The sequence below is a fragment of the Shewanella insulae genome, from assembly GCF_009831655.1.
GTDB classification, from domain to species: Bacteria; Pseudomonadota; Gammaproteobacteria; order Enterobacterales; family Shewanellaceae; genus Shewanella; species Shewanella insulae.
In genome coordinates this window covers 115343-172362 of the sequence record NZ_WRPA01000007.1, presented here as the reverse complement: position 1 = coordinate 172362, position 57020 = coordinate 115343, and the positions used below count along the sequence as shown (strand labels likewise).

The window sequence follows — 57020 nt, the reverse complement described above, 5'->3', positions numbered from 1 at the left end:
TAGGCCAGCAACTGGGCAAGCAGGTAGAGTTAATCCTCAAGGGTGAAGAGACCGAGCTGGATAAGACGGTGATGGAGAAGATCGTCGATCCTATGGTGCACCTGGTGAGAAACTCGCTCGATCACGGTCTGGAGACCCCAGAGGTGCGCCGTCAGAAGGGCAAGCCCGAAACCGGCAGCCTCACCCTCAATGCCTTCCATCAGGGCGGCAACATCATCATAGAGATCATCGATGACGGCGCCGGCCTGAACACTCAAAAAATCCTCGACAAGGCGCGGGCCAAGGGGCTAGTGGGCAGTGATGAAGAGCTGAGCGAAGAGGCTATTCATCAGCTGATCTTCAAACCCGGCTTCTCTACCGCAGAGACTGTCTCCGACCTCTCGGGTCGTGGCGTCGGCATGGATGTAGTGCTCAGAAACATCCATGAGCTCAACGGCACCATAGAGCTGAAATCCACCCAGGACAAGGGCAGTCGCTTTACCATACGCCTACCGCTCACCCTGGCCATTCTCGACGGCCAGTTAGTCCGTATAGGCCGGCACACCTATGTTGTGCCCCTGGTGGCGATTCACGAGTCGCTGGAGGTGCCCGCCGACCATATCAATCGTCTGGGTGAAGAACATGAGGTGATTCGTCTACGAGATGAGTACCTGCCTGTACTCAAGGTCTATGAGGCCTTTCACCATGAGGCCGACGCCAGACAGATTAAAGATGGCCTGGTGATGGTGGTCGATGCCAATAACGACAAGGTCGGGCTCCTGGTCGACGAGCTATTGTCGCAGCAGCAGGTGGTGATCAAGAGCCTGGAAGACAACTACAACAAGGTGGCCGGTATCTCTGGCGCCACCATACTCGGCGATGGCACGGTTGCCTTAATCATAGACATTGCCGGGTTAGTCAGCCTCGCGGGCATCAACAGCACCCAAGAGCACGCCGCCTAGGAAACCAAATGAGAAGGGAGATTCATCCATGACACAGGCAGATGAAACAGACATCACACTCACCGCCAAAGACGATGCCAGCGAACAGTACCTGACTTTCATCATGGCCGAGGAAGAGTATGGCGTCGACATACTCTCGGTGCAGGAGATCCGCGGCTGGGAACCCACGACCGTCATTCCCAACTCACCCGGCCATGTCAAAGGGGTGATTAACCTGCGCGGCACCATAGTCCCCATCATAGATCTGCGGCAGAGATTCGGCATCGCCAGCCTGGAGTATGGCCCCACGACTGTAGTCATCGTCATCAAGGTCTGTGTCGCCGGCGAACACAAGGTGATCGGCATAGTGGTCGATGCCGTCTCCGATGTCTTTAGCGTCCATCACAAAGATCTGCGCGAAGCCCCCGACTTTGGCGAGGAGACAGATCTTACCTTCATCAAGGGGCTCGCCAACCTGGCGGATAAGATGGTCATCCTACTGGACATAGACACCCTACTTAGCAGTGAGGTGCTGCCCGAGGCGGCACAACTATCAAACATCATCAATACTATCGACGCTGAATCGACACAGGCTGTCAGCGCCTAACTTGGCAAGAGAGGAACAGAGAATGGATGCAATAAACAGCAAGACTGGCAACCCGAGCAGTCTGTCGTTCATTGGACTGCTGGTCGCTGCCGTCGCAGCCCTATTAGCCTTCACCCAGCAGCCCTCACTCTGGGTCGGCATCGCTCAGGTGGTCGCCATCGCCATCATCGCCCTAGGCATTCAGCGACAGGGGCAGATGCGGCAAGACCTACGACAGGCCTTTGAGGAGATCACTCAGGCGATCAAGGGGAGTAATCCGCCAAGCTTTTCTGCCTTCGACTACCCCCATTGGCCAGAGATCAGCCAAAGCCTGACCCAGCAATGGCATGCCAACCAAGGCAACCAGGCGCAGCTCAGGGCGCTGGAGATCTGCCAGGCCAACGTGATGCTGGCCGATCCCCAAGGCAACATCAGCTTCCTCAACCAATCGCTACGCGATACCCTGGAACGGGCCGAATCGGATATCAAACAGGCTATTTCCAGCTTCAGCGTCGATACGCTTATCGGCACCAACATGGACACCTTCCACCAGCAACCCAACCATCAGCAAAACATCATAGCGGGTCTGCAACGACCTCACTCGGCGCAGATTAAGGTAGGTAGCCGCATCTTCTCGCTGATCGCCTCCCCAGTGTTTGACGACGAACATCAACGCATCGCGACTGTGGTCGAGTGGCAGGATAAAACGGAAGCCCTGGCCAAGGCCGACGCAGAGAACAAGCTGGCCCAAGAAAACAGTCGCATCAAGCAGGCGTTGGATGTCTGCCGCGCCAACGTCATGGTGGCGGATGCCGATTACAACATCATCTACCTAAACGACTCTGTCACCCAGATGCTTAGGGACAATGAGCAGACGCTGAAACAGACACTGACCAAATTCAACACAGATAGCCTGCTCGGCAGCAATATCGATATCTTCCACCAGAACCCGGCCCATCAACGTAAGATGCTCGACAAGCTCACCGGCAGTTACGACACCAGCATTCAAGTCGCGGGGCTCGACTTCACCCTGATCGCCACCCCTGTGTTTGAGAATGGTGTGCGTACAGGAACTGTGGTCGAGTGGCAGGATGTCACAGAAAAGCTGGCGAAGGAGGCGAAGGAGCGTCGACTTGCCGCAGAAAACGCCCGCATCAAACAGGCGCTGGACAATGTCTCCTCCAATACCATGGTGGCCGACGCCGATCTGAACATCATCTACATGAACAAGGCCGTCAGTCAGATGTTCAAGCAGGCGCAGAATGATATTGCCAAAGATCTGCCTAACTTCGATGCCAACAACCTCATGGGCGTCAACATAGACAACTTCCACAAGAATCCCAGCCATCAGCGCAACCTGCTTAAGACGCTGACGACCACCTACACCAGTCAGCTTAAGGTTGGCGGACGCACCTTCCAGGTGGTCGCCAACCCCATCCGCGACCCTAACGGCGACAGCATAGGCACGGTTGTGGAATGGGCCGACAGAACCGCCGAGGTGGCCATAGAACATGAGATAGACTCAATCATAGCTGCCGCCAGTAAGGGAGATCTCTCCCTGAGGGTCGGCACTCAGGATAAGGAAGGCTTCTTCCTCAACCTCTCAAATGGCCTCAACCGTCTGGTAGGCATCGCAGATCAGGTGATCGGCGACGTGGTGAACATGTTCGACGGCTTAGCCAAGGGAGATCTCAACCGCCAGATCCAGGGCGAGTATCAAGGCCAATTCGGTAAGCTACAGACCGATGCCAATGCCACCGCCGCCAAGCTGACCGAGGTGCTCGATGGCATCAACCAGTCGGCTAATACGGTAACGTCAGGCGCGGAAGAGATCGCTCAGGGCAACGCCGACCTAAGCCAGCGCACCGAGGAGCAGGCTGCCTCCCTCGAAGAGACGGCCTCCAGCATGGAGGAGATGACGGCGACTGTCACTCAGAGTGCACAAAACGCCACGGTCGCCAACCAGCTGGCACAGGAGGCCAACACTAAGGCCGCCCACGGCGGCAAGGTAGTCGAACAGGCCGTGACCGCCATGGATGCGATCAACGAATCGAGCAAGCGCATCGCAGACATCATAGGGGTGATCGACGAGATCGCCTTCCAGACCAATCTGTTGGCCCTCAATGCCGCCGTCGAGGCGGCCCGGGCTGGCGAGCAGGGGCGTGGCTTTGCCGTAGTGGCTGGCGAGGTACGCAACCTGGCCCAGCGCAGTGCCGGCGCCGCCAAGGAGATCAAAGAGCTTATCCGCGACAGCGTGACTAAGGTAACCGACGGCACCCAGCTGGTGAATCAGTCTGGCGAAACCCTAGAAGATATAGTGCAGGCCGTCACTAAGGTGGCCGATATGATCAGCCAGATCAGCATAGCCTCGGATCAACAGTCGGCGGGCATTCAGGAGGTTAACAAGGCGATCTCCCAGATGGATGAGATGACCCAGCAAAACGCCGCCCTGGTCGAACAGGTATCGGCAGCCGGCGATGCCATGGCGGAACAGGCGCGCAACATGAAGTCTCAGCTCGGCTTCTTCGAGTCTCAGACGCCTGTGCACTCGGGCATGACTTCGGCACCGCTGTCACTGGTATCCGGTGACAGCCACGGCCCCCTGAACATCAGCAACGAGGAGTGGAATGAGTTTTAGGTGAGATTGGCGCCATGGAAAGGCGCCAAATTAAGTTCGTTAGACACAACATAAGGCCAAGACAAGGCTAGGGGAAGTAATTGGAGCAGAGCAACAACAAGGAATTCCCGATGGCGCAGCAAGACTTCGATTTTATTCGACAGCTTGCCTATCGTGAATCGGGCATAGTGCTACCAGACAGGAAGCAGCACATGGTCTACTCGCGCCTCAGCAGGCGCCTGCGCGCACTCAAGTTGAGCAACTTCAACCAGTATTGCCAAAGGCTAGAGGACGATGGCTGCGAGCTGATTAACTTCATCAACGCCCTGACCACTAACCTCACCTCCTTCTTTCGCGAGGCGCACCACTTCGACTATCTTGAGCGGCACCTGGTGCCCCAGTGGCAGCAGAGGCGTAACCGTCGCCTTCGTGTCTGGTCATCGGCCTGCTCCACCGGCGAAGAAGCCTACAGTATCGCCATGACGCTGGCAAAACACTTTCCACCCGCCAACTGGGATCTGAAGATCCTCGCCACGGATCTCGACACCAACGTGCTAGATAAGGCCAGAGACGGCATCTACAACCAGGAGGCCATGGCCAATCTCCCCAAGAAACTGCTAGATAAGTATGTCGAACCCGGCCCTAAGCCCGACGAGGTCAAGCTTAGCGAATCACTCAAGCAGCTGATCCATTTTAAGCAGCTTAATCTACTGGGCGACTGGCCCATGCAAGGTCCCTTCGATCTCATATTCTGTCGCAACGTGCTCATCTATTTCGATCTCCAGACCAAGGCCAAGATCATCAGCCAGTTTCGCCAGCTCCTCGCCGAAGATGGTCACCTCTTCATCGGTCATTCGGAGACGCTGCATAATGTCTCTAGCGACTTCAAATTGATCGGACAGACCATCTATCAGCCTCAGCACGCCGCCCTGGCGCGACAACGACTCGGTATTGGCGCATGAGAATAAGCCAAGAGGATGGCGCCCTATGATAAAAGTCTTGATCATAGATGACTCCCCCCTGGTCAGGCAGCTGCTCACCCATATGCTCGCCCAGGCGCCGGATATCAAGGTGGTTGCCTCGGCAGAAGATCCCTACGAGGCCAGGAGCCTGATCAAACAGTTCAATCCCGACGTGTTGACCCTAGATATTGAGATGCCCAAGATGGATGGCATCGCCTTCCTGCGCAACCTGATGAAACTCAGGCCTATGCCGGTCGTCATGGTCTCGACCCTGACCCATAAGGGCGCCGAGATCACTCTGGAAGCATTGGCCTTGGGGGCTGTGGACTTCATCTCTAAGCCTAAGTCGGATCTGACCAACACACTACTGGACTACACCGATGAGCTTATTCAAAAGGTGCGCACCGCCGCCGTCAGCCATGTTAAGGCGCTCAGCCGTCCGGTAGCTAAAGTCGCCGCAGGCGACCGATTCGCAAACGCACAAGACAGGTTGATCGCCATTGGCGCCTCCACCGGTGGGACCGAGGCGATTCAGCGGGTGATCACCCCGCTACCGGCAAACACGCCGCCCATAGTGATCACCCAGCATATTCCCGCCGCCTTTAGCCTCTCCTTTGCCAAACGCCTGGATAGTCAGTCGGCGATAAAGGTGATCGAAGCCCAAGGAGGAGAGATAATCGAATCGGGCACCGCCTATCTGGCCCCGGGAGATACTCACCTCTCGGTCGAGAAACGCGGCGCCAGACTCTATACCAAACTGCTGGACTCAGATCCCGTCAATCGTCATAAGCCGGCGGTAGATGTGTTGTTCAACAGTATTGCCGACTGCTTTGGGGGCAACACCATAGGCATACTGCTCACGGGCATGGGTAAGGATGGCGCCCAGGGGCTGGAGCGTCTCAAGGCCGCCGGCAGTCACACCATAATACAGGATGAAGCCAGCTCCGTGGTCTGGGGTATGCCTGGCGCGGCGGCAGAGCTTAATGCCCACAGGGAGATACTGCATCTGGACAAGATCCCCACACGGCTGATGGAGTTGCTCAACACCAATAAAGCGGTCGAGAACAACTAACTCAAGCGATTCCTACTCCTTCACCCAGGTACCATCACTTTTAGGTCTCACCCAGGCCTGGGAGAACCAATAATAGCGCCCGCTCGCCTTGCTCGGCGCGGTACAGTTATAGCGCGAACGTCCCGGTGGCAGGTCTGTCACCGCACGTATGCTAAAGGTATCTTCACTTTCCCAGCTCGGCTTCATCGCACCTTGCCCCTGCACGAAGCACATCACCTGACTGGCAAGGATATCTGTCATATCTAGGGTCACCCGCATCTCGGGCCGCCACTGCCCTTGGGGCAGTTGGGTATTGCGCGGGGTGATCGCCAGCACAGGCATATTCAGGCTGTAGAGCTTTGCCTTGAGGGAGGCGAGATCCGCATAGGCACCTGCCACGGGAAAACGCGGTAAGGCGGTAAGCGACGAGTGATCACCAGCGGCGCCCGACTGTTGCCCGAATGCCACGAATCCCAGGCTATCGATCAATGACTCTATGGCCGTGTTATATTCGCCATAGGGGTAGGCTAACATCTTCACGCTCTGGCCAGTTTTCGCCTGTATCTCAGCCTCGGTGGCCAGCAGATTCTCTTTAATCCGGGTCAGCCAGGTCTGCTCATCCTCACCGTGTAGACGGCGGATAAGATGCTCATGGCCCCAGCTGTGATTTGCCAGTGTCACCCCCTCATCGCTTAGACGTTGTAGCGTCGCCCAGCTCATCACATTCTTATGCTTGCGCGCTATGGGGTCGATAGAGATAAAGATGGTGTAGGGATAACCGAACTCCTTCAAGATAGGGTGCGCCGTATCGGCTATATTCTGGTAGCCGTCGTCGAAAGTGATGGCCACCGTCTTGTCCGGCAGCTCTCGTCCCTGCTTAATCGCCTCGACCACCTGGGTTAAGGGATTGACCTTAAAGCCGTTCTCCCTCAGGTAGGTCATCTGCTCTCTGAACTGAGCTGGCGTCACACTGGTTACCTTAGGGGTATCCTCGGATACATGATGATATTGTAGAATCACCACCGCCTGAGCCGAATAACTGAGACAGGCCAATAGCGCTGCAATCACGCTTTTAAACATATTGAATAACCTCTGAGAATCTATGTCGCCACTAAACTTATTGTTAAATAAACAGAAAAACAGCCAGCTGTTCGCGCTCGCCGTTCCTATGATTCTGTCTAACATTACGGTTCCCCTGCTGGGGCTGGTCGATACTGCCGTCGTGGGACATCTGAGTAACGCCTATTATTTAGGGGGAGTCGCCATTGGGTCAACGGTGATCACCCTGATTTTATGGATTCTGGGCTTTCTGCGCATGTCGACCACGGGTCTGGTAGCACAGGCATTCGGTGCCAAGGATATCCAGGCACAATACCGCCTCTTGATACAGTCCGGCAGCCTGGCGCTGCTGCTTGCTCTGCTGGTGCTCGCCCTGCAACAACCGATAATCACTGCGGCGATGGCGCTCTCCGATGCCAGTGAACAGGTGCAGCATTATAGTCAGGCCTATTTTAATATCCGCATCTGGTCTGTGCCATTTGCCCTGATCAACCTAACGCTACTGGGTTGGCTACTGGGGCGCCAGCAGCCGAAGGCCGCCATGTGGCAGCTCATTGCCGCCAACCTCACCAATATTCTATTGGATATCCTGTTCGTCATGGGACTTGGCTGGGGCGTCGAAGGCGCGGCGCTGGCCTCTGTACTGGCCGATATGACAGGCTTCGCCGTGGCTGCCAGTATGGTAATTCGCACCATCAGACAGGAGCGCAATTTCGCATTCATGCCCCTATGTAGAAGCCTGTCACTGGGCTGCTACCAACGCTTAGTGCGCCTCAACCTGGATATCTTTTTTCGTAGCCTCTGCCTGCAACTGGCCTTCGCCTTCATGACCTTTCAGGGGGCAAACCTGGGCGACAATACGGTGGCCGCCAACGCCGTGCTGCTCAACCTCCTGCTGCTGATCTCCTACGCCCTGGATGGCATCGCCTATTATGGCGAGGCCGAGGTTGGCCGAGCCGTGGGGGAAGACAACCGCGAACGCATGAACCAGAGCGTCACCCTGGCCCTGCTCTGGTCAGCCATCTTTGCCCTGCTATTTACCCTGTTTTTCGCCCTATGGGGCGAACAGATCATCAAGCTTCTAACCAACATCCCAGAGGTGCGCCAGGAGGCTGAGGCCTATCTGGCTTGGGTGATCGCCCTGCCGCTACTGGCCTTTGGCTCCTACCTGTTCGACGGCGTCTATATTGGCGCAGCTCAGGGCAAAGCGATGCGCAACACCATGATACTCGCCACCTTCGGAGCCTTCTTCCCCACCTGGTCTCTGTTACAGGACTATGGCAATCACGCCCTGTGGGCCGCCATGAGCCTGTTTATGCTGACCCGCAGCCTCACCCTAACGCTGGACTACCGCTATCGATTGAGTAAGACCCTAACGAAAACGGGATGACCTAAGTCATCCCGCTGCATCTAATCTTCAAGATTACTGGTAAGAATGTTCACCGTGTTGATGTTCGGTGACATCTCGTACCCCGGTGAGCTCGCCAGGGAACATATCCAGCAGCTGCTTCTCGATGCCATCTTTCAGGGTTACATCGACCATAGAGCAACCGTTACAGCCGCCACCAAACTGCAGAATGGCAATGCCTTCCTCATCGATATCCACCAGCATGATGTTACCGCCGTGGCTAGCCAGCTGTGGATTGATCTCAGACTGGATCACATACTCGATACGCTCTTTTAGCGGCGCATCGGCATCGACCTTACGCATCTTGGCATTGGGTGCCTTCAGGGTCAGCTGTGAACCTAGCTGATCGGTCACGAAGTCGATAGAAGCGTCTTCGAGAAACGGTGCACTCTTCTCATCCACCATGGCATGGAAACCATTAAATTCGAGTTCGATGTCGTCTGCCTCTACGGCATCCGGCGGACAGTAAGACACGCCACACTCAGCCGAAGGGGTACCTGGGCTGATAACAAAAACGCGAATATGAGTTCCTTCAGGCTGGTCAGCGAGTAGCTTAACAAAATGCGCCTGAGCTGCATCGGAAATGGTGATCATTAAGACATGCTCCGTCAGGATAAACCCGAGTGTTTTAGTAAGAATTAAGACTATGATACTCCGACTATCATCAGCTTTGTAGCCCCTTTGTCCAATAGTCGCGAGATTTTTGCCTTGGCAGTATGGTCTAAAGTCAGGCCGGAAGCTGGAAACTCATTGGCCTAACTGTTAATTTAGCCTTTATATACAATAATAAAGAGCATTACCATGCTGCGACTCTGCCTTTTGCTGCTTTCTATCGTCTCCTTGCTCGTAAGCTTTGCAACAAATGCCCAAAGCGTGATCTCAGTCTCGTCTGTTTCACAGGCCACCGACAACCTTGCCTCACCCAGCGAATTTCTCGGCTACCCCCTTGGCCAGTGGCATCTGCGCCATGATCAGATCAACTATTACCTCAAGCAGCTCGCCCAAAACAGTCCCAGAGTCAGCCTGGAATCGACTGGACAGAGTCACGAAGCCAGACAGCAGCTCACCGCGGTGATCACCTCCGCCCCCAATCAGGCCAGGCTGGCGCAAATCATCGCGGGACGTCAGCAGGTTAAGACGGGCAAGGCGCCCGATGGCCCGCTGATCATCTGGCTGGCCTATTCCATCCATGGCGACGAGGCCAGTGGCGCCCATGCGGCGCTAGAGGTCGGCTACCGCCTCAGCCAGAGCCAGGAGCCTTGGGTTCAGGATCTGCTCGACAAGGCCGTGGTGTTGATCACTCCGTCGCAAAACCCGGACGGCCTGGACCGTTTCTCTACCTGGACCAACAACTACACAGGCAAGATTAAGGTCAGTGACGAGAATCATAACGAGCACAGACAGAACTGGCCCGCCGGCAGACGTAACCACTATTTCGCCGACCTGAACCGTGATTGGCTGTTCCTGCGCCATCCGGAGTCCCAGGGACGTATCGCCCTGTTCCACAAATGGCAGCCCCATTACCTGGGCGACTTTCACGAGATGGGCCACAACCAGACCTTCTTCTTCCAACCTGGGGTGCCGACACGTACTCATCCCTTGACGCCAAAAGAGAATCAAGAGATCACGGACAAACTCGCCAGCTTCCACGCCAAGGCACTAGATGAGAGCAAACAAGCCTATTTTACCAAGCAGATGTTTGACGACTTCTACTATGGTAAGGGCTCAACTTATCCAGACATCAACGGCGCCGTGGGTATACTGTTTGAACAGGCCAGCGTACGCGGTCAACAACAGGATTCAGAAAACGGTCTGCTGCGTTTTAGCCAGGCCATAGACAACCAGATCGCCACCTCCTTCTCCAGCCTCAAGGGCGCCCTGGCATTGGCCGATGAGCTGAAGCAATATCAGAGTCGCTTCTACCAACGCAGAGATAAGCATCCGCCCTCGGGCCGCGAGGCCGGCTTCCTACTGAGCGCGCAAGGGGATCCCGCCCGGCGCGACGATCTTGCCGAACTATTAAACCGCCACGAGATACAGGTCTTCTATCTCAAGGAAAATATGCAACAGGATCGGCATCAATACCGCCAGGATGACAGCCTGTTCGTCCCCATCAATCAACCGCAGAAGACCTTGCTGCTGGCCCTGTTCGACCTGCGCACCGAGTTTGAAGATGCGACCTTCTACGATGTCTCCAGCTGGAACCTCGTCTTCTCCTACAACCTGCAGATGGCCCGCAACGTCAATCTGAATGTGGACGATCTGCTGACCCAGCCACGCCCTTACTCACCGGCGAGGCTCAGTCCGAATGATGTTGCGGTATTGGTCGATTGGCGACAGCAGAACGCCGCCCCTCTGTTGCAAACCCTGCTCAGCGAGGGTATTCGAGTCAAATTTGCTGCCAAGCCTTTCAGCCTCAAGGTTAAGGGTCATACGCTCAATATGATGCCAGGTACCCTACAAATCCCCCTTACCCAAGCAGTCCTAACACCCAGAGGCTTAGTCGACAGGCTCGAGGCATTGGCCAAGCAATATGACGTAAAACTACAAGGAGTCGACACTGGGCTGGCAAGTTCGGGCATAGACCTCGGCAGCCCTGACTTTCATGATATCGCCCCCATCAAGGCGCTGGTCGTCACGGGCTACGGAACCTCGTCCACCGAGGTGGGTGAGCTATGGTATTTCATGGACAATCTGGTGGGCGCGCCTCTGACCCAGGTTGATGTCAGTCGTCTGCCCAGGATAGATCTGACGCCCTATACCCATGTTTTCTTGGTGGATGGCAGTTATGCCAATCTAGAGGAGAAATATGCCCGTAAGCTTGGTCAATTCGCCATAGAGGGTGGCGTCATCGTCGCGCAGAAGGGCGCGCTGCAATGGCTCTCCAATGGTAACCTGCTCAAGAGCGATATCAGAGAGAAGCGCTATTTCAGTCAGCTTTTCGCCACCGACGGCCTCACCTTTGGCGACAAGGCCAGGTTGGATGCCCGTCAGGCGATCGGCGGTGCCGTTATGGCCCTGGATCTGGACGCCAGCCACCCCATCACCTTCGGCCTCGGCGGCAATCGCCTACCCGTGCTGAAAAATAAGGTGTTTGGACTGAGCAAGACTCAGGCCCCCTTCGTCACGGCCGCCACCTATGCCGACGACCCACTGCTGGATGGCTTTCTCGCCGAGGAGTATCAACGCAGCCTGAGTCAGACCCCGGCCATTATCGTGGAGCGCCACGGCAAGGGAGCTCTGGTCGCTCTGGCCGACAACCTGCTGTTTCGCAACATCTGGCTCGGTTCACAGAAGGTCTATGCCAACAGCCTCTACTTCATCCCGGCTCTGCATTAACCCTTTTTCGACGCGCCGACGTTCATAAGAGTTAAGACTGGTTCAGACAAAAAGGAAAACGAGATGAAGATGACTAAAACTACGGCGGCGTTACTTTTCGCCCTTGGCTTAGCGGCTTGTCAGACGCAGGTGGACAAGGAGCAAGACTCGACAGAGTCCAAGCCACTGTCTATGGCGAACCCAGCCGCCGTCTACTGCGAATCCTTAGACGGCTCGCTCGACCTCGACAGCGGCATCTGTACCCTGCCAAGTGGTGAACGGATAGAGCACTGGACACTATATCGCCGGGATCATCCACAGAAAGAAAACCAATAACAAAAAAGCACCCTAGGGTGCTTTTTTAATGCTTTATGGTCATAAGATGGCGCTAGCCAATAAAGCTGAGATAGCCCTGCAATATGATGGCGTTGACGATGTCGATAAAGAAGGCACCAACAATTGGCACCACCATGAAGGCCTGAGGCGAAGGTCCGGTGCGCGTCACCAAGGCCCCCATGTTCATCACGGCCGTCGGCGTGGCGCCCAAACCGAATCCACAGTGACCACCGGCGATGACGGCGGCGTCATAGTTACCTCCCATCAGCCTAAAGGTGATCCAGTAAGCAAACATCGCCAACACAGCTGTTTGGGCCAGCAAGATGATCAATAGCGGCACCGCCAGGTCGAAGATCTCCCAAAGCTTAAGGTTCATCAGTGCCATGGCCAGGAATAGCGCCAGCGAGACGGTACCCAAGACATCGACACATTCACGGTTGATCTTAAAGCCGCGAGACACCTCTGTGATGTTAGTGATCACCACGCCGAAAAAGAGTGCATAGACAAATTCAGGCATCTTCAACCAGCCGATATCCCAATAGGCCACTAGGGAGGAGAACCATTTGGCACCGGCCACACACAGCAAGAGAATGAAGAGCACCTCCAGGATACTCTTGGCCGTCACCCTATCCTCTTCCAGCTGGTCATAGGTCACCAGATCTGGGTGATCCTTATGGTGATTGCCGCCAACACCATAGGTGGAGAGCAGGCCTTTCTTATTGATCAGCCGCTGAGCTACCGGGCCGCCTATGATGCCGCCCATCACCAGGCCAAAGGTTGCCGCCGCCATCGCCAGCTCTAGGGTCTTGATGCCATACTGTTCCGAGAAGGTCTGCGCCCAGGCCGCCCCAGTGCCGTGGCCACCCGACAGGGTGATCGAACCGGCGATCAGCCCCATCAGCGGCTCCAGCCCTAATGCGGTCGCCATACTGACACCGACGGCATTCTGAATGATAATGTAGAGCGAGGCGATGCCCAGGAAGAGGAACACCTTACTGCCGCCCTTCATCAAGAGTTTGTAACTGGCCGCCAAGCCCACGGTACTGAAGAACATCAGCATCAGGGTATTCTGCATCGACAGGGAGAATTCCAATGAAATCTTGTTGAAATGCAGCAGGGTGATCACCGCCGCCACCAGTAAGCCACCCACTATGGGTTCGGGAATATTATATTTACGGAACGACGCCACATGGCGATTCACCGAATGGCCAATAAAGAGCACTAAAATCGCCACTAGAAATGACTCCAGCTCTCCTACGGTATAAACAGTATTCATGGTTCTCCTTATTAGGCGATAGCCATATCGGCCTATCTTGCCTTGTCATCGGGTCGGCATGATTCAAGCCGCCCAATCATAGCCCGAGCTTGGGTCGCTCACGCCGGACATATCTCCAAAGTGTAGCCCGTCCAAAGGCTCACAAGGAAAAGAGGTCGGCGAAAGCCCCAAAGGGACGAATGAAAATGGATTGAGGAAGGTCTCTACCCTAAGAGACAGATTCTGAGGGTGCTTCGGCCACCTCGGCGAGTCGTTCGCGTTCGGCCTTGGCAATATACTTAGGCTTACCTGAACGATGAAGTTTAGCGTTAGCCTTCTTCGCCTTGGCCTTAAGTGTTTGATTAATTTTCTTCTTTCTGTTCATGGCGGCGATTATAGCCTAAATCGCCGCCTCATGGGGTTATCAGAAAGTTAACAGTACAATTTTAGCGCAATGTAGGATCGCCGATTTGTCGTCGACAACCCTAAAAAAGGACACTGAGTGAAACCTGAATCACGCCTGCAAGGCAAGAGATAACTTGCTTAGAAAGCCTTGGCCGCCTGCGCCTCGATCTCCACCCGCCAATGGGGTTCGAATAGCCCCTGGACAAATATCAGTGTCGTGGGCAGGCCGCCAACATCGAACCTAAGGCGCGACTTGGCGGCCTGATACTGAGGCAGATCGTCCCTGTCGACAAGATAGATTCGTACAGACACTAGGTCCTCCAGCCCCATCTCATTAGCCTGCAACACTAAATATAGATTTTCCCACGCCTGCACTATCTGCCCCTCGGCGTCAGGCGCCAGTTTGCCCTGTCTATCTATGCCAAGCTGGCCTGCGATGTTCAGCCAGCGTGAGGGCTGCGAAACCAGCGCACATTGATGATAGTTGGCTGCGGGGGCTGCTAGGGTATCCGGACTCCACACCTTATTCATCTTCTCTCCTTAATTCGAATTGAGAGAAGTTAGTCTGGCCAACTCGGATGCAGAGAAAAAGAGACGACGCTTAAACTCACTGTTCAGGCTAGCGGTAACAATCTGCCATAAAAAAGCGCAGCCTATGCCGCGCTCTATCACTCAGCCTCAAACGAGGCTTAAGATTTTGTCACCACCCACAGGGCATGCAATATACCTGGGACAAAGAACAACAGGCAGAGAATGATGTTGATCAGCAGGTCCTTACCAACACCACTCTTTAAGAAGACGGCAACAGGTGGCAGCAGGATGGCGATAACAATGAGCAGTAGTTTATTGGTATCCATAGGCAGGCTTCCTTACATTGACTCAATTTCGTTTCGGCCAATCTAACTTCTCAGGCTTACTCCAGGTTTGCAACTGGTTTCTTACACTATCCAGGTTAAATGCCTCACCCCGTTCGGGAATCTGCCTGTAGGCATACTCCCGCCCCTGCCACTCAAAGCCTAAGGCGTAGGCGTGTAGATAACCCCGGTCGGCCTCATCGCCACCATAGAGTCGATCGCCTAGAATCGGTACTCCCAGGCTGGCCAGCGCCACCCTGAGCTGATGCGTCTTGCCACTCAGCGGTTTTAGCAGGTAGAGACGCAGCCCCTCGGCAACAGACTGAGAGAAAAACTGAGTGATCGCCGGATTCTCCTTGCTACGCAGCAGCTTATACATACTGCGGCGGGACTTGGCCATGTCACCCACTATGCTACCCTGCTTCTTCTTCGGCTTGCCCTTGGCCAGCGCCACATAGTACTTCTGCACCTTGTGCTCGCTAAAGCGCTGGGTAAAGGCTGCCGCCGCCTCGCTCGACTTGGCAAACAGCAGCAGGCCAGATGTCATGGTATCCAGGCGATGCACCGAATAGAGCTTGATATCGAGATCCCGCTCGAGCTGCGCCATCACCCCGGCACTACCGTCCTGGCTATGAAAATGAACACCCGGCGCCTTATCGATCACCAAGAAGTCTGCTTCATCGGCAATGATCTTATACATGGATTGTCGGCCCTATGAAAAACGTATGCTCACCTGCAGCCCAGGCTGGTTGTCGGAGAGCTCGATGCGGGCATTATGACGCTGCAGGATCGCCTTGACCAGCGAAAGTCCTAATCCAGTGCCCTTGTTGTGACGGCTCGGGTCCAGACGCACCAGGCGATCGAACACCTTCTCGGTGGCATCATCTGGAATCCCCGGCCCGTTATCGCGGATCAGTATTTCATTGTCTTGCTGGATTATCTCTATCTTGGCGCCCTCGCCGGAATACTTGATGGCGTTGTCCACCAGGTTAAACAGCGCCTGGAACAGCAGGTATTTGTCCCCCATCACACTATAGTCTTGATCCAGCGACAGGCTGAGAGTCTGGCCGTTGGACTCCGCCATCGCCTCCGCCATCTCGAACAAGTCCTGACACAGATCCCTCAGGCTCAGGGGTTGTAGCTCGAGATCCTGTTGCCCCTCCTCGATGCGGGTGAGGGATAGCATGGCATCGAAGGTCGCCAGGCAATGATCCAGCTCCTCGATCAGAATAGCGCTTGCCTCGTCCAGCTCCTCGGCGGGCCGCTGCGGCAACTGCTCCAGGCCTATCCTCAGATGAGACAGCGGCGTCCTGAGATCGTGGGCAATATTGTCTGTGGCACCTCGCACCGCATGCAGGTTGGCCTCCAGGGTATCCAGCACCTGGTTAAAGTTGCCCGCCAGCATGTCAAACTCATCCTGGCGCCAACTCACCGGCAGGCGGGTGGAATACTCGCCTCGCTCGATGCGGCGACTCAGGCGGTTGTACTGCACCAGGCGGCGCAGAATCGCCTTGGAAAACAGGTAGCCCAAAGCCAGGGTCAGCACGATAGTCAACATCAGCGCCGTGATGGCCGCGTTGACGAAGCGCTCGATCAGGGTCGCCAGCTGATCGGTTCGGGTCGCGATCAGCACTGGGCCGTAACGTGTGATCACCAAACCGCCGGTTAAGATATGCAGCTTATCCGGCCCGCTGGTGAGAATAGGAAAGTCACGCGTCTCCGGCAGCAGCGGCATGTCATCCGGCATCAGGCTTAGCGCCCCCACCAGATCCAGCGAGCTACGCCACACCACCAGGGCCGTCTTGGGGTCGGCGGTGCGGATCTGGGTGGCAAAGCTGCGTCTGTCCAAGGTGAGCGCCATCTGCTGATAGCGCAGCTTCTCTGCCGCCAGGTGTTGATTGGTCTGCAGCTCCTGCTCATTGATCAGCTGACGATACATGCCAAACAACAGGGTACCGATAATCAGGGTCACCAGGGCAGAGAAGATGATAGTAATGCGCCAGGCACTACTCTGATAGGGTCTAATGCCCTTGACGGAGGCGATAGCCAGCCCCTCGAACCGTTTCGATCAGCTCGCCAAAGCCCAACTCTTCAAACTTACGTCTTAGCTTGGCGATATGCACGTCGATCACATTGGTGCGAGGATCGAAATGATAATCCCACACTGCCTCAAATAAGAGGGTGCGGCTGATCACCTGATTCGGGTGCTCCATCAAGTACTTGAGCAGTTGAAACTCTTTGGGTTGCAGCATGATCTCACTGCCCGCCAGGGTGACCTTGCGGGTCAGCAGTTCCATCACCAAATCCCCCACCTTAAGCTCTGTCTGTGCAGGCGCAGAATTGCCACGCTGCATCAGCTTCTCGGCGCGCACCAGGAGTTCGGAGAAGGCAAAGGGCTTGGTCATATAGTCGTCGCCACCGGCCCTGAGGCCCTTAACCCGCTCATCCACATGGCTAAGTGCCGACAGGATAAGTACAGGCGTCTGGTTGCCGGTCGCGCGTAGCGCCGCCAGCAACTTGAGGCCGTCTAGCTGAGGCAACATACGATCCAGTATCACCAGGTCATACTGCATACTGGTGGCCAGCAACAAGCCCTGATGACCATCGCTAGCCGTCTCGATATTGTGTCCCTGTTCGGCAAACCCCTTGACCACATACTCTGTGGTGGTCGCATCATCTTCTACCAGTAATATTTTCATCTGTTAATTCCACTTCAACAGGGGCAAAGGCCGCTGATTTTCGATATCGAAGGCTATGCTATGTTTGCCGTTGGCATCGATAAGCTTGAGTTCCAAGTAGCTGATGCCCAGATCGTGATCCAGCTGCGCCTCGAGAATATGGGCGTTGCTGTCACCCATGGCCAGCTTGAGCAGTTGCGAGAAGCTCTGCTCCATCTCTCTAAGCAGGCGCACCGCCTTAAGTTCATCCTTATCGTCCGCCTCTAGGGCCTCCACCTTCTGACGAATGAGTCGGCCATCTTTTGCCCAAAACTCAAATTCGTTAATGGTGTCTTCCTTGATGTTGATCATGCTGATCTCATAGATCAACTGACCATTTTCCACATCGATCTGAAACTCGGATATCACCCCAGGATAGGTCTTCTCCGCCTGCTGGATCATCTTCTGTGGAGTCAGGCTTTGGCTATCCGATAGCAACTCAAGCACTGCCGGATTGGCCTGGGCCGCATTCGCCCCCGCCAGCCCAGACAACAGCATTAAACTGATAAACCAACGAGCCATAGCTCCTCCATTAAATTCTTCAATATCGGTATCTTACACGCAAAAAATCCCAGTACCAATGGGATAGACGAGGGGCTTAAGGCTTTCAAGATTAAATTTAGTTTAAACTCATTTGGTCCATTTCACCCATGCCAGCGCGTTAGTCTCGACTCATTCCGCCTGATCGACCAACTCTATGCTGTCGATCTCTATCTCGATACCGCGCCATTCATCGTCCACCTCGCCCCTCAGGGTCACGGTAGTGTCACTGGAGACCTCTATGTCGCGCCAAAGGGCGTTGTCTATCTCCACTTCGACTTCGCCGCTACTGTCGCGAAACAGGTATTTCTCGTCGCCCAGGCTCTTGATCAGCTTACCTGTCAGTTCCACCTGAGTGTCATCTTTGGCGTCATGGGCATCGCTGGCATGCTGAATCACGCCACCCACCTTGGGGCCATTATAGGCGGCGAAGGCTGGCAGTGTGAGTATGCAAGAAAGAATTAGGGTACCGGTGAGTTTTTTCTGCATCATGTGTCTCCTCGAGTCTCAATTCCTAAGGATAGATGACGGCAAATATCGAGGAGATGGAAGGCGTATTAAGGATTGATCATATTCTATTCAGCGACGCTGCAACCTAGTCATTTTCGAGGATATGGATCAGCTCAGACTTGAGTGCCACCTCTGTCTCTACCCCAGGCGCCAACCCCATCTTCTGGGCGAAATGCAGCGGCACCTCCGCATTGAGGTGATGCTTCACCCCCTTGATACTGGCGAGGATACGCATGGTCTCCCCCATGCTGAGACAGGACTCTATGGTGATGCTGAGCTTGTTGAAACTGCGGCACAGGCGTCCCTTGGTGATGGAGTTAAACCTCACCCCCTGATTGGGGATCACCCAGCGCACCTTGGCGCCAATGGCCAGGTGCTCGCAGTAGTTACCGGCAATCAGATGCTCGCCAAACCTGAGCCAAGTGATCTGCCGCTCCGCCTCCTGTGCTACCACATGGGCGTCGAACAGGTTTCTCAGCCCCATCTGCTTGGCGACCGCCTCGTTGCGCGGACGGCTCAACACCTCCCGCGGACTGCCCTGCTGCAGCAGGGTGCCCTGACTGATGAGGATCATGCGATCGGCCAGCAGCAACGCCTCGTTAAGATCGTGGGTCACCATGATCACTGGGATCGCCAGCTGCTCCTTGAGCCGGGCCAGCTCCAGATAGAGACGCTCGCGGGTCTCCCTGTCGACGGCGGAGAAAGGCTCATCCAGCAGCAGGACTCTTGGCTCACGGGCTAGGGCCCTTGCCAGGGCCACCCGCTGACGCTGACCACCGGACAAGTTGGCTGGCAGGCGATCCGGCAGGCCGTGAAGATTCACCCGCTCGAGCCAGTCTTTGGCCCGTGCGACACGCTCTGCCTTAGGAATATGATCCAGCGCCGCCACCACGTTGGCCAGCGCCGTCATGTTAGGAAACAGGCCAAAATGCTGCGGTACATAGCCAAGGTGGCGTTGCTGAGGCGTAAGATAACGGCCGCTCTCGCTGCTGAACCAGACGCTGTCACCATAGCGAATCTCGCCCGACTCAGGCTTGGTCAGGCCGGCGATCATCCGCATCAGGGTCGACTTACCGCCGCCCGAGGGGCCAACAACCGCCAGCAATTCGCCTGCCTTGCAGACGAATTCGGCGTCCAGGGCGATGCCCTCTTGCTGGAAGATCTTACAACTGAGATCAGCGACGTCTTGAGACACTCACGCCTCCTATTCGACGAGACAGGCTCGTGGTGAGCGCCAGCGCGGTAATGGCAAACAGCAGGAGCAGCAGTGACATCTGCCCAGCTGCGGCGAAATCGAACGCCTGCACACTGTCATAGATGGAGATGGCGATCGTCTTGGTCTCGCCGGCAATATTGCCGCCCATCATCAGCACCACACCAAACTCGCCCAACACATGGGAGAAACAGAGCACCAACGCGGTCAGCACACCGGGCCACACCAGGGGCAGCTCTATCTTAAACAACACCTTGGCCGGGCTCATGCCGCAGCAGGCACCGGCGTCGCGTACCTCTTCGGGCACTGACTCGAAGGCGCGCTGTATCGGCTGTATGGCAAAGGGAATATTGACCAGCACTGAGGCCACCACCAGGCCCGAGAAATGGAATACCAGCTGCTGGCCCAGCAGGGCTTCTAACGTCTGGCCCAGCCAGGATTGGCTACCCAGCCCCACCAGCAGGTAGTAGCCGATCACCGTCGGCGGCAATACCAGAGGCACCATGATCAGCGCCTCCAGCCAGGACTTGCCTCTAAACTGACGGTACGCCAGAAAGCGGCCGGCCCAGATGGCAAAGGGGATCAACACCAGCACGGTGACACAGCTTAACTTGATCGAAAGCAGCAGCGCCTGCCAATCCATCAGTGAGCTCCGGCCGGCTTGTTAGCAGCATCAACGACTTCATTGCCCTGGCTGTCACCTGGCAGGCCGAAGCCAAACTCGAGGAATACCGCCCTCGCCTTTGCCTGTGTGAGGTAGGTATAGAAGGCCTTGGCGGTCTCCCCCGCCTTAGGCGTGAGCACCATGCGCTGATTCATGGGCGAATGCCACTCACTCGGTAGCGCCACATAGTGGCTGGCGGCGCGAAACTGAGGCGCCATCGCCAGCGACAGGGCGACGATGCCGCCATCGGTGGAACCGCTCAGGGCAAACTGCGCCGCCTGAGACACATTCTCGCCGTAGATGAGATAAGGCTGCAGAGGTTGCCAGAGTCCCAGATGTTGCAGCGCCTCCCGGGCGCGCTCGCCATAGGGGGCGTGATCTGGGTTGGCGATGGCAAAACGCTTCAATTCACCCAGCTCAAGCAAGCTCTTCACGCCGACAAGCTCGGCATCTAGGCTCAAAGGCGATCGCTTGGGCGCCGCCAGCGCCAGACGCCCTATGGCGTAGATCTCACCGTCGCTCTGAGTTACACCAAGCTTATGTAATTGATAGATATATTTGTCGTCTGCTGACAGGAACAACTCAAACGGCGCGCCATGACGCAGCTGCGCCACGAAGTTGCCCGAGGAGCCATAGGAGATGCGCACCCGCTTGCCCGTATCCTTGGTAAAGTCGGCGGCGATCTTATCCAGGGCAAACTTGATGTTGGAGGCGGCGGCGATGGCCGGCACCTCGGCCGCCCAGCTTGGGGTTACGCCCAAAAGCAGCATGCTGGCTAAGACAAAACCTCTGAGTAAATCCATTTCAACCCTCATCACCCGGGTGCTCGTCCCGGCTTACTGCTTGTCCCACATCTTGGCGGCCTGTTCGTCGGCGTCTTTGGCCTCGACCCAGTTCTTGCCCTGCTCGCCCGCCTCTAACTTCCAGAATGGCGCCTTGGTCTTGAGGAAATCGATCAGGAATTCACAGGCTGCAAACGCCGCCTTGCGGTGGGCACTGGTGACACCGATAAAGACGATCTGCTCACCCAGGGCCATGGTGCCGACTCGGTGAATAATGGTCACGTGAGTTAATGGCCACCGCTCTCTGGCCTCGGCTGCGATCTGATTCAGCACCGCCTCAGTCATGCCCGGATAGTGTTCCAGGGTCAGGTCGGTGACTGCGCTGCCGTCGTTGAAGTCGCGCACCTTGCCCACGAAGGTGACCACGGCGCCGTCGCTGTCATCCGCCGCGATTCTGGCATATTCTTCCGGAGCGCTAAAGTCTTGGGTCTGCACCAATACCCGGTCGTTCGCTTGGCTCATCTTAACCTCCGGTAACTGGCGGGAAGAAGGCGACCTCATCGCCATCTTCAACCTGGGTATCCCAGCTGCTGATGGTCTGGTTAACCGCCACCAGTAGCTTGTCTGAAGCCAACACCTTGCCCCACTTGTCATCTTTGGCCGCCAGCAACGCACGCAGGCCTTCGGCTGTAGTGGTCTGCTCGCTTGCCTCGACTTTTATGGTGCTCTCACCTAATAGTTCGCGCACCTGGGCGAAAAACAGCACATTTATCATAATCTTTACCCTAAATACTTGTCGCTTAAACCTTAAAGTGTCCCGACTTGCCGCCACGCTTCTCCAGCAGGCGAGTCTGGGAGATCACCATATCTTTCTGCACCGCCTTGCACATGTCATAGATGGTCAGCGCCGCCACCGAGGCCGCGGTGAGCGCCTCCATCTCGACACCTGTTTTACCCGACAGCTTACACAGGCTGGTGATACGCACGCGGTTGTGTGCGGGCTGAGCCTCGAGATCCACCTCGACCTTGGTCAGCATCAGGGGGTGGCATAAGGGGATCAGATCAGAGGTCTTCTTCGCCGCCTGGATCCCCGCGATGCGGGCCGTGGCAAATACGTCGCCCTTATGGTGGCTGCCGCTCATGATCATCTCCAGCGTCTCGGGCGCCATCTCGATGAAGGCTTCGGCGCGGGCCTCGCGCTCGGTAACCGACTTCTCGGTGACATCCACCATGTGGGCATTGCCGTCGGCATTAATATGGGTAAATTCACTACTCATCGATTGCTACCTTCTTCACGTGCATCACAAAGTTACAGGGTCTGTGAGTGGCATCCAGTTGTTCTCTTAAGATCTTGTTCCAGCCCGTCTTGCAGGCACCGGTTGACCCCGGCAGACAGAAGATGGCTGTCTTGTTTGCAAAGCCGCCCAAGGCGCGGGACTGCACCGTCGAGGTGCCCAGTTCTGTGTAGGTGATATGGCGGAACAGCTCGCCAAAGCCTTCAATCTCGCGATCAAATAGCGGTCTGACCGCCTGGGGCGTATTGTCGCGCTCGGTAAAGCCGGTACCGCCGGTGGTGATGATCACCTGCACATCATTAGATGCTATCCACTGAGACAATACCGAACGTATCTGATACTTGTCATCTTTAATCAGTCGGCGTTCGGCCAGCTTGTGCCCGGCCTCCAGCAAGGCATCTTGTAAAAACTGTCCCGAGGTGTCCTGGCTCAGATCCCGGGAGTCGGACAGGGTTAATACCGCGATATTGAGCGGTTCAAATTGAGTTCTCGTGCAATGACCCATAACGTCTCTCTTGGTGTTGTTAGCGGTTAACTGGTGCGTCTACAGGAATATGAGCAGAGTATACCCAGGCGACCAACGCAAGATATTGCGCTAGCGCAAACCCAGCTAGCCGCCAATGGAGGCCAGATGCTGCGTCACGCCTGTGATACCATCGTGGAGGAAGTGGGTTTCCTTCTTCGCCCTCAACTGGCCGTGGAGCCTCTCGATCAACTCACCACGCTGCTCACGGGATTGCAAGAGATCCCGCAAGTCGACACCGTGTTCGGTGAAGAGGCACAGATGCAGTTTCCCCTTGGCGGAGACCCGCAGGCGGTTACAGCTGGCGCAGAAGTTCTTCTCATAGGGCATGATAAGCCCTATGCGTCCCTTGAAGTCGCCATGGCTGAAGTTTTGCGCCGGGCCATCGTCGACCGCCGACTGATCCAACTGCCAGCCATCCTGGAGCAATTGCGACTTGATGTCGGCACCCGCCAGATGGTGGGCCTTAAAGTAATCACGCCCCAGTCCGGTTTCCATCAGCTCGATGAAACGCAGATCGATTGGTGTGTGCTTGATCCAGTGCAGGAAGCGCGGCAAGTCTTTGTCGTTTAAGCCCTTAAGCAACACGGCATTGATCTTCACCCGCTCGAAACCCGCCTCGAGGGCGGCATCGACGCCGCGCATCACCTCGTCGAACTTATTCTCACCGGTGATCTGATAAAACATGCGTGGATCCAGGCTGTCCACCGAGACGTTGATGCGTCTCAGGCCGGCATCGAACCACTCTTTGGCATGTTTCTCGAGACGATAGCCGTTGGTGGTAGTCGCCAGCGTCTTGATCTTGCCGTTGTCGGCGACGATACGCACGATATCGGTAAAATCTTTACGCAGCGTGGGCTCGCCACCTGTAATGCGGATCTTTTGGGTGCCAACCTCGGCAAAGGCGCCCACCAGATTTTCGATCTCATTGAGATCTAAAAACTTAGGCTTACCCTCGGGGCGATAACCATCTGGGAGGCAGTAAGTGCATTTGAAGTTACAGACATCGGTTACCGACATCCGTAAATAGTGAAATCTTCGACCAAAATTGTCTTGTAGTTGGGACATGATCACCTTTCCAAGTAAGGGGAGGTGAGTCAATTTCTTTCCTCACCCCGGTGGCACTATTGCCACGGCTTAATCTCCCTATCTTTGGACGTAGGAGAGAAAGCTCGGAGAACCGTCGTTTCTCAATTATAGGCCGATATAGACCGGCTTTTATAGCAGAAACTTCCCGTTTTTTGTCTGAGATCAATCGGGCGTTAACATAATGTGACACCGCTCACGAAGATAAATACTATCAATTAGTCTATCCTGACTGCTTAAACTCTGTGCCATTTCGCCATTTTAGGGTAAGGTGGATGCAAAGAATAAAACACCCGTTTCAATCGGGGGAAAGCTATAAAGAGGTGAAGTGATGGAACGCGAATCGATGGAGTTCGACGTCGTTATCGTTGGCGCAGGCCCTGCTGGCCTGGCTACCGCATGTCGACTAATGCAAATCTCTCAAGACTCTGGCCAGGAGCTCAGTGTCTGTGTGGTCGAGAAAGGCTCGGAAGTGGGCGCGCATATACTTTCGGGTGCCGTGTTCGAACCTAAGGTGCTTGGCGAGCTATTTAGCGACTGGAAAGAGCAAGGTGCACCGCTACACACGGCCGTTACCCATGACGAGCTGTTTATGCTCGGCTCTGACTCGGCCTCACGGGCCATGCCCAATGCCCTTATCCCTAAGACGATGCACAACGATGGCAACTATATCATCAGCGTCGGCAACCTGGCCCGTTGGTTGGCCGAGCGCGCCGAGGAGCTAGGTGTCGAGATCTTCCCGGGCTTCCCCGCCAGTGAGCTACTGTTTAACCAAGATGGCAGCGTCAAGGGAATCATCATAGGCGACATGGGCGTCGGTGCCGATGGCCAGCCCAAAGACAGCTATGAACCCGGCATGGAGCTACACGCCAAGTACACAGTATTTAGCGAAGGCTGCCGTGGCCACCTGGGCAAGCAGCTTATCGAGAAGTTCCACCTGGATAACGGCAAGACGCCGCAGCACTACGGCCTGGGCTTCAAGGAGATCTGGAAAGTCCCCGCCGAACAGCACGAACAGGGCAAGGTGGTCCACACGGGTGGCTGGCCACTGACAGACGGCGCCTCCGGTGGCGGCTTCCTCTATCATATGGAAGACAACCAGATCGCCGTGGGCCTAATCATAGATCTCAACTATCAGAACCCACACCTGAGCCCCTTCGATGAGTTCCAGCGCTACAAGACACATCCTGTGATCAGCCAGTACCTCAAGGGCGGCGAACGACTCTGTTATGGTGCCCGCGCCATCACCAAGGGCGGTCTCAACTCCCTGCCTAAGATGAGCTTCCCTGGCGGACTCATCATAGGCTGTGATGCAGGTACCCTGAACTTCGCTAAGATCAAGGGCACCCACACGGCGATGAAGAGCGGCATGATCGCGGCCGAAACCATCAGCCACGCCCTGCATGCGGGCGTAGAGGGCGGCAAAGATCTCGACTGCTACCAGGAGAAGTTCGAACAGAGCTGGTTGCAGGATGAGCTCTACTGCTCACGCAACTTCGGTCCGGCGATGCACAAGTTCGGGGCCTACCTTGGTGGTGCCTTCAACTATATCGACCAGAACTGGTTCGGCGGCAAGTTCCCTATCACCTTGCGGGATGAGAAGGCCGACTATGCCCAGATGGCCGAGGTCAACGCCTACAGCAAGATAGATTACCCTAAGCCAGACGGTAAGCTCAGTTTCGACAAGCTCTCCTCCGTCTACCTGTCGAACACCTTCCACGAGGAAGATCAGCTGTGTCACCTGCGTCTCAAAGATGAGCGCATCCCTATCGAGGTGAATCTGGCCAAGTTCGACGAACCGGCACAGCGTTACTGCCCTGCCGGTGTGTATGAGGTGGTGGAAGAGGCCGGCGAGAAGAAGTTTGTCATCAATGGCCAGAACTGTATCCACTGTAAGACCTGTGACATCAAAGATCCGAGTCAAAACATCACCTGGGTCACCCCAGAGGGCGGCGGCGGACCTAACTACCCCAACATGTAAGCCCAGCCTGACGGCTTAGCAAACAGACAGATTCAAACGCGCCTCAGGGCGCGTTTTTACTTGCGCTTAACATCCAAGATCACCATAATGGCGCCATACCTACAAGCGTTAGCAAGACGCACTAAATGATCCCAAAGGATCATCCTGCCCTCAAAAAAGTTCAATGGTTTAGCGTGTTTAGAAAACAGCGACTAACCTTAATTATCAAGTATTCATACATCCGAGGCACGCTCGGACCGAGTAGATGCGAGTCATAAACGATGAAACTAAACATGCTCACCATCAAGCAGAAGATCTTACTCACGGTTACCGTCGCGGTATTGCTGTCGACCGTGCTCGTAGGCGTCTTGAGTCAACGTAGCGCCAAGGAAGTCGTCGAGCAGCGCATGCTCACCTCCGAGCTGCCCAACACCTTGCAGGCGATCCGCAACAAGGTGGAGATGGATATCGCCACCCTGATGAACGCCGCCGAGCAGCTGGCCAGCAGCAAGATGCTCAAGCAGTGGCTGGTGGATGGCCGCCCGCCCGAGACAGAGCCTCTGGTGATCGCCCAGCTCAAGGATGTGCAACAGCAATATAAGCTGGTACAGGCCTCCTATGCCGACAGACAAACCGCCGCCTACTACACCCAGGATGGCTTTCTGCGGATCCTCACCCCAGATCAGGACGGCTGGTTCTTCAACTATAAAAACAGCGGCACAGAGCGCATGCTCAACGTGTTCACCGAGGCCAATAGCGAGGTGAAGCTCTTCATCAACTACCAACAGCCCAACGACCGAGGCTTGGTGGGGCTGGCCAAGTCGCTGGACGACATGGTGCGCCTGCTGAAATCCTTCAAGATCGAAGACACAGGCTTCGTCTACCTGGTAGATGCCAAGGGTAATGTTAAGTTGCACTCGGACACCAGTCAGATAGGCAAGGCCAGCCTGAGTTCGCTCTATGGCAGTGACGTGACCAGAGAGCTACTCAACAAGGGCGACTTTGGCCTGACGCAGACGGAGCTCGACGGCGAGACCCTGCTGGTCGCCAGCAGCTATATTCCTTCCATGGACTGGTATCTGGTGGCTCAGGTGCCTAGGGCCGAGGTGTTTGCCCTGTTGGAAGAGTCGGCCTATCAGATCCTCATCTGGACTGTGCTGATCGCCGCCGCCTTCATCGGCCTCTCCACCTTCGTATCCGCCTCGGTCAGTCAGCCCATCGCCAAGGTGGCCGACATGTTGCAGGACATAGGTCAGGGTGAAGGGGATCTACGCCAACGCCTGCCGGTGGAGGGTAACGACGAGCTGGCACAGCTGGCCAAGGGCTTCAACAGCTTTATCCAGAAGATCCAGCACTCCATCATAGAGGTGACAGACACCAGCGTTCAGCTGAGTCATGCCGCCAAGGATGTGGCCAATCAGGCCCAGCAGACCCAGGACGACAGCCAGCTGCAGAAAGATCAGACCATGATGGTGGTGACCGCCATCAACGAGATGGGCGCAACCGTGCACGAGATCGCCGGTAACGCCGCCCAGGCTGCCGACAACGCCAAGGACGCCGACAATGCCTCCAACAGCGGTCAGGTTGTAGTCACCCGAGCCCGCGACACCATCAATCAACTATCACAGGATGTGGAACAGGTAGGCAATGTAATCGAGTCTCTGGCCACCCACACCACCTCCATCGGCAGCATCTTGGATGTGATCCGCGCCGTGTCGGATCAGACCAACCTGTTGGCCCTTAACGCCGCCATCGAAGCTGCCCGCGCCGGAGAGGCTGGCAGAGGCTTCGCCGTGGTCGCCGAGGAGGTACGTAACCTGGCCTCACGTACCGCCGCGTCGACCGACGAGGTACAGAAGATGATCGACAACCTACAGAGCGAGGCGGCCCGCGCCGTCGAGGCGATGACCCAGAGTAAGAGCCGCAGCCAGGAAGGGGTACAGGCGGTCGATGAGGCCAGCCAAAGCCTGACGGAGATCAGCCAGCAGATCGGCGCCATCACTGACATGAACATCCAGGTCGCAGCGGCCACCGAGGAGCAATCTACTGTGGTGGAAGATATCAACCGCAACGTCACGGAGATCAGCGAGATCACCCAGCGTACCAGCGAAACTTCCCAGGCGGTGGCCCAGGCCAGTCAGTCACTCAACCAGCTGGCCCACAGGCTAGACACCCTGGTCGCCGGCTTTAAGGTCTAGCCAGTGCAAGATCTCAGCTAGACTCAGCCACAAAAAAGCCCGCAATCGCGGGCTTTTTATTTTGCCTAACACATATCAAGCCTTAAGAAACTTAATCGTCAGCGGATACTGGTAACTAATGCCCTCACTGGCCTTCATGGCGGCTATGATGGTGACCACGATATCGAAAACTGCAAGCACACCCAACAGGATAAAGCCGATACCGACAAACATGAGGATCATGCTGATGATGGCGTATACCATCACGCTTATCTTGAAGTTCAGGCAGTTACGGCCACAGCTGTCGACGAAAGCGATCTCTTCACGCTTCATCAGCCAGACAATCAGGGGCCCCAGGATGGAACCGAAGGGGATCAGATAGCCCGAAAAACTGGCCAGATGCACCGCCAGGCCCATGTTTCTATCGTCGCGGGACAGTTGTTCAAAATCAGACACGAATTACGCTCCTTGATGATTCATTCTTTATTCTAAGCAGAGTTATGGACGATTAGGCCCAAATAAACGCATTTCCCAAGGCTCAATCTTGCGACTTTCCAGACGGCGCTGCAAGCTATTTACCCAAGACTGGGCCAGCCCCTCACAAGTAGCCAGACGATCATAGGCGCTGGCATCATAGGTGGGCGAGAAATAGATCCCCATCGCCTCACGCAGGCTAATGTCGCTGCGGCGCTCTACAAGTCTGATATCGTCTTCCAGCCTGATTTCACCCGGCGTCACCACCCGATAGAACCAGCCACACAGGCCACTGGTCTGCATGGCGAGGGCAAACTCGGGATGGTCGAACTGGTGGTTAAGCTTGAAGCAGGGAGAGCGCGGTTGAGTCACCTGCAGCAGCACCTCACCTATGGCGATGATGTCGCCTATATTTACCTGAGTCTCATCCAGCCCAACGGTACTGATGTTCTCGCCCATGGCGGGCACATCCTTGAATCCCTGCATCATGTCCCAGCGACGATACTGACCATAATGCTCGCGAGGAAAATGGTGCAGTACCCGGTCGGCACCACCGTGATGTTTGGGGTCCGCCTGGCCGTCCCCCTCGACACCCAGTTCACCCACCACCAGGCGGCCGCACGCCCGCTTGGCATCGATCATGCTGGGTACTCCCTCGAAAGCCTTGGCCTTATCGCCACGATACAGGCCCGAAATCTTGCTTACCAAAAGCGTCATATCCTTCACTCCCCTGACTACTGCCTACTCGTCTCGCTCACTGACAAAGGCGAGACAATTCAATACAAACTCCCTCTGTCGCCCCGGGGATCGCCCCTGCACAATAGCGGCCTAGTTCTCCTTCGGAAAGATATCATGAAAACAACCCCATTGGCCGTCTTCATACTGAGTTTCATACTCCTGCTGAGCGGCTGCGCCACCTCTTACGACACAGAAAAATCCTTCTGGAGCTTTGGTGAAGGCTTCGACGTGGTACAGATAGCCGACGATAGCTGGCAGATCAGCTTCGTCGGTAACGACATGACAGATCGCGCCCTGGCCCGCAAATATGTTCTGCGCAAGTCCGCCGAGATAGTCCAGGCCCATGGCTACCCCTACTTTGCCCTCACCACAGAGCAGAACCACCGCGACGCGGTCGGCAATGACACTCTGGGCTTTGGCCACGACGACTGGGGCTATGGCCTGGGCAAGGTGGAAAATGAGACCTCGGTGATCGTCGAAGTTACCGGCCTGCAGGATAAAGAATCACTGCAGACGACCAAGGTGTATGACGCCGCCTACCTTATCGATCACCTCACATGGTAGGCTCCGCCCTCAAAAAGAGTGTGAACTCGTCCCTGTTGGAGCTGGATAAATAATGTTAGATTTATCAACATCCCCCCACGACGACTCACTCGACATGAGCATCAAAGTTGTACTCGTTGAAGATGATGAAAAGATCAGCCAGCTGCTGTCCTCTTATCTGGCCATGCAGCAGATAGAGACTGTCTGTGTCCACGACGGCGCCGATGCCGTCGCCACCATACTGGCCGAGCAGCCAGATCTGGTCATCTTAGATCTCATGTTGCCCAATCTGGACGGCTTCAGCATCTGCCGTCAGCTGCAACCCGTCTTCGATGGCAAGATACTGTTCCTCACCGCCAGCGAAGACGACATGGATCAGGTGGCGGCACTGGAGATGGGCGCCGACGACTTTATCATCAAGCCGATACAGCCCAGGGTTCTGCTGGCACGTATCCGCATGCTGATGCGCCGGGCCAAGGTGTCTGCCCCCCAGGAGCAGCACCACCTCAGCTTCGGCGAGCTTGAGCTCAATCAGCAGCGCAAGCAGTGTCTGTTGGCGGGGGAAGAGGTCAGCCTGACCACCAGCGAGTTCGACCTGCTCTGGCTGCTGGCCGCCCATGCCGACGAGATCCTCACCCGGGAATATCTGGTTAAGCAGATCCGTGGCATAGAGTACGACGGCATCGACCGTACCATAGACAACAAGATAGTGGTGCTGCGCAAGAAGCTGGGCGACAACCCCGCCCTGCCCCGGCGCATCATCACCGTCAGGGCCAGGGGCTATCTGTTTGTCCCCGACCGTTGGTGATCTTCTGTGACGCGTCTGTTTATCCTCATCTATAGCACGGCCCTGGCGATCTTCTTTATTGCGGTGATCGCCATGGACCAGTTTGAGCTCTTCTCCACCGACTCACTGGACGCCACCTCGCTGGCCAACGAGATCACCGCCACCCGCAAATTAGTAGACAAGATAGGCGAAACTCAAGGAGCGCAGGCGGCAGAGCAGGCACTGCAAGGCTTTACCAAGGATATCCACCTGGCACTGACCCGCTATGAAGTCGCGGATGACACCCTGAGTGAGGCGATCAAACAGGGGGTTAAAGACTACGGGCTCTACATAGAAGATGTGGACGAGAATCAGGCCTACTTCAGCCTGGCGAGCGACCCAGAGGTTGTCTATGGCATCATCAACGACCCAGACTCCCCCTTTATCAACACCATTAACCGCAAGGAGTGGTTTGTCTTCGTCGAGTTGTGTGCCGCACTGGCGCTTATCAGCATCATGGTACTGTTTGTGATCTCCCGGCGACTGGCGCGACTGGAGAAGACCTGTATCGCCTTCGCCTATGGCGATTTCAGCGCCCGCGCCTCCACCAGCAGCCTTCACAGCGTGGGTCAGCTTAACCTGTCGTTCAACATCATGGCCGATCGCATCTCTCAGCTGATCCAGAGCCACAAGAACCTCACCAACGCCATCGCCCACGAGTCGCGCACCCCCATCTTCCGCATCCAGTGCAATCTGGACATGCTGGACGACTCGGGCGTACGCCCCGAGCAGATGCAATATCTTGAAGGAATTCAGGAAGATCTCAACGAGCTGGGCGGCATGATTGAGGAGCTGTTGCAGTTTGCCAAGCTAGAAAGGCCAGATGCCCATCTCAGCCTGACACCAACCAACCTCTATCCGCTGTTAGCCAGCCAGCTGGAACACCTGCAGTTTGAGACGCAAAAACGCCTGCAACTTGAGGGCGACGACAGCCTGATGGCCCCCATCGCCAACCATCTGCTGCTGCGGGCCACCAGCAACATCATACGCAACGGCTACAAGTACGCCCAAAGCTGCGTCATCGTGACCCTTTGCAGCGACGAAACCAGCGTGCTTATCGAGATAGCCAACGACGGCCCGCCCATTCCCCAGGACTATTGGCAATCTATCTTCGAACCCTTCGTGCGTCTGGACAAGGCCAGAGACAGGCAGAGTGGCGGCCACGGCCTTGGACTGGCCATCGCCAAGCAGATAGTGCGTCAGCATCAGGGCGAGCTAACCTTAGGCGACAGCGAGCTGGGCGGCCCCTGCTTTACCCTGCGCCTGCCCAAGGCCGAATGACCCCACTTCACTTCTAAGTGTTAACTGAGCCTCCCAACTTAGCGGTCTCCGACTTAACGCTATCCTATTAAAAAGCTTTCTGATACAAAGCCGAGACAAAGCCATACAGAGTGCTTCTGTTTCCCAGAAGCCAGCCTCCTCATAATGCGCTACAGATAATCACGGCACGGAACCCTAAGGTGCCGAGTCTCTGCGACTCGCCAGGTTCATTGCCTTCGTCTGTAACCCATAAGGAAGTTGTATATGAGCCTGACACACAAGCCCAACCTATTGGCCTTTGGCACACTCGTCATGGCAACCGCCCTCCTCGGCGGCTGTAACCAATCGAGCAAGTCTGACACTAAGAAGGAGGTCGCCAGCAAGGTGGGCACCTACGCCAGCGTCGACTGCAGCACGTTCACCAAGAGCCAGGATCTGCCCAAAGGTGCCAGCTGCGGCTATTTGACGGTACCGGAAAAACATGCCCTTAAGGGCCAGAGCGCCTCCAAGACAACCATGGAGATCGCCGTGCTGAAGATCCCGGCGACCAAGACAGAGGTCAAGGCCGATCCCGTGGTCTACCTGCAGGGTGGCCCGGGCTACTCGGCCATCGACAGTTTGGAAGACTTCACCCAGAGCAAGGCGAAATACCTCTGGAACGACCGCGACTTCTATCTGGTGGATCAGCGCGGCACAGGCCACGCCAAACCGGCCTACAAGTGCACCGAATTTAACACGGTCAAAGGCTCAATCGAGCAGGTCAAGGCCTGTAAGGCCCGCCTCAAGGCCAAGGGGGTAGATTTCAGCGCCTACCAGAGCGTGCAGAGCGCCCATGACTTCATCATGCTGAGAAAGGCGCTCAAGCTCGACAGCTGGAACCTCTACGGCGGCTCCTACGGCACTCGACTGGCAGAGACCATCATACGCGAAGATAGCCAAGGGATCCGTAGCGTCATCCTCGACGGTGTATTCCCCATAGAGGTCAACGGCCTATCCGATACGCCTTGGGCCACCTATGCCACGCTGGATCGCATCATCGCCAACTGCGACGCCTCCACTAAGTGCGCATCGGAGATCCTCAAGCCGATGATCGAATCTATCATCGCGCGACTACAGAATCAGGGGGAAGATCAGGCAGCCATCCGTTTCGTCAACTACATCGCCAATCTAGTGGGTGATGCCAGGGTCGTCCCCCTGATCCAGGCGATCGACAAGGACCTGAACATCATCATCAAGGATAAAGACAACGAACCCGACGAGGACTATTTTGCCCCTATGGCCCTGTCTGTGGTCTGCTCCGAGGAATATGCCTTCCTCAACCAAACAGCCTTAGTGGGTCGCAACGACAAGAACTGGTCTACCACGACCACACTGACCGTAGACAAGGTGTTCCATCAGGGATTCGATATCGACAGCTGTAAGGCGTGGGATGTGGCCGCGGCCGATAGCATAGAGACCCAGGCCGTTACCAGTAACCTACCCATCCTGGTGGTTAACGGCGGTAACGATCCTCAGACGCCACCAGCCTGGGGGGAGTTAGTGGTGAAGAACATGCCAAATGCCCAGCTGTTCACCAACCCTCAGGGCGGCCACGTGCAGTTGACCTCGGAGAACCCTTATCGCAACTGTATCGACGGCATTACCATGGCCTTCCTGGCGGCCCCGGAACAGAAGATAAAGACCCAGTGTACCAGCATGATTCCCGTGTTTAAGTACAACTAACAGCAAGCATTCAGCCTAAGCCCTGACCAAAAGGTCGGGGCTTTTTTTCGGGCAAAAAAATGCCCCAGAAGATGGGGCGAGAGAACAGAAAAACACACTATGTTAGAAAAGAAGCTACACAAAACAAGGTCAGGGAACTGCTTGCGACCAATGCCGATACTCTAAGCCGAGTTAATGACATTATGATGACAAGTTCTGCCCACTAGGCCTCTTCTTTCGCTCGCTCATTTTCCAGATAGTTTTTTAGCCCTGCTCCCGGTATCGAACTCTCGGTGGCCACCGCAAAGGCTGCCCAGCGGGCGCCTTCGGCCATGGCCTGACAAAACTCATCGCCACGCACCAGCCCATGGATCAAGCCTGCCGCATAGGCGTCTCCCGCCCCAGTGGTATCGACCACGCTGGCCGACTCGGCCGCCACATGGGTCTGTGAATCCGCCTGATAGAGAATGGCGCCCGACTCGCCATCTGTCACTATGAAGGCCTGCAGACTGTCTCCGGCAATGGAGAGGCCATACTGCCAGGGCGACAGTTCGCTACGACCCTGCATGTCGGCTCGCGAGGCGATCAGCACATGGCAGGGACGCTCACGGTTATCCTTGGCCAGCTGCGCCACCACCAGGCTGTGGGGCAAGGCTGTCTTGGCCCAGCTCACCGCGCCTTCCGCGGAAGAGTTGATATAGAGGGCATCCCACTGACGCCAGTTCGGCGGCGCCGCCAGCTCGAATCTGGGGCGCTCTGGACGTATGATGGTGCGCTCACCATCCGGGGTCATCACCAGCAGCATCTCACAGGTATGTTGCTGATAGCGCTGCATCAGGCGGCAATCTATCCCCAGGGTGCTGGTCTCGGCCAGCAGCCAGTCGCCTATCTCGTCACGGCCCACCTGGCTCACCAGTGCTACCTCGTGCCCGGCCCACACCAGGCCTATGCCTGTGTTGGCACCGCCGCCCCCCAGGCGCTGGCCACCATCTTGATAGTGAAACCGCCCCCCCATCTTCAAGGGTTTATCGAGTCTGAGAATACGATCGCAATTGAGGTTGGCTACCAGCAGAATTTTGGCCATGCATGCTCCGAGTAACAGCGGATCAGGAGAAAATGAAGCTCGCCTAAACGGGTTGAGAAAATTAGCCCCGGAAACCTAATACTTTGGGGCCCGCCGAGCCTCCTTTATATCAAGGCCCGCAGGGCTTCTCAACCAATTAGGCCTGTAACTTATACATGCCTTCACTCGCCGGACGCGAGTACTCGAAGCCAAATTTGAGATAAAGGGCAGGCACATCAGCCATTAAGGTGATGTAGGCCCCCTTAGGCGCCGTCTCGTCGAGATAGGCCATGATGGCGCTCATGATAGCGCTGCCCAGGCCGCGCCCCTGATATTCGGGATCCACGGCGATATCCACCAGCTCGAAGTTGAGTGCGCCGTCGCCCACCACCCGCCCCATGGCGATCACCCTGTCACCCGCCAAAATATGTACGCCAAACAGACTCAGGGGCAGGCCGAGTTCTGCCGCCTCGCGAGACCTTGGGGTCAGGCCTGTTATCTGCCGCAGGCGCAGGAAATCATTGAGAGGCGCCACACGTTTGATCAGACGAAACTCCTGCAAAGGCTCGCCCGCCTGTGCCTCACGCCACTCACGCGCCAGCAGGCCATAGCCATACTCACTGCCCCAGCTGCCCTTAAAGAAGATGTTATCGCGATAATGAGCCTCGCGGCGAAAGCCCAGGCGCTCCAGCAGCCCCCAGGCGGCGTGATTTTGCACGTCTGTGATGGCCGAGAGTCTGTGTTTACCCAGGCCCTCAAACAGATACACCAACAACCCCTGCAGCGCCTCTCGCGCCAAGCCCTTTCCCTGATGCTCACTTGCCAGGGTAAAGCCTATCTCAACCTGCTGCGCATCGATGAAATGCAGCGCCAGATCCCCCACCAAGGCCTGGGGCTGACGACACTCGAGGGCCAGCTGCATCCAGGTACCGGGCGTCTCGAAGGGTGTCTGCTGTAAATTTTCGAACAGCGCCAGGGCATCCTGATACTGGTAATCTTGCCAGCTCTGGTAGCGGGCAACCTCAGGATCGGCACGGTAGGCGGTGAAGGCCTGAAGATCGGCCCGCTCGAAGGCGCGGCAGATAAGCCGCTCTGTCTCGAAATAGATCATCACTAAAGCCCTGCCGTAAGCCTAAGCTTGAGCCAGCGAATAGTAGCCGCCAGTCGGCGGTGCGGCGAACAGCGACATGGCGGCCTGCATCTTATCGCTCGGATAAGCCTGCACCGAGGCCCTGTGCTGCTCGGCAGATTCCCAACGCTCGATCACCATCAGGCGGTCCGCCTCGTCGACCGGACACAATACCTCATAGCTGAGGCAGCCCGGTGAGTTGCAAATATAATCGCTCAATGAGAGGAGGAAGGCCTTCAATGCCTCTGCCTGGCCCGGCGCGGCCTGAAATTCGCCAATACGTACTATCATCTGATTTCCCTGTACAAAATGAAGAGTTCACCAAGCTACCCTATTACAGGATGCTCCACAAACATACCTCCATGAGCTTATCGACCAATAAGTGCGTAAGCGATCACCCATATTAGCTTAGGCGATATGCGCCCCCTCACTTAAGCCAATCTTGAAAACAAAATAAGCGATTGAAAAGATTGATAAAAACAACACAAAACTTTCGACTTATGACGTTTCGACATAAAAATCAGCCTCAACAAGGTGACAACTTGACGTTACGCTGACGAGCATAAGGAGATTGTGAGGTTATTGAATGGACTCAATACTGACATTAGAAGAGCTGATGGATAAGCCGCTCTGCTGGGAAGAAAAACTGCGCCGCTACCACCAATGCCTGAGAGAATTTGAGCTGCTAGGTTACCAAGATCTCTTTATCGAACAGATACGCCAGGAGGCTCGTCAGCTTGAGCAGAAGTTAGCGCGCCGTGCTAAGGTGAATCACAGACAGGCTCCCGAGCGCCTCCCCTAGATCTCTTGAGCCAGCTGATCGAGAAAGCCCTGCATTACCCGAGTACGACGCTGCGCCTCTTCCCTCGCAGCCGCTGTCTGCATGGTATCCGCCAGGGTAAACAGCTTCTGCTTGAAATGGTCTAAGGTGTAACGGCCATCATCCGCCGCCCGCTCCCGACAGAAGGGATCCTCCCCATCATACAGGGGTCGTCCCAACGCTGCGCCAACCTGCAGGCAACGCACCACGCCTATGGCGCCCAGGGCATCCAGTCTATCGGCATCCTGCACTATCTTGGCTTCCAGCGTCTCGGGAGCGACACTCGCACTGAAACTGTGGGCGAGAATGGCATGGTGAATGGCGGCCAAATACTGCTGCGGATAACCCACCTCGGCGAGGAAGGCGATAGCCTTGTCCGCGGCCATCTTAGAGCTCTGACTGCGCCTGGGATCGTCTTTTGCCAGGGTGACACAGTCATGCAGCCAGGCGGCGGGTACCACCACTTCGGCACAGGCAGATTCGAGACCGCACAGACGTTTGGCTGTCTTCACCACTCGGGTAATGTGCTGCACATCGTGAGCGGCATCGGTCGGTGCAACGCTTTCGAGAAATTGTGAAAACAGACTTTCAAAGGCTTGCATCTTTAAGACTCCGACAATAAAAAAGGCCGATCTATGATCGGCCTCTTCAGCTCAGATAGCAAATGCCCCTTACATATCGCAGGGCTACATATCACAGGGCTTGAGCGGCTTACGCAGTTGTGCCCGCACGTTATCCATGCCTGAGTAGAACTCTTTCATCATCAGCAGGCCCATCATCTTACCGTTATCCGTCACGATCAGGTTATCGGGATCCTTGGGGTCGTTCTTGATGGCGCCGATCGCCTTCATCGAGGTCATCTCCTTAAACAGGGCCCAATCCAGGTTAACGCCGAAGGTGTCGCGGAAATATTTGCGGGACAGACGGCCAGAGAACATGCCCAGCAGGAAGCGATACTGCATCACATCCTTCTGACTGTAGTTCTTCTGCTGCTCGACCCCCATGCGGCCCGAGGCGATATTCTCCTGGTACTTGCGCAGGGAGAAGGTATTCACATACAGGGTGTCGTTGAGAAAGCTGAAAGAGCCAGAACCTACTCCCAGATACTCGTCATAATCGATCACATACTCATCGAAACCTTCGTTGTTGGCCTTACCGAATGCCCAGGCCGACAGCTGGTTATACTGGCCGTTCAGGCTATTTAAGATCTGGCGATATTGACGTGCCATATCGCCCTGAGGCGCGGCCAGCTTGCCCTTGACGCTCTTACGGGTCTGATGGGTGATCATCAAGGGATAGGTGGTGATCTGACGTGGGTCGAGACGAGAGGCCATATCCAAGTCGTTCTGGATCACCTCATCTGTCTGGCCACGGAAGCCGAAGATGAGATCCACGTTGATGATGGGAAACAACTCCTTGGCCGCCATGATCTTATCGAAGGTCTGTTGCCCCGAGCCAAACTTATCCAGTCGATCTGTCATCGCCAGGATGTCGTCGTTGAAGCTCTGCACCCCGATAGACATACGATCCACCAGGCCTTCGAGCTGTTTAAAACCTGGGCTGTCCAGGTGCTGAGGGTCCGACTCGCAGGAGACCTCCTTGATGCTAGGAAAGAGCTTCTTGGCATGTTCTATGGTGCGTGCCAGTTCATCTTCTAGCACTGTGGTGGTGCCACCGCCGATATACATGGACTCGAAGTCATAGCCCAGCGCCTTGACCATCTCCATCTCCTTACGCAACGAGACGAAATAGGCGCGCGCCTTCTCCTCCTTAAACAGGAAACGGTGGAAGGTGCAGAAGGAGCACAAGGTATGGCAGAAAGGCACATGGGCATAGAGCATGTACTTCTTACCTTCTATGGGTGCCGGCATCATAGAGGCGGACTGGGTATCGAGTCGTAGGTTCTTGTCGACATAATACTGCATCACTCGTTCCATCGAGCTCAGCATCCAGTTAGGGACGGTAATGTTAGCTTGGTACGGCTTAATCAATGCACCTGGCGCCGTTTGAATAATAGAAGACGAAGACATAGATATTCCTAGCTGAACCGGCCTTGAGAACAAAGCCTTTTAATAAATAAGGACTTAAAGCGATACACATCCATTTGCGGAACACAAAAGTATCACTTAAGGAATATATAAAACGTGAACTGGCTTGGAGTTACAACACCTAGCACTAGATTAGCCGAAGAATTGTTAAGCATGTCATGTTTTAGCAAATGTTGAATAAATGTGATCACACATTTTTCACCGAGCAAGGTGACGAGATGACTCGAAAAAAACCCGCGTAAGAATCCACCTGTTGCGGCGCAAAAATAAATAGCGTAGGTTAAATAATTAATAAAAATAATGATATAGACTCCGGCTATTTCAGTGGAGTGCAATTCGACACAAGGAAGTTAATAATGAAATGGAATCTACTGGTTACTGTGCTGCTCACCGCATCGCTGGCACTCTTTGGCTATGTGAAATACACAGAACTCGCGGCCAACAACCTCGCCAACGCGCAAGGACTCTCTGCCCTGAGCAAACAGATAGCCGGAACCGGCAGCATCATACCCGCCAAGACGGTGGCCTATTTCGATCTAACCGCTTGCCCTGAGGGGTGGCAGCCCTACAGCGAGGGACGTGGCCGCTTTACCTTAGCCGTGAATCATCAGGAGAATGCGCTGTCGGTACGCAAGCTCAATGACAAAGGCGGTGAGGAGAAGCATAAACTGACACTCGCCGAATTACCCAAGCACACCCATGTCTACGACGATTGGTACTACTATGACTCGGGAGACGAGCCGGAATACGCGACCGGAGAGGGCGATGATGTGGGCATGCGCCAACATCAAAAACGTCGCACCGAGCCCGAAGGCCACAGCGTCGCCCACAACAACATGCCCCCTTTCGTCGTGCTATTGCAGTGCATCAAGCAGTAGACCCCCTTACCTGACACACTCCCCCGGGCTGTGGCTGAAGTAGCGTTTGAACTCGCGGCTAAACTGAGCCGGGCTCTCGTAGCCCACCTCGATGGCGGCCTGCTTCACCTTCACCCCGGGGCGCTGCAACAGCTCCTTGGCCTTGTTCAGGCGCAGCTTCTTCAGGTACTGGATCGGTGACGAGGCGGTCACCTCCTTGAAGCAGCGATGAAACGCCGAGGGGCTCATGTTCACCAGGGCCGCGAGATGATCCACCTCTATGCTGGCGGCATAGTGTTTATGTAGATAGCTCAGCGCCTTGTCGATGCGCGACAGCCGGGTATGGCTCAGTGCCAGGGCATATAAGGGCGCCGCGTTGGGCAGGGCCAGCAGGCGATATAGGATCTCCAGCACCATGGCCTCACCCAGCGCCTCGGCCTCCAACGGTGATTGCAACGCCTGCAGCAGACGATGAATGCTGCACTCTATCGCCTCGCCGGTCGGGGCGATGAAATAGCCCGGCAGTCGCGACTCGCCCAGGGCCTGGGGCACCCTGTGGTGGTTATCCATGATGGGGATGAGGCGATTAAGCTGCGCCAGCTCTATATCTATCATCATCACCAGCACTGGCTCCTCCTTGCTGGCGAAGGTCTCACACTCCACCGGCATGGGCACTGTCATCACCAGGGTGTTCTGAGGATCATAGTCAAACACCCTGTTATCCAGATAGATACGCTTCTTACCCTGCCCCACTATCATGATCCCTTGGGAGTAACACAAGGGGCCGCGGGCACCGTAGGCGGAGCAGCGAAACAGCTTGATACCTGGCAATACGCTGTCGTTCATCCCCTCATCCGGGGCCAGCTCAGACATCAACTCGGCAATACTCTTCACACTCCACCTCTTGGGACAGGATAAGGACTCAATTGACGGCGATAATATCATCCAAGCAGAAAAAGGCATCAAAAATAATCAAAATTACTCCTTTTAAACCTAATAAAGCAGAAATAGGCAAGAGGCGTGCAGCAATAGGTATTTAAAACTCGCGCCAAGAGACTAGTATGTGCAGCATATTATTAGGTGACACAAGGTATCCCCATGCTTAACTTCGATTATCGCAATCCCACCCAGATCGTCTTCGGTAAAGATCGCCTGGCCGAGCTAGACAAGCTGATCCCCGCCGGCGCCCGCGTCATGGTGACCTATGGCGGCGGCAGCGTAAAACGCTTCGGCACCCTGGACAAGGTGCTCAGCGCCCTGGGCGATCGCACCGTCGTCGAATTCGGCGGCATCGAGGCCAACCCACAGTATGAGACCCTCGCCAAGGCGGCCAAGCTGGCAAGAGAGGAGTCTATCGACTTCCTGCTGGCGGTCGGTGGCGGCTCTGTGATAGATGGCACCAAGTTCATCGCCCTGGCGACCCGCTTCGAAGGTGACAGCGCCAGCCTGCTGTTCCACGGTTTCGCCCCAGTACCGGTCGAGGCGGATCAGGTGTTACCACTGGGCACCATAGCCACGCTGCCTGCCACAGGCTCAGAGATGAACGCCTTCGGCGTGGTGAGCTATAACGGCGGCAAGTTCCCGGTTAACCATCCCAGTATCTACCCGACCTTCTCGCTGCTGGATCCAACCCTGACCTTCACCCTGCCAAAGATTCAGGTGGCTAACGGTGTGGTAGACGCCTTCGTCCACGTGCTGGAGCAATATGCCACCTATCCGGTAGACGGCCGGGTACAGGACAGAACCGCCGAAGGAATCATGCGCACCCTGATCGAGATTGGCCCCGTCACACTGGAAGAGCCAGAGAACTATAATGCCAGAGCCAACCTGATGTGGAGTGCCACCTCGGCCCTCAATGGCATGATAGGCGCCGGCGTGCCGTTTGACTGGACGACCCATATGATAGGTCACGAGCTGACGGCCCTGTTTGGCATCGACCACGCCCAGACCCTGGCCGCCGTGTTGCCGTCGGTCTGGCGCGTACGCAAGACCCAGAAACACGCCAAGCTGCTGCAATACGCCGAGCGCGTGTGGGACATCACAGAAGGCGACGAAGCCAGCCGTGTCGATCTGGCGATCGACAAGACTGAGCAGTTCTTCCAGCAACTTGGTCTCAAGACCCGCCTGCGCGACTATGATATTGCCCAGGAGCAGATCGACGACATAGTCGCGGCACTGGAAGCCCACGGCATGACCGCCCTGTCAGAGTCTGGCGATCTCGGCCTGGATATCAGCCGCGAGATCCTGCAGCAGGCCTGGTAAGGCCCACAACACTAAACGATGAAGGCATCCCCAGGGATGCCTTTTTGCTATGCCCTGCAACTCCCAAAACTTCTCACCAAACTTGGCCAACTGACAAAGCAATACAAACTGCTGACAGTAATTAGCTGCGGTCCTCATTACACTGAGACTTTTCATCAGAGGAGACCGCCATGCTACGTTTTACCCTACCCCTGCTGCTGATATTTAGCGGCCTAGTTGGCTGTAACGCCGACCAACCTAGGCCACAAGCTCCACTGGCTAACTTCGTCTTTAGCCAGGAGAAACTCGAAGCATTGATTCAGGAGCGTGAGCCGATATTCTCTTCGATTCAACTCGAGTACCAACACACTCACTACGACAGGCTGGAATACGCCGACGTCTTCGTCGACACCCAGAAGCAGATTCCGTACTTACTGCTGGCCCTGAGCAGCGAGACGGGCCATAGCCTCACCTTAGCGATCAAATTTGATGAATCGCAGCTGCTGGGTTGTCAGATCTTCTCCGGCCCGCATCGCATCGACAGTTTCGACTGCTCAAATGCACAGCGACAAGAGCAAGGCGACAAGAGTATCTTCGAGCTACACACGAATGAGAAGAAGCAGTACCTCCAACTGACCTTTGTCACCGACTGGTTGGAATATTCCTCGGCAATAGGTTCGACCCTCTTCTCGCCTCAGGAGCATGGCGCTAGTATCGAGATTCTCACCAGCAACTATTTCGAGCCTCTGATCAACAACCAATGGTGCACAGAGGAGTGTGACAACCCCGCAAACTCCACCCTAGGAATCACCAGCTATCAGGCACTAAAACGTTTGGTGGATCATTACCCTAAGCAGAAGAAAGTGCTGATATTCGATAACTTTGTTGGCGGCTCCGCCGATGATGAGATCAACATGTACACAGGCTTACTTGTCCGAGACCATAAGCTAGATACCAAGGTCAGCCGCTCGGGACGCGTCTTCTCCGGCGCCACAGATCTGTTCGCCGCCGGAGTCAATCGGACCCTAGAACCTAAGATTACGGGCCTCAGCCTAGAACGAAATCAACAAATTGGTGTACACAGCTGGAGCGACAGCGAGCTGGACAAAGACGCCACAGATATCCCTTACAACGACGAGGCTCACCGCAGTCAGGCGACCTACTTCAGCCAAATGCTGGGCAAACAAGGGGTTCCCTTCTACCTGTTTACCCTCACCTCGGCCCCTGCACAAGGCGCCCATTGGATGTCTAGAGAGGAAATGCAAACTTATCGGCTCACCACCCATATTTTATAGACCGCTGTGGCCGATAATCGCTAGGATAGGCCGCCACGGGTCAGGCGCTCGGGATCCAGCAGGCGTCTGAGCTCCTCCTCGCTAAGGTCGGTGAGCTCCATGGCAACCTCGAGTATGGGTCGCCTATCCTGATAGGCCTGTTTGACTATCTTAGCCGCCTGTACATAGCCCACCCTGGGGCTCAGGGCGGTGACCAGTATAGGATTGCGATGCAGGGAGTCGGCTATCTTGTCTCGATTCACCACAAAACTGGCGATGGCCTTGTCGGCCAGCAGGCGCGACACATTGCTGAGGCTCTCTATGCTTTCTAACAGGTTAACCGCGATAAGCGGCTGCATCACGTTAAGCTCGAAATTGCCGGACTGACCGGCGATGGTGATCGCCATGTCCTTGCCCATCACCTGCGCCGCCACCATGCAGGCGGACTCGGGAATCACAGGGTTCACCTTGCCCGGCATGATAGAGGAGCCCGGCTGCAGGGGTTGCAGGCTGATCTCCCCCAGGCCCGCCAGCGGCCCCGAGTTCATCCAGCGCAGGTCGTTACTGATCTTCATGATGGCTACCGCCAGCGTCTTCAGCTGGCCCGATAGGGCGACGGCGGTATCATGGCTGGCCATACGGCTAAAGAGGTTATCCGCCGGGCGAAACTGGGTACGGGTCAGGGCGCTGAGCCTCTCGCAAAACACCTTAGAGAACTCCTCATGGGTGTTGACCCCAGTCCCCACCGCCGTGCCGCCCACGGGCAGCTGGGCCAGGGCGTCGCCTTGGCTCGCTATGCGCTCACGGCAATCATCGATCTGACTCGCCCAGCCCCCCAACACCTGATCGAAACGAACTGGCATGGCATCCATCAGATGGGTACGCCCCGTCTTGGTAACATCGGCCAGCTGCTGCGCCTTAGTCGTGATAGTCTGCGACAATAGGGTTAGCGAAGGCAGCAGCGACTGCTCCACCGCCAGCAGGGCGCTGATATGTATGGCGCTGGGAATGATGTCGTTACTGCTCTGCCCCAGGTTGATCACGTCGTTAGGATGCACCGCCTGACCCAGGCTATTAGACACCAGGGTTGCGAGCACCTCGTTGGCATTCATGTTACTGCTGGTGCCCGAGCCGGTCTGGAACATGTCGATAGGGAAATGGCGCATCATATGGGGATCCGCCAGCAGCTCCTGTACCGCCTGGGCGACCGCCGGGGCGATATTGGGCGCAAGCAGCCTGAGAGTCACATTGGCTTCGGCGGCGGCGAGCTTAGCCAGCAGTAAGGCGCGGATGAAGCCGCGGGGCATGGGACGACCACTCACGGGAAAGTTCTTGATCGCCCGCGCCGTCTGGGCACCATACAAGGCATCGGCGGGAATGTTGAGATCGCCCATGCTGTCGCTTACCACTTTGCTCTCCATCTCTCTCTCCTGCTTGTTGAGACTAGCTTGAGCTTAGGTCATCTCGGCCTAACTGGCGACCCAACAACAAGATTAAAACCAGAACGCAACAGGCCGAAAACATCCAGTTAGCATTCAATAGGTTATTGCAAAATCAGACTCGGTTTTGCTTGCAAATGTCTCTCTAACGGTTAGTCTGCCTCCACTTTGTTAAATGCCAAACCGTTAGTCTGAAGATGCGAGTAACCATGAGACACAAAGGAGCCTCTGGCTTTACCCTGATAGAGATGGTGGTAGTGATCGTCATTCTGGCCATTCTCAGCGTTGCAGCCGCCAGCAGATGGCTGAGCCTGACGCGCGAGGCGAGAGTTGCCCAGCTCCAGCAGCTAGAGGCCTCGGTGCAGGCCGCGAATCGGCTGGTCTACGCCCGCTCGGCCATCTCAGGCGTAACCCAGCAAGAACAGGCAAGCTACTTCCTCAATCCGGGAGATAAACAGAAAATACTGGTGAGGTATGGCTATCCTGAGTGGCGCGGCGACGCCGTGCCCCAACTGCTGACAGTCACCATGAAGGAATGGTTCTACGGGGCCAGCTGGACCCAAAAGGATATCGAGCTGCGCATCGGCCAGCGCAGCCTGTTTAAGACCCCTGGGGATCTCCTGGCTGATGATGCCCTCGCCTGCTACCTCAGGGTCGACACTAAATCCGGCACCCAGACCAAGATAGTCACCACGACTGTCATAGACAGCGACTGTTAATGGGCAAGGCTGGATTAAATCGCAGAGTAACGACCACTTAGTCACCTACCCTGTTGATGAGGAAGCTAAATGTCTGGTCACCAAAATTGAGCAAGGCGGCCTTGTCCAGGTCGACTATGGCCTGTGAGGCTGTCTCATAGCCCTCACCACTCAGGCTGAAATCTACCGACACCTGAGCCGCATTGTGTGGACTTACCTTGACGCTATATTGATACTTGTCCGCCAGTGTCATCTGCTCTGCCTTTACCGTATCTATCACAAAGGTTGGCGCGCCAAGCACCTCACCTTGCAGGCAGACCTCTGAGGTCACCTTAAAGGTATCGGCTAGGCTACTAAAGCTCACACTAACACCCCCGCTCAGGGCGAGTGCCATCAAAATCCCTCTGATCATATTCAACTCCTTTATCGTGAAAATCGCTCCCTTCACAACTTAGCGGCTTAAGGGTTATTGTCAACATTCTCAATGACTAATATTGCAAACAGCTAGTATCGCTAACAGCTGATGTTGCAAACAGCGACTATCACTCACAGCTACAGACACAAACCTTCGAGCTTATGCACACATAAAATGCGGGCATCAAAACGACAGGCATAAAAAAACACCCCGTCGGTAACCCGGCGAGGTGTTTTTTCATGTTAGTACCAAAGGCTGATACGAACGGCTAACGCCTTACTCTTTGTACTTCAGCGTGCCATTTTCTTTGATCTCGTCATACCAAAGGTTGTGATGCTGGGTCGCCCAGTTTTCATCACAGTAACCCGACACCATACACTCCATACCACCTTCTGACATCACGGTCGCCATGAAGATGTGAACGATAGAGAAGGCGCAGATAACGATGGCACTGACAGAGTGAAGAACCAGGGCAATCAGGCTCAGGGTGCGGCTGGGCTCGAACAGGTTCGGGAACAGCAGCAACATGCCTGAAGCCGAGATGATGAGGCCGAACAGGGCGAAGGCCCAGAACCACATCTTCTCACCGGCGTTGGCAAAGCCGGCATCCGGGTGCTTACCCTTGAAGGGGCCGAAGTTGATGTAACCACCAACGACCAGGAACCATTTAACATCATACATCTTAGGCAGCTGATTCTTGGCCCACAGTGTGGTCATCAGCGCCCAACCGATCATGAAGGGGATCGCCATGTAGTCGTGGATCTGCTTGGCACCATAGACCAGGCCGGCCCAGAAGCCTTCACCCAGGTATGGCTGGAAGAAGAAACGTCCCGCCAGCAGGGTAAGACCCGTGAGGATCAACAGCAGGCAAGGGATGGCCCCCAGCCAGTGGATAGAGACATCAAATTTCGACCAGCGATACACCATCTTGCCCGAGAAGCCGTGATGCAACTTGGAGATACCGTTCACCTTGATGAACAGCACGAAGATGATGATCATGCCAAACAGCGCCGCCATCAGGGCAGGTGCCAGCCAGTCGCTGCGAAGCTCGAGTACCCGCAGATCATAGCTGTTGATCGGCTGATTGTGGAACTGACCGTGAGAGGTAGTGTATCCGGTGGCGCCTGCCTGAATCTCCGACCAGATCTGCCCCTCGGTGGCGGCATGGGTATGGTCGGTCGCATCGCCATGGGCGAACGACAGGGCACTGAATGTGGTACCTATCACTAGCGCTAAGATCACGCTAAATTGTTTGAACCATTTGTTCATATTACATCCTTATCGTCCACACCGGGCAGGCCCGGTGTGGATTGTTGTGGCCTTATACAAGCTGGGGATTAACCCCAAATCGCATTTTTCGAACCACGGTATGCAACACGCTCGCGGAAGATGTTTGAGATAACCTCAGCATCACCGGCAAGTAGCGACTTAGTCGCACACAACTCGGCACACATAGGCAGCTTGCCTTCGGCAATACGGTTAGAACCGTATTTCTGACGCTCTGCATCTGAGTGGTTCTCTTCAGGACCACCGGCACAGAAGGTACACTTATCCATCTTGCCGCGGCTGCCGAAGGCACCCTGCTTAGGGAACTGAGGCGCGCCGAACGGACAGGCGTACAGGCAGTAGCCACAACCGATACAGGTATCTTTGTTGTGCAGCGTCAGGCCGTCTTCCGTCTTGTAGAAACAGTTTGCCGGACAAACCGCCTGACAAGGGGCGTCGGTACAGTGCATACAAGCCACAGAGATTGAGGCTTCGCCTGGCTGACCGTCGTTGATGGTCACCACGCGGCGACGTTGAATACCCCACTCCAGTGCAGAGTCGTTTTCGTTCTTACATGCCGTGACACAGCCGTTACATTCGATGCAGCGCTTGGTATCACATAAAAATTTCATTGTAGCCATATTGGCAAATCTCCCGATACTTAAGCTTTAGTGATCTGACAAAGCGACGCTTTGGTCTCTTGCATCTGCGTGACAGGGTCATAACCATAGGTCAATGCCGTGTTCGCAGACTCACCAATCACATAAGGCACAGTACCTTCTGGATAGTTATTCTCTAGGCTCTCACCATGCATCACACCGGCAAAGTGGTATGGCATCCAGGTAACACCTTGCTTAACGCGAGGGGTAACCATGGCCTTGATCTTGATGCGGCCACCTTCGGCGCCTTCCAGCCATACGGTATCGCCGTTGCGGATACCACGGTCGGCAGCATCGCCTGGGTGGATCTCAACAAACATCTCTTGTTGTAGCTCGGCCAGCCATGGGTTAGAGCGAGACTCTTCACCACCACCCTCGTACTCAACCAGACGACCAGAAGTAAGACCCAGTGGGTACTTAGTTGCTGTGTCTTTCTCTTGGATAGACTTGTACAGCGTCGGTAGACGGTGAACTTGCATGTCGTCGTACGTTGGGTACTTAGACACGAGATCGCGGCGCGGCGTGTACAGCGGCTCACGGTGAACAGGCACTTGATCCGGGAAGGTCCACACGATACAACGGGCCTTGGCGTTACCAAATGGGATACAGCCATGTTTCATGGCCACACGCTGGATACCGCCAGAAAGGTCGGTCTTCCAGTTCTTGCCTTCGGCTTCGGCCTTCTCTTCGGCGGTCAGGTCGTCCCACCAGCCCAGTTGCTTGAGCAGCTTGTCGCTGAACTCTGGGTAACCGTCTTGGATCTCGGCACCCTTAGAGAAGCTGCCTTCGGCCAGCAGGTTCTTGCCTTGGTACTCGACACCATAACGGGCACGGAAGTTACCACCGCCCTCAAGCACGTGTTTGTGTGTGTTGTAGAGGATCTGGGTACCAGGGTGTTTCTGCTCTGGTGTGCCCCAACATGGCCATGGCAGACCATAGGTGTCGCCCTTGGCTGGGCCACCTTCTGCCTCTAGGGTCTTGTTGCTGAAGGTGCCCCAGTTTTGGGTGTGCAGCTTCAGACGCTCAGGGCTCTGGCCAGACATACCGATGGTCCACATACCGCGGTTGATCTCGCGGGTGATGTCTTCGATCACTAGCATGTCTTTGGCATCTTTGGCGATGCGCTTAGTGTATTCCTTGTCGAAGCCGAGTTTCTGCGACAGGCGATACATGATCTCGATATCTGTCTTAGATTCGAATAGCGGCTCGATCACCTTCTCACGCCACTGCTGGCTACGGCCAGAGTTAGACACAGAACCTTCAGTCTCGAACTGAGTCGCCGCAGGTAAGAGGTAGACCCCATTCTTGCGACGGTGCATGACACCGGCCATAGTTGGGAATGGATCCACAACCACGACTGTGTCCATCTTATCCAGGGCGTCACGCACCTCGCGCTGACGGGTTTCTGTGTTGACAGATTGACCCCAGAAGAAGGCCATGCGTACGCGATCTTTCTGCGCCAGCTTCTCAGGCGTCTCTAATACGCCGTCATGCCAACGAGAACATGGAATACCAGGAGTATTCATTGGGATGCGACCCAGGTATTCGTTCTGATCGAAACGACCCTTAACCCAGTCGAAATCCAGATCCCAAACGTGTGACCAATGCTTCCAAGAACCTGTCTTCAGGCCATAGTAGCCAGGCAGGGTATCGAACAGCAGACCTAAGTCGGTCGCGCCCTGTACGTTATCGTGACCACGGAAGATGTTGGTACCGCCGCCAGAGACGCCCATATTGCCCAGGGCCAGCTGCAGGATACAGTAGGCACGAGTGTTGGCGTTACCAACGTGGTGCTGGGTACCACCCATACACCAAACCACAGTGCCAGGACGGTTTTCAGCCATCAGCTTGGCTGCCTGGTAAACCTGCTCTTCGCTCACGCCAGTGATGTTGGCCACTTCTTTAGGTGGGAACTTCTTCACCTCTTCGCGGATGGTGTCCATCTCGAACACGCGCTGCTTGATGAAGGTCTTGTCTTCCCAGCCGTTTTCGAAGATGTGCCACAACATGCCGTAGATGAAAGGAATATCGGTACCAGGACGCAGTGCACAGTGCAGATCTGAATGCGCCGCGGTGCGAGAGAAACGTGGGTCGACCACGATAACCTTAGCGTTGTTCTTCTCTTTGGCGATCAGAATGTGCTGCATGGCAACAGGGTGTGCCTCGGCAGGGTTTGAACCGATGAAGAAGATCGCGTTCGCATTCTGAATGTCGTTGAATGAGTTGGTTTGCGCACCATAACCCCAGGTGTTAGCAACACCGGCTACAGTGGTAGAGTGACAGATACGTGCCGAGTGGTCGACGTTGTTGGTGCCCCACATGGCCGCAAATTTACGGTACATGTAGCAGCCTTCGTTAGAGAACTTGGCGCTACCCATGAAGTAGAGTGAATCTGGACCCGACTCCTGGCGGATGCTCTGCATCTTGTCGCCGACTTCGTTGAAGGCCTGCTCCCAAGAGAGCTTCTTCCACTTGCCGTCGACCAGCTTCATTGGGTACTTAAGACGCTTCTCGCCGTGACCATGTTCACGCAGCGCAGCACCTTTGGCACAGTGACCACCGGCGTTGAATGGGTGATCGAATGCTGGTTCCTGACCCGTCCAGACACCATTTTGTACTTCGGCATACAGACCACAACCCACGGCACAGGCGCTACATACGGTGCGCTTGATCTCGATAGGGGCATCGTGTGGAATATCTTTCGCTTCGGCGCGGCGCATCATGCCGGTACCGAGAAGAGAGGCTGCTGCGATACCACCGGTTGTGATACCCGCATGCTTCATGAATTGACGACGGCTGATGCCTAAGCTTGGCTTAGCCGTTGCGACTGCCTCATTTGTTTTGCGCGTTAACTTCATCGCTCAAATTCTCCTAATTAGCTACGCAAGCTATTGTAATAACTGCGGATATGTGCAGTTTCATGGTAGCCATCGGCATGTTTTTCTTGAGATTTTGTCTCGGTTGCGTTGGCAACACTCACACCACTGGCGGCGATAGCCACACCGGCCGTACCACCTATGGTGAGTGCTTTCAGCAGAGATCTGCGGTTCAGATCGGGCTGTTGCTTCTTCATTCTTGCTCCTAGTGGATTAGGAAGTTTCGATAGTTAAGGATGATTTATTCAAAGCCGCCATCGGCACATTGGTTAAGGCAATGTTATTCACAGGTGGCAGTTTGGTAAAAATGCTATGTTTTTTAAAAACATCCGATTAATTGCCGTTGCAATATAAGTAAGAAGCGAGGCGGAGATATTGATCTGAATAGGGGTCATTAAGCGGAAAAAATGAGTAAATGACCAAAATGTTAAGCCAGTCATACTTTAGCCGATGCACTTTGCTGGCAATCCCTGAAAATAGCCAAAACCGGGATCCAGTAGATGTAATGAAGTTGTTGTTATAGAAAATAAAAAGTGCGCTTGAAAATCAGCCAAAGGTGATCTCGATCCGCTAGGATCTTCATCGCTTAAACATAAAAAAACACCCCGCCTGATAAACAGGTGGGGTGTTTCATCTATGGGCTTTCATTCAAACTAAAGCGGCTACTCTTTGTCAGCCTAATCTTGGGTCTAGTCCCTATAGGTAAGCGTACCGTTCTCTTTGATTTCATCGTACCAAAGGTTGTGGTGCTGTACCGCCCAGTTCTCGTCACAGTAGCCCGACTTCATACACTCCATACCACCTTCACTCAATACCGTCGCCATCCAGATGTGGACGATAGTAAAGGCGATGATGATGATGGCGCTGAGGCCGTGCACCAGTAGTGCCGCCATAGAGGCTTCACGTGGCAGTTCGAGCCCTGGCATTACCAGCATGATGCCGGAAACCCCGATGAAGAGGCCGAACAGAGTCAGTGTCCAGAACCACATCTTCTCACCGGCGTTGGCGAAGCCGCTGTCTGGGTGTTTGCCCTTGAAGGGACCGAAGTTGATGTAACCACCAACCACCAGGAACCACTTAAGGTCATACAGCTTAAATGTCTGCAACGGCATCCATTTAACCACACAGATAGCCCAAGCCACGATGAACAAGGGACCCGCATAATCGTGGATCGTCTTGCTGCCGTAGATCAGCGACCCCCAAATGCCCGTGCCCACATAGGGTTGCAGCACATGCTTACCCAACATGATGTTAAGACCGGTAAAGATCAACGCCAGGCAGGAGAGCGCCAGTACCCAGTGAATCCAAAGGTCGGCCTTGGTCCAGCGCAATACCATCTTGCCAGAGAAACCATGACTTAACTTTGAAGGACCATTCACCAGATAGAAGATCAGGAAAGCACCGAACACACCACAAACGGCCAGTGCCATCACAGGGGTGAGATAGTCGTTCTTAACGTTAGTGCCTTCGATGGCCGACACGTTAATCATAACCCCAGTCTCCACACCCTTGGCTGTGGTGTATCCCTTGTCTCCTGACTTCACGGCTTTCCATAACTCAGCGTCGCTGGTATTGGCCATCTGTTGACTGGTCTGTTCGTCAACGGCGTAGGCTGACGTCGTCAGACCTAAGCCCATTGCCAAGACCAATGGCAATAACAACACAGTGAATAGGCTGCGCAGTGATTTTAATAACATAGTCACTCCTTTACAGACCGTAAGCCCGAAAGCTTACGGTACTATTCACTTTAAACGCCAGTCTTAGGGGTATAACCCCAGATCGCATTAGGGTTACCACGGGCCGCGATACGCTCACGGTAGATGTTGGAAACCACTTCCGCATCACCGGCGAGCAGCGCCTTGGTCGAACAAAGCTCGGCACACATAGGCAACTTACCCTCGGCCAGACGGTTAGCGCCGTACTTCTTACGCTCCGCATCGGAGAAGGTCTCTTCTGGGCCACCGGCACAGAAAGTACACTTATCCATCTTGCCGCGGCTGCCAAAGGTGCTCTTCTTAGGGAACTGAGGCGCACCGAATGGGCAGGCGTATAGGCAGTAACCACAACCGATACAGGTATCTTTGTTGTGTAGCGTTAGGCCATCTTCCGTCTTGTAGAAGCAGTTTGCTGGGCAAACGGCCTGACAAGGGGCGTCGGTACAGTGCATACAAGCCACAGAGATCGAGGCTTCACCGGGTTGACCATCGTTGATGGTCACGACGCGACGGCGTTGGATACCCCACTCGAGAGCGGAATCGTTTTCGTTCTTACATGCTGTGACGCAACCGTTACACTCGATGCAGCGTTTGGTGTCACATAGAAATTTCATGACTGCCATAATGGCTTATCTCCTCATCAAGTTCCGTTAGGCTTTAGTGATCTGACACAAGCTAGACTTAGTCTCTTGCATCTGAGTCACCACGTCATAGCCATAGGTCAATACGGTGTTGGCCGATTCACCAATGATGTAAGGCACTGTACCTTCTGGGTAGCTCTTCTCCAAGCTCTCGCCTTCGAACACACCCGCGAAGTGGTACGGCATGAAACACTCGCCTTCAATCACACGCGGTGTCACCATTGCCTGCACCTTGATCTTGGCGCCTTCTGGGCTGTGAACCCATACTTCGTCACCATCACGTAGACCACGATCCGCCGCATCGGCAGGGTTGATTTCGATAAACATCTCTTGCTGAAGCTCTGCCAACCAAGGGTTAGAACGTGTCTCTTCACCACCGCCCTCGTACTCAACCAGACGACCCGAGGTCAAGGCGAGTGGGAAGCCTTTGGCGAAGTCCTGATCCTGAATAGACTTGTACAGGGTAGGAAGACGCGCCACCATACGGTCATCGTAAGTTGGGTACTTAGACACAAGATCACGACGAGGCGTATACAGAGGCTCACGGTGAACCGGAATATCATCTGGGAAGTTCCACACGATACAGCGGGCCTTAGCGTTACCAAATGGGATACAACCGTGCTTGATGGCGACACGCTGGATACCACCAGAGATATCTGTCTTCCAGTTCTTACCTTCGGCAGCCGCTTTCTCTTCTGCGGTCAGGTCGTCCCACCAGCCAAGCTGCTTGAGCATCTTGTCGGTAAACTCTGGGTAACCGTCCTTGATCTCGCTGCCTTTAGAGTAAGAGCCTTCGGCCAGGATGTTGTTACCATCGTGCTCAACACCATAACGGGCACGGAAGTTACCACCGCCGAAGCGGACTTCACGATCGGTACGGTAAAGGATCTGGGTACCTGGGTGTTTCATCTCAGGTGTGCCCCAACATGGCCAAGGCAGACCATAGGTTTCGCCCTTAGCTGGGCCACCCGGTGCTTCCAGGCTCTTGATGTCGAAGGTACCCCAGTTTTCCTGGTGCATCTTGAGACGCTCTGGGCTCTGACCCGTATAACCAATGGTCCACATACCCTTGTTGTATTCACGGACAATATCTTCGATCAACGGCTCGTCGCCATTCACCTTGATATGCTTACAGAACTCTTTCTCTATGCCCCACTTCTTCGCCAACTTGTACATGATGACGTGGTCAGGCTTAGATTCGAACAACGGCTCGATCACCTGTGAACGCCACTGCAGTGAGCGGTTAGAGGCTGATACCGAACCATAGGTCTCGAACTGAGTCGCCGCCGGCAGCAGATAGACGCCGTCTTTACGGGTATGCATGACACCCGCCATGGTTGGGAATGGATCCACAACCACTACTGTGTCCATCTTGTTCAGTGCTTCACGCACCTCACGGCCACGGGTCTCTGTGTTGACCGACTGACCCCAGAAGAATGACATACGTATGTTGTCTTTCTGAGCGATCTTAGACTTGTCTTCCAGCACACCATCGTGCCAACGAGAACAAGGAATACCGGTAGAGGTCATAGGATCCTGACCCAGACGCTGTTCCTGGTCGAAGCGAGCCTTCACCCACTCATAGTCCAGGTCCCATACGTTACACCAGTGCTTCCAAGAACCTGTCTTGAGGCCATAGTAACCAGGTAGGGTGTCGAACAGCAGACCGAAGTCGGTGGCGCCCTGTACGTTATCGTGACCACGGAAGATGTTAGTACCACCACCAGAAACGCCCATGTTGCCCAGTGCCAGCTGCAGGATACAGTAAGCGCGGGTGTTGGCATTACCAATGTGGTGCTGAGTACCACCCATACACCAGACTATGGTGCCAGGCTTAGTCTCGGCCAGTGTCTTGGCCACACGGTACATCTGCTCTTTAGGCACACCAACCACGTTTTCAACTTCTTCAGGGGTCCACTTAGCGGCCGCTTCGCGGATACGCTCCATGCCGTAGACACGCTGATCGATGAAGGTCTGGTCTTCCCACTTGTTTTCGAAGATATGCCACAGCAGACCATAGATATAAGGAATATCGGTACCTGGGCGAATATGCACGTACTCATCGGCCTTAGCGGCAGTACGGGTGAAACGAGGATCGACAACGATAATCTTCGCGCCGCGCTCTTTACCTTCCAGAATGTGTTGCATAGCAACCGGGTGAGCTTCTGAAGGGTTAGAACCGATAAACATCATCGCCTTGGCGTTGCGGATATCGTTAAACGAGTTGGTTTGCGCACCATAGCCCCAGGTGTTGGCAACACCGGCTACAGTGGTAGAGTGACAAATACGTGCCGAGTGGTCGACGTTGTTGGTGCCCCACATGGCAGCGAATTTACGGTACAGATAAGCCTGCTCGTTAGAAAACTTAGCACTACCCATGAAGAAGACTGAATCCGGGCCTGACTCCTTACGGATATCCAGCGCCTTCTGGCCTACTTCCTCGATAGCCTGATCCCAAGAGATACGCTTCCACTTACCGCCTTCTAGCTTCATGGGGTACTTGAGGCGCTTCTCACCATGGCCGTGCTCACGTAGAGACGCACCCTTGGCACAGTGGCCACCGGCATTGAATGGATGGTCGAAAGCTGGCTCTTGGCCTGTCCACACACCATTTTGTACTTCGGCGTAGATACCACAGCCCACTGAACAGTGAGAACAGATGGTACGCTTCACTTCGGTTGGCGCATCATGTGGCACTTCTTTCGCTTCGGCTTTGCGCATCATTCCAGCGCCAAGCATAGAGGCCGCGGCAATACCACCAGTAGCAAGACCTGCAGACTGAAGGAACTGACGACGACTTAGACCCAGGGCAGGCTTTTTAGCGACTTCTGCCTGGTCTGTTTTGCGGGTTAATCGCATCACACACTCTCCTAATGTTATTGAATTACTGCGTAATTACTCGCCCAAGACTTACTTGGTACGTAAAGACGCGTAATAACTACGAATATGATCTGTCTCGTGGTAACCATCGCCGTGCGCTGCATCTTTTTGAGGTGCAGGCGTTACCGCCGCGGCCTGGCCGCTAACGGTTGCCACGGCACCCGCTGCACTGCCCAGGGCTAATGCTTTTAGCAATTGACGACGACCCATATCAGAAGCTTGCTTCTTCATAGTGTCTCCTTGATGTTGACTCAATGTAGGCTCTAGTCTCATCATCTCGGTCGATTCGGCTTTGCAGACAAGTCGACACTAAGACCAGAACCCGACGCTTGGTGAGGGTTGCCCCTCGGTTTCAATATGTCGGCGCGCTGGCGCCGACCACTAAGCTAAACCACAACCTAGGACGCGAGTTCGCTGGCTGTCGGTTCAATCTTCTCCGCTTCGCTGCCGGGGCAGTTCACCGGAATATCTAACTTAAGTTGTTCAAACTCGTTGACTTCGATAACGAAAAACGCCTTGGCTAGCTGGGCCACAGTAGCGTAGAAGGCCGCACTTGGCGCCCGTCCCAGGTGGTCGCAGAAGCGATCGATCCAGCTGCCGATGTGGCGTTGGTAGAAGGCCAGCTGACGGAAGCCAGGAGCCTCCAGGATCAGGGTTCCCATCACCTCGCACAGGGCGGCCACATGATCTTCCGGCTCCTTCACCTCTTCGCTGCGCTCGAACCCCAGCTGGGCCAGATCCTGTCTGAGCAGCGCCAGGGGCTTATCCATCAGCGAACCCGTCATAAACCAGCTGCCGTAGGGCAAGATCTCACCGCTGCCGACGCCGAGGAAGATGTTGAAGTACTCCTCCTCCAGCTGCTCAGGGGTAAACTGGTCCGCCGCCAATTTCAGCGCCAACCAAGCCTTGGTCATGTCGCTGTCATCGTCGGCATCTATCTCCAGGGTGGAAAGGAACTGCAAAAGTTCAGCACTTGGCTGCTTGCGTAAAAGCGCCGCCAAAAGCTGGTAGATATCGGCTCTTAACTGATCGTTTTCTGAAACTTCTCTTACTAATTCGGTCATGGCTAAACTCTTATCGCAGTTGCTTTTCAGGATCTTGAAGTATGTCTTCAAACATGTCTTTTACCCGGCAGTCGCTACACATCTTCAGGCGCTCGGTATTGGCACTGAAGGCACTGTGTCCGCCGACTACATCCAGCATCCGTTGCACCATGGAT

The 57020-nt window shown here is 55.2% G+C and carries 58 protein-coding genes, 1 pseudogene and 1 riboswitch (2 of these 60 running past the window's edge); of the genes and pseudogenes, 19 read left to right on the top strand and 40 right to left on the bottom strand.

Going from position 1 to position 57020, the window contains the following annotated elements; genetic code table 11:
- The 5 genes from GNT65_RS09940 to GNT65_RS09920 form a co-directional block, all read left to right on the top strand.
- A protein-coding gene (locus tag GNT65_RS09940; protein WP_160795748.1) for a chemotaxis protein CheA crosses the window boundary here: on the top strand, window positions 1–941 show its final stretch. The gene continues 1078 nt to the left of window position 1, outside the view; the window shows 941 of its 2019 coding nt (coding positions 1079–2019); its start codon lies beyond the left edge, outside the window; it ends in the stop codon at window positions 939–941.
- A 28-nt stretch (window positions 942–969) separates the two neighbouring features.
- Window positions 970–1527: a chemotaxis protein CheW gene (locus GNT65_RS09935; protein WP_160795746.1), complete on the top strand. Its 558-nt coding sequence runs from the start codon at window positions 970–972 to the stop codon at window positions 1525–1527.
- 22 nt (window positions 1528–1549) lie between these two features.
- The gene (locus GNT65_RS09930; protein ID WP_160795744.1) at window positions 1550–4144 is read left to right on the top strand and encodes a methyl-accepting chemotaxis protein; all 2595 of its coding nucleotides are present in this window, start codon (window positions 1550–1552) and stop codon (window positions 4142–4144) included.
- A 110-nt stretch (window positions 4145–4254) separates the two neighbouring features.
- Window positions 4255–5085 carry a CheR family methyltransferase gene (locus GNT65_RS09925; RefSeq protein WP_160795742.1) on the top strand — a complete coding sequence of 277 codons (831 nt, stop codon included), beginning with the start codon at window positions 4255–4257 and terminating at the stop codon, window positions 5083–5085.
- Between the two features lie 25 nt (window positions 5086–5110).
- Window positions 5111–6157: a protein-glutamate methylesterase/protein-glutamine glutaminase gene (locus tag GNT65_RS09920; RefSeq protein ID WP_160795740.1), complete on the top strand. Its 1047-nt coding sequence runs from the start codon at window positions 5111–5113 to the stop codon at window positions 6155–6157.
- A gap of 12 nt (window positions 6158–6169) precedes the next feature.
- Here GNT65_RS09920 and GNT65_RS09915 read toward each other — a convergent pair whose 3' ends face one another.
- On the bottom strand, window positions 6170–7216 hold the full coding sequence (locus GNT65_RS09915; RefSeq protein ID WP_160795738.1) for a polysaccharide deacetylase family protein: 1047 nt from the start codon (window positions 7214–7216) through the stop codon (window positions 6170–6172).
- Window positions 7217–7238: 22 nt separating this feature from the next.
- Between GNT65_RS09915 and GNT65_RS09910 the strand changes: the two genes are divergently transcribed.
- Window positions 7239–8585, top strand: a complete 1347-nt coding sequence (locus tag GNT65_RS09910) for an MATE family efflux transporter (RefSeq protein ID WP_160795736.1) — start codon at window positions 7239–7241, stop codon at window positions 8583–8585.
- Between the two features lie 33 nt (window positions 8586–8618).
- Here the strand turns inward: GNT65_RS09910 and nfuA are convergent, their stop codons facing one another.
- Window positions 8619–9197, bottom strand: a complete 579-nt coding sequence (gene nfuA / locus GNT65_RS09905; protein WP_160795734.1) for a Fe-S biogenesis protein NfuA — start codon at window positions 9195–9197, stop codon at window positions 8619–8621.
- Between the two features lie 207 nt (window positions 9198–9404).
- Here nfuA and GNT65_RS09900 point away from each other — a divergent pair, with 207 nt between their 5' ends.
- Both GNT65_RS09900 and GNT65_RS09895 read left to right on the top strand, forming a co-directional pair.
- Window positions 9405–11942, top strand: coding sequence for a M14 family zinc carboxypeptidase (locus GNT65_RS09900; protein WP_160795732.1), 2538 nt, complete (start codon window positions 9405–9407; stop codon window positions 11940–11942).
- A gap of 63 nt (window positions 11943–12005) precedes the next feature.
- Window positions 12006–12257, top strand: coding sequence for a putative hemolysin (locus tag GNT65_RS09895; protein WP_219822463.1), 252 nt, complete (start codon window positions 12006–12008; stop codon window positions 12255–12257).
- Window positions 12258–12309: 52 nt separating this feature from the next.
- Here GNT65_RS09895 and gltS read toward each other — a convergent pair whose 3' ends face one another.
- The 17 genes from gltS to moaA form a co-directional block, all read right to left on the bottom strand.
- Window positions 12310–13533, bottom strand: coding sequence for a sodium/glutamate symporter (gltS, locus tag GNT65_RS09890; protein ID WP_160795731.1), 1224 nt, complete (start codon window positions 13531–13533; stop codon window positions 12310–12312).
- A gap of 208 nt (window positions 13534–13741) precedes the next feature.
- Window positions 13742–13897: a DUF2986 domain-containing protein gene (locus GNT65_RS09885; RefSeq protein WP_160795730.1), complete on the bottom strand. Its 156-nt coding sequence runs from the start codon at window positions 13895–13897 to the stop codon at window positions 13742–13744.
- A 158-nt stretch (window positions 13898–14055) separates the two neighbouring features.
- Window positions 14056–14448: a RidA family protein gene (locus GNT65_RS09880; RefSeq protein ID WP_160795728.1), complete on the bottom strand. Its 393-nt coding sequence runs from the start codon at window positions 14446–14448 to the stop codon at window positions 14056–14058.
- A 158-nt stretch (window positions 14449–14606) separates the two neighbouring features.
- On the bottom strand, window positions 14607–14774 hold the full coding sequence (locus tag GNT65_RS09875) for a YqaE/Pmp3 family membrane protein (protein WP_160795726.1): 168 nt from the start codon (window positions 14772–14774) through the stop codon (window positions 14607–14609).
- 22 nt (window positions 14775–14796) lie between these two features.
- Entirely contained in the window at window positions 14797–15471 is a 675-nt protein-coding gene (locus tag GNT65_RS09870; RefSeq protein ID WP_160795724.1) for a TIGR01621 family pseudouridine synthase, read from the bottom strand.
- Between the two features lie 12 nt (window positions 15472–15483).
- Window positions 15484–16743 carry a sensor histidine kinase gene (locus GNT65_RS09865; protein ID WP_338091770.1) on the bottom strand — a complete coding sequence of 420 codons (1260 nt, stop codon included), beginning with the start codon at window positions 16741–16743 and terminating at the stop codon, window positions 15484–15486.
- 49 nt (window positions 16744–16792) lie between these two features.
- A complete protein-coding gene (locus tag GNT65_RS09860) occupies window positions 16793–17470 on the bottom strand; it encodes a response regulator transcription factor (protein WP_160795722.1) in 678 nt (225 codons plus the stop codon).
- Between the two features lie 3 nt (window positions 17471–17473).
- Window positions 17474–18010 (bottom strand): PepSY domain-containing protein, encoded by a 537-nt coding sequence (locus GNT65_RS09855; RefSeq protein ID WP_160795720.1) that lies wholly within the window; start codon window positions 18008–18010, stop codon window positions 17474–17476.
- 150 nt (window positions 18011–18160) lie between these two features.
- Window positions 18161–18520: a NirD/YgiW/YdeI family stress tolerance protein gene (locus GNT65_RS09850; RefSeq protein WP_160795718.1), complete on the bottom strand. Its 360-nt coding sequence runs from the start codon at window positions 18518–18520 to the stop codon at window positions 18161–18163.
- A gap of 103 nt (window positions 18521–18623) precedes the next feature.
- Window positions 18624–19733 carry an ATP-binding cassette domain-containing protein gene (locus GNT65_RS09845; protein ID WP_160795716.1) on the bottom strand — a complete coding sequence of 370 codons (1110 nt, stop codon included), beginning with the start codon at window positions 19731–19733 and terminating at the stop codon, window positions 18624–18626.
- Window positions 19714–20394: a molybdate ABC transporter permease subunit gene (modB, locus tag GNT65_RS09840; protein WP_160795714.1), complete on the bottom strand. Its 681-nt coding sequence runs from the start codon at window positions 20392–20394 to the stop codon at window positions 19714–19716. The genes GNT65_RS09845 and modB overlap by 20 nt, the downstream gene beginning before the upstream one ends.
- A complete protein-coding gene (gene modA, locus GNT65_RS09835; protein ID WP_160795712.1) occupies window positions 20394–21218 on the bottom strand; it encodes a molybdate ABC transporter substrate-binding protein in 825 nt (274 codons plus the stop codon). Before modA ends, modB begins: the two co-directional genes overlap by 1 nt.
- A 33-nt stretch (window positions 21219–21251) precedes the next feature.
- Entirely contained in the window at window positions 21252–21719 is a 468-nt protein-coding gene (moaE, locus tag GNT65_RS09830; protein WP_160795710.1) for a molybdopterin synthase catalytic subunit MoaE, read from the bottom strand.
- Between the two features lies 1 nt (window position 21720).
- Window positions 21721–21972, bottom strand: a complete 252-nt coding sequence (gene moaD, locus GNT65_RS09825; protein WP_160795708.1) for a molybdopterin synthase sulfur carrier subunit — start codon at window positions 21970–21972, stop codon at window positions 21721–21723.
- Between the two features lie 25 nt (window positions 21973–21997).
- Entirely contained in the window at window positions 21998–22474 is a 477-nt protein-coding gene (moaC, locus tag GNT65_RS09820; RefSeq protein ID WP_160795706.1) for a cyclic pyranopterin monophosphate synthase MoaC, read from the bottom strand.
- Window positions 22467–22997, bottom strand: coding sequence for a molybdenum cofactor biosynthesis protein B (gene moaB, locus GNT65_RS09815; RefSeq protein ID WP_144202400.1), 531 nt, complete (start codon window positions 22995–22997; stop codon window positions 22467–22469). Before moaB ends, moaC begins: the two co-directional genes overlap by 8 nt.
- A 105-nt stretch (window positions 22998–23102) precedes the next feature.
- Complete coding sequence (gene moaA / locus GNT65_RS09810) at window positions 23103–24083, bottom strand: GTP 3',8-cyclase MoaA (RefSeq protein ID WP_160795704.1); 981 nt, start codon at window positions 24081–24083, stop codon at window positions 23103–23105.
- Window positions 24071–24205: riboswitch (molybdenum cofactor riboswitch) on the bottom strand. (Overlaps the previous gene by 13 nt.)
- A 227-nt stretch (window positions 24206–24432) precedes the next feature.
- Between moaA and GNT65_RS09805 the strand changes: the two genes are divergently transcribed.
- Together GNT65_RS09805 and GNT65_RS09800 are read left to right on the top strand one after the other, a co-directional pair.
- On the top strand, window positions 24433–26082 hold the full coding sequence (locus GNT65_RS09805; RefSeq protein ID WP_160795702.1) for an electron transfer flavoprotein-ubiquinone oxidoreductase: 1650 nt from the start codon (window positions 24433–24435) through the stop codon (window positions 26080–26082).
- A gap of 260 nt (window positions 26083–26342) precedes the next feature.
- A complete protein-coding gene (locus GNT65_RS09800; RefSeq protein ID WP_160795700.1) occupies window positions 26343–28259 on the top strand; it encodes a methyl-accepting chemotaxis protein in 1917 nt (638 codons plus the stop codon).
- 75 nt (window positions 28260–28334) lie between these two features.
- Here the strand turns inward: GNT65_RS09800 and GNT65_RS09795 are convergent, their stop codons facing one another.
- Window positions 28335–28655 (bottom strand): DUF4870 domain-containing protein, encoded by a 321-nt coding sequence (locus GNT65_RS09795; RefSeq protein ID WP_160795810.1) that lies wholly within the window; start codon window positions 28653–28655, stop codon window positions 28335–28337.
- An 81-nt stretch (window positions 28656–28736) separates the two neighbouring features.
- Complete coding sequence (locus GNT65_RS09790; RefSeq protein ID WP_160795698.1) at window positions 28737–29429, bottom strand: MOSC domain-containing protein; 693 nt, start codon at window positions 29427–29429, stop codon at window positions 28737–28739.
- 135 nt (window positions 29430–29564) lie between these two features.
- Here GNT65_RS09790 and GNT65_RS09785 point away from each other — a divergent pair, with 135 nt between their 5' ends.
- The 4 genes from GNT65_RS09785 (at window position 29565) to GNT65_RS09770 (ending at window position 33801) form a co-directional block, all read left to right on the top strand.
- The gene (locus tag GNT65_RS09785; RefSeq protein ID WP_160795696.1) at window positions 29565–30014 is read left to right on the top strand and encodes a CC0125/CC1285 family lipoprotein; all 450 of its coding nucleotides are present in this window, start codon (window positions 29565–29567) and stop codon (window positions 30012–30014) included.
- Window positions 30015–30066: 52 nt separating this feature from the next.
- A complete protein-coding gene (locus tag GNT65_RS09780) occupies window positions 30067–30801 on the top strand; it encodes a response regulator (protein WP_160795694.1) in 735 nt (244 codons plus the stop codon).
- A 6-nt stretch (window positions 30802–30807) separates the two neighbouring features.
- Entirely contained in the window at window positions 30808–32100 is a 1293-nt protein-coding gene (locus GNT65_RS09775) for an ATP-binding protein (protein ID WP_160795692.1), read from the top strand.
- A gap of 243 nt (window positions 32101–32343) precedes the next feature.
- The gene (locus GNT65_RS09770) at window positions 32344–33801 is read left to right on the top strand and encodes an alpha/beta hydrolase (protein ID WP_160795690.1); all 1458 of its coding nucleotides are present in this window, start codon (window positions 32344–32346) and stop codon (window positions 33799–33801) included.
- 202 nt (window positions 33802–34003) lie between these two features.
- Here GNT65_RS09770 and GNT65_RS09765 read toward each other — a convergent pair whose 3' ends face one another.
- The 4 genes and pseudogenes from GNT65_RS09765 to GNT65_RS09750 all read right to left on the bottom strand — a co-directional run bounded on the left by GNT65_RS09765 (window position 34004) and on the right by GNT65_RS09750 (window position 36263).
- Complete coding sequence (locus GNT65_RS09765) at window positions 34004–34864, bottom strand: PfkB family carbohydrate kinase (RefSeq protein WP_160795688.1); 861 nt, start codon at window positions 34862–34864, stop codon at window positions 34004–34006.
- A gap of 136 nt (window positions 34865–35000) precedes the next feature.
- The gene (locus GNT65_RS09760) at window positions 35001–35378 is read right to left on the bottom strand and encodes a GNAT family N-acetyltransferase (RefSeq protein WP_281213034.1); all 378 of its coding nucleotides are present in this window, start codon (window positions 35376–35378) and stop codon (window positions 35001–35003) included.
- Window positions 35379–35429: 51 nt separating this feature from the next.
- Window positions 35430–35954: pseudogene (locus GNT65_RS09755) on the bottom strand (GNAT family N-acetyltransferase); the annotation flags it as partial.
- A gap of 21 nt (window positions 35955–35975) precedes the next feature.
- Window positions 35976–36263 (bottom strand): putative quinol monooxygenase, encoded by a 288-nt coding sequence (locus tag GNT65_RS09750; RefSeq protein ID WP_160795686.1) that lies wholly within the window; start codon window positions 36261–36263, stop codon window positions 35976–35978.
- Window positions 36264–36558: 295 nt separating this feature from the next.
- On the opposite strand from GNT65_RS09750, the gene GNT65_RS09745 reads away from it, so the two are divergent.
- The gene (locus GNT65_RS09745) at window positions 36559–36774 is read left to right on the top strand and encodes a hypothetical protein (RefSeq protein ID WP_160795684.1); all 216 of its coding nucleotides are present in this window, start codon (window positions 36559–36561) and stop codon (window positions 36772–36774) included.
- Here GNT65_RS09745 and GNT65_RS09740 read toward each other — a convergent pair.
- Together GNT65_RS09740 and GNT65_RS09735 are read right to left on the bottom strand one after the other, a co-directional pair.
- The gene (locus GNT65_RS09740) at window positions 36771–37394 is read right to left on the bottom strand and encodes an HD domain-containing protein (RefSeq protein WP_160795682.1); all 624 of its coding nucleotides are present in this window, start codon (window positions 37392–37394) and stop codon (window positions 36771–36773) included. The genes GNT65_RS09745 and GNT65_RS09740 overlap by 4 nt on opposite strands.
- A gap of 84 nt (window positions 37395–37478) precedes the next feature.
- Entirely contained in the window at window positions 37479–38822 is a 1344-nt protein-coding gene (locus tag GNT65_RS09735; RefSeq protein WP_160795680.1) for a coproporphyrinogen III oxidase family protein, read from the bottom strand.
- A gap of 374 nt (window positions 38823–39196) precedes the next feature.
- Here GNT65_RS09735 and GNT65_RS09730 point away from each other — a divergent pair, with 374 nt between their 5' ends.
- Window positions 39197–39718 (top strand): hypothetical protein, encoded by a 522-nt coding sequence (locus tag GNT65_RS09730; protein ID WP_160795678.1) that lies wholly within the window; start codon window positions 39197–39199, stop codon window positions 39716–39718.
- Window positions 39719–39724: 6 nt separating this feature from the next.
- Here the strand turns inward: GNT65_RS09730 and GNT65_RS09725 are convergent, their stop codons facing one another.
- The gene (locus GNT65_RS09725) at window positions 39725–40591 is read right to left on the bottom strand and encodes an AraC family transcriptional regulator N-terminal domain-containing protein (RefSeq protein WP_160795676.1); all 867 of its coding nucleotides are present in this window, start codon (window positions 40589–40591) and stop codon (window positions 39725–39727) included.
- 204 nt (window positions 40592–40795) lie between these two features.
- On the opposite strand from GNT65_RS09725, the gene GNT65_RS09720 reads away from it, so the two are divergent.
- Complete coding sequence (locus tag GNT65_RS09720; RefSeq protein WP_160795674.1) at window positions 40796–41959, top strand: iron-containing alcohol dehydrogenase; 1164 nt, start codon at window positions 40796–40798, stop codon at window positions 41957–41959.
- Window positions 41960–42129: 170 nt separating this feature from the next.
- Window positions 42130–43233, top strand: a complete 1104-nt coding sequence (locus GNT65_RS09715; protein WP_160795672.1) for a hypothetical protein — start codon at window positions 42130–42132, stop codon at window positions 43231–43233.
- Window positions 43234–43253: 20 nt separating this feature from the next.
- Here the strand turns inward: GNT65_RS09715 and GNT65_RS09710 are convergent, their stop codons facing one another.
- On the bottom strand, window positions 43254–44633 hold the full coding sequence (locus GNT65_RS09710; protein WP_160795670.1) for a class II fumarate hydratase: 1380 nt from the start codon (window positions 44631–44633) through the stop codon (window positions 43254–43256).
- Window positions 44634–44860: 227 nt separating this feature from the next.
- On the opposite strand from GNT65_RS09710, the gene GNT65_RS09705 reads away from it, so the two are divergent.
- Window positions 44861–45370, top strand: a complete 510-nt coding sequence (locus GNT65_RS09705; protein ID WP_160795668.1) for a type II secretion system protein — start codon at window positions 44861–44863, stop codon at window positions 45368–45370.
- A 37-nt stretch (window positions 45371–45407) separates the two neighbouring features.
- Here GNT65_RS09705 and GNT65_RS09700 read toward each other — a convergent pair whose 3' ends face one another.
- The 11 genes from GNT65_RS09700 to GNT65_RS09650 form a co-directional block, all read right to left on the bottom strand.
- Entirely contained in the window at window positions 45408–45761 is a 354-nt protein-coding gene (locus GNT65_RS09700; RefSeq protein WP_160795666.1) for a hypothetical protein, read from the bottom strand.
- Window positions 45762–46040: 279 nt separating this feature from the next.
- The gene (locus GNT65_RS09695; protein ID WP_160795664.1) at window positions 46041–47033 is read right to left on the bottom strand and encodes a formate dehydrogenase subunit gamma; all 993 of its coding nucleotides are present in this window, start codon (window positions 47031–47033) and stop codon (window positions 46041–46043) included.
- A 68-nt stretch (window positions 47034–47101) separates the two neighbouring features.
- Window positions 47102–47671, bottom strand: coding sequence for a formate dehydrogenase FDH3 subunit beta (gene fdh3B, locus GNT65_RS09690; protein ID WP_160795662.1), 570 nt, complete (start codon window positions 47669–47671; stop codon window positions 47102–47104).
- Window positions 47672–47691: 20 nt separating this feature from the next.
- Window positions 47692–50547, bottom strand: a complete 2856-nt coding sequence (locus tag GNT65_RS09685) for a molybdopterin-dependent oxidoreductase (protein ID WP_160795661.1) — start codon at window positions 50545–50547, stop codon at window positions 47692–47694.
- 17 nt (window positions 50548–50564) lie between these two features.
- Window positions 50565–50762 (bottom strand): twin-arginine translocation signal domain-containing protein, encoded by a 198-nt coding sequence (locus GNT65_RS09680; RefSeq protein ID WP_160795659.1) that lies wholly within the window; start codon window positions 50760–50762, stop codon window positions 50565–50567.
- Between the two features lie 492 nt (window positions 50763–51254).
- Window positions 51255–52262, bottom strand: a complete 1008-nt coding sequence (locus GNT65_RS09675) for a formate dehydrogenase subunit gamma (protein WP_160795657.1) — start codon at window positions 52260–52262, stop codon at window positions 51255–51257.
- A 50-nt stretch (window positions 52263–52312) separates the two neighbouring features.
- On the bottom strand, window positions 52313–52903 hold the full coding sequence (gene fdh3B / locus GNT65_RS09670; RefSeq protein ID WP_041509657.1) for a formate dehydrogenase FDH3 subunit beta: 591 nt from the start codon (window positions 52901–52903) through the stop codon (window positions 52313–52315).
- 27 nt (window positions 52904–52930) lie between these two features.
- Window positions 52931–55780: a formate dehydrogenase subunit alpha gene (locus tag GNT65_RS09665; RefSeq protein ID WP_160795808.1), complete on the bottom strand. Its 2850-nt coding sequence runs from the start codon at window positions 55778–55780 to the stop codon at window positions 52931–52933.
- A gap of 51 nt (window positions 55781–55831) precedes the next feature.
- Window positions 55832–56032: a twin-arginine translocation signal domain-containing protein gene (locus tag GNT65_RS09660; RefSeq protein ID WP_160795655.1), complete on the bottom strand. Its 201-nt coding sequence runs from the start codon at window positions 56030–56032 to the stop codon at window positions 55832–55834.
- A 167-nt stretch (window positions 56033–56199) separates the two neighbouring features.
- Window positions 56200–56865 carry a TorD/DmsD family molecular chaperone gene (locus GNT65_RS09655; protein ID WP_160795653.1) on the bottom strand — a complete coding sequence of 222 codons (666 nt, stop codon included), beginning with the start codon at window positions 56863–56865 and terminating at the stop codon, window positions 56200–56202.
- 10 nt (window positions 56866–56875) lie between these two features.
- On the bottom strand, window positions 56876–57020 hold the 3' end of the coding sequence (locus tag GNT65_RS09650) for a 4Fe-4S binding protein (protein ID WP_160795806.1). 1526 nt of this gene lie beyond the right edge of the window; only the last 145 of its 1671 coding nucleotides appear in the window; its start codon lies beyond the right edge, outside the window; its stop codon occupies window positions 56876–56878.

Excerpts from the sequence above, each read along its gene's own strand:
- GNT65_RS09870 (WP_160795724.1), bottom strand. The coding sequence starts at position 15,471 with ATGTATAAGATCATTGCCGATGAAGCAGACTTCTTGGTGATCGATAAG.
- GNT65_RS09695 (WP_160795664.1), bottom strand. The coding sequence starts at position 47,033 with ATGAACAAATGGTTCAAACAATTTAGCGTGATCTTAGCGCTAGTGATA.
- GNT65_RS09700 (WP_160795666.1), bottom strand. The coding sequence starts at position 45,761 with ATGATCAGAGGGATTTTGATGGCACTCGCCCTGAGCGGGGGTGTTAGT.
- GNT65_RS09915 (WP_160795738.1), bottom strand. The coding sequence starts at position 7,216 with ATGTTTAAAAGCGTGATTGCAGCGCTATTGGCCTGTCTCAGTTATTCG.
- GNT65_RS09860 (WP_160795722.1), bottom strand. The coding sequence starts at position 17,470 with ATGAAAATATTACTGGTAGAAGATGATGCGACCACCACAGAGTATGTG.
- GNT65_RS09920 (WP_160795740.1), top strand. The coding sequence starts at position 5,111 with ATGATAAAAGTCTTGATCATAGATGACTCCCCCCTGGTCAGGCAGCTG.
- GNT65_RS09770 (WP_160795690.1), top strand. The coding sequence starts at position 32,344 with ATGAGCCTGACACACAAGCCCAACCTATTGGCCTTTGGCACACTCGTC.
- GNT65_RS09765 (WP_160795688.1), bottom strand. The coding sequence starts at position 34,864 with ATGGCCAAAATTCTGCTGGTAGCCAACCTCAATTGCGATCGTATTCTC.
- GNT65_RS09900 (WP_160795732.1), top strand. The coding sequence starts at position 9,405 with ATGCTGCGACTCTGCCTTTTGCTGCTTTCTATCGTCTCCTTGCTCGTA.
- GNT65_RS09790 (WP_160795698.1), bottom strand. The coding sequence starts at position 29,429 with ATGACGCTTTTGGTAAGCAAGATTTCGGGCCTGTATCGTGGCGATAAG.
- GNT65_RS09705 (WP_160795668.1), top strand. The coding sequence starts at position 44,861 with ATGAGACACAAAGGAGCCTCTGGCTTTACCCTGATAGAGATGGTGGTA.
- GNT65_RS09710 (WP_160795670.1), bottom strand. The coding sequence starts at position 44,633 with ATGGAGAGCAAAGTGGTAAGCGACAGCATGGGCGATCTCAACATTCCC.
- GNT65_RS09910 (WP_160795736.1), top strand. The coding sequence starts at position 7,239 with ATGTCGCCACTAAACTTATTGTTAAATAAACAGAAAAACAGCCAGCTG.
- GNT65_RS09855 (WP_160795720.1), bottom strand. The coding sequence starts at position 18,010 with ATGGCTCGTTGGTTTATCAGTTTAATGCTGTTGTCTGGGCTGGCGGGG.
- GNT65_RS09800 (WP_160795700.1), top strand. The coding sequence starts at position 26,343 with ATGAAACTAAACATGCTCACCATCAAGCAGAAGATCTTACTCACGGTT.
- nfuA (WP_160795734.1), bottom strand. The coding sequence starts at position 9,197 with ATGATCACCATTTCCGATGCAGCTCAGGCGCATTTTGTTAAGCTACTC.
- GNT65_RS09750 (WP_160795686.1), bottom strand. The coding sequence starts at position 36,263 with ATGATAGTACGTATTGGCGAATTTCAGGCCGCGCCGGGCCAGGCAGAG.
- GNT65_RS09935 (WP_160795746.1), top strand. The coding sequence starts at position 970 with ATGACACAGGCAGATGAAACAGACATCACACTCACCGCCAAAGACGAT.
- GNT65_RS09925 (WP_160795742.1), top strand. The coding sequence starts at position 4,255 with ATGGCGCAGCAAGACTTCGATTTTATTCGACAGCTTGCCTATCGTGAA.
- modA (WP_160795712.1), bottom strand. The coding sequence starts at position 21,218 with ATGGATTTACTCAGAGGTTTTGTCTTAGCCAGCATGCTGCTTTTGGGC.
- modB (WP_160795714.1), bottom strand. The coding sequence starts at position 20,394 with ATGGATTGGCAGGCGCTGCTGCTTTCGATCAAGTTAAGCTGTGTCACC.
- fdh3B (WP_160795662.1), bottom strand. The coding sequence starts at position 47,671 with ATGGCTACAATGAAATTTTTATGTGATACCAAGCGCTGCATCGAATGT.
- GNT65_RS09745 (WP_160795684.1), top strand. The coding sequence starts at position 36,559 with ATGGACTCAATACTGACATTAGAAGAGCTGATGGATAAGCCGCTCTGC.
- GNT65_RS09795 (WP_160795810.1), bottom strand. The coding sequence starts at position 28,655 with ATGGGCCTGGCGGTGCATCTGGCCAGTTTTTCGGGCTATCTGATCCCC.
- GNT65_RS09720 (WP_160795674.1), top strand. The coding sequence starts at position 40,796 with ATGCTTAACTTCGATTATCGCAATCCCACCCAGATCGTCTTCGGTAAA.
- GNT65_RS09680 (WP_160795659.1), bottom strand. The coding sequence starts at position 50,762 with ATGAAGAAGCAACAGCCCGATCTGAACCGCAGATCTCTGCTGAAAGCA.
- GNT65_RS09930 (WP_160795744.1), top strand. The coding sequence starts at position 1,550 with ATGGATGCAATAAACAGCAAGACTGGCAACCCGAGCAGTCTGTCGTTC.
- GNT65_RS09735 (WP_160795680.1), bottom strand. The coding sequence starts at position 38,822 with ATGTCTTCGTCTTCTATTATTCAAACGGCGCCAGGTGCATTGATTAAG.
- GNT65_RS09895 (WP_219822463.1), top strand. The coding sequence starts at position 12,006 with ATGAAGATGACTAAAACTACGGCGGCGTTACTTTTCGCCCTTGGCTTA.
- fdh3B (WP_041509657.1), bottom strand. The coding sequence starts at position 52,903 with ATGGCAGTCATGAAATTTCTATGTGACACCAAACGCTGCATCGAGTGT.
- moaA (WP_160795704.1), bottom strand. The coding sequence starts at position 24,083 with ATGTCCCAACTACAAGACAATTTTGGTCGAAGATTTCACTATTTACGG.
- moaD (WP_160795708.1), bottom strand. The coding sequence starts at position 21,972 with ATGATAAATGTGCTGTTTTTCGCCCAGGTGCGCGAACTATTAGGTGAG.
- moaC (WP_160795706.1), bottom strand. The coding sequence starts at position 22,474 with ATGAGTAGTGAATTTACCCATATTAATGCCGACGGCAATGCCCACATG.
- GNT65_RS09685 (WP_160795661.1), bottom strand. The coding sequence starts at position 50,547 with ATGAAGTTAACGCGCAAAACAAATGAGGCAGTCGCAACGGCTAAGCCA.
- GNT65_RS09885 (WP_160795730.1), bottom strand. The coding sequence starts at position 13,897 with ATGAACAGAAAGAAGAAAATTAATCAAACACTTAAGGCCAAGGCGAAG.
- gltS (WP_160795731.1), bottom strand. The coding sequence starts at position 13,533 with ATGAATACTGTTTATACCGTAGGAGAGCTGGAGTCATTTCTAGTGGCG.
- GNT65_RS09805 (WP_160795702.1), top strand. The coding sequence starts at position 24,433 with ATGGAACGCGAATCGATGGAGTTCGACGTCGTTATCGTTGGCGCAGGC.
- GNT65_RS09880 (WP_160795728.1), bottom strand. The coding sequence starts at position 14,448 with ATGAATAAGGTGTGGAGTCCGGATACCCTAGCAGCCCCCGCAGCCAAC.
- moaE (WP_160795710.1), bottom strand. The coding sequence starts at position 21,719 with ATGAGCCAAGCGAACGACCGGGTATTGGTGCAGACCCAAGACTTTAGC.
- GNT65_RS09675 (WP_160795657.1), bottom strand. The coding sequence starts at position 52,262 with ATGTTATTAAAATCACTGCGCAGCCTATTCACTGTGTTGTTATTGCCA.
- GNT65_RS09655 (WP_160795653.1), bottom strand. The coding sequence starts at position 56,865 with ATGACCGAATTAGTAAGAGAAGTTTCAGAAAACGATCAGTTAAGAGCC.
- GNT65_RS09780 (WP_160795694.1), top strand. The coding sequence starts at position 30,067 with ATGTTAGATTTATCAACATCCCCCCACGACGACTCACTCGACATGAGC.
- GNT65_RS09715 (WP_160795672.1), top strand. The coding sequence starts at position 42,130 with ATGCTACGTTTTACCCTACCCCTGCTGCTGATATTTAGCGGCCTAGTT.
- GNT65_RS09785 (WP_160795696.1), top strand. The coding sequence starts at position 29,565 with ATGAAAACAACCCCATTGGCCGTCTTCATACTGAGTTTCATACTCCTG.
- GNT65_RS09660 (WP_160795655.1), bottom strand. The coding sequence starts at position 56,032 with ATGAAGAAGCAAGCTTCTGATATGGGTCGTCGTCAATTGCTAAAAGCA.
- GNT65_RS09665 (WP_160795808.1), bottom strand. The coding sequence starts at position 55,780 with ATGCGATTAACCCGCAAAACAGACCAGGCAGAAGTCGCTAAAAAGCCT.
- GNT65_RS09730 (WP_160795678.1), top strand. The coding sequence starts at position 39,197 with ATGAAATGGAATCTACTGGTTACTGTGCTGCTCACCGCATCGCTGGCA.
- GNT65_RS09850 (WP_160795718.1), bottom strand. The coding sequence starts at position 18,520 with ATGATGCAGAAAAAACTCACCGGTACCCTAATTCTTTCTTGCATACTC.
- GNT65_RS09740 (WP_160795682.1), bottom strand. The coding sequence starts at position 37,394 with ATGCAAGCCTTTGAAAGTCTGTTTTCACAATTTCTCGAAAGCGTTGCA.
- GNT65_RS09875 (WP_160795726.1), bottom strand. The coding sequence starts at position 14,774 with ATGGATACCAATAAACTACTGCTCATTGTTATCGCCATCCTGCTGCCA.
- moaB (WP_144202400.1), bottom strand. The coding sequence starts at position 22,997 with ATGGGTCATTGCACGAGAACTCAATTTGAACCGCTCAATATCGCGGTA.